This window comes from Kitasatospora sp. NPDC087315, assembly GCF_044744345.1.
In the GTDB taxonomy this organism is placed as follows: domain Bacteria; phylum Actinomycetota; class Actinomycetes; order Streptomycetales; family Streptomycetaceae; genus Kitasatospora.
This window is the reverse complement of sequence record NZ_JBIUYD010000015.1, coordinates 55,674-110,815: the sequence shown is the minus strand read 5'-3', so window position 1 is coordinate 110,815 and position 55,142 is coordinate 55,674. Positions and strand designations below refer to the sequence as shown.

Sequence of the window (55,142 nt, the reverse complement as noted above, 5' to 3'; positions counted from 1 at the left end):
GCCTGCCTCGCCCCCGTGGGCAGGGTGGGAAATCCCTACGAATGCCCCGTTCGGTCCCGCGTGCACGCCCCCGCGTGCGCCGCTCGGCACAGACCACGGCGGCAGTCCATCCGCCGAACGGGCGGTAGCGGACCTTCGGCACGGTTCACCACCGGAACGCCCGGAGATACCTAGTTGTATGTGGAGCCGCAGCCAGGAGGGACTTCCCGTGGACATCTGGTGGACTCTGCACCTCAAACGCGACCCGGCCAGCGTGCCGCTGGCGCGGCGGATACTGCTGGGCGCCATGGCGGCGGCGGGCGTCGATCCGCAGATCGCCCAGGACCTCGGGGTCGCGCTCAGCGAGGCCTGCGCCAACGCCGTCGAGCACGGGGCCGGCGGCCGACCGGGCGAGGGCTTCCAGGTGACCGCCTCGATCGGCGGCGACCGCCTGCGGATCGAGGTGACCGACTCCGGCCCCGGCCTGCCCGCCTCGGCCCTGCCGCCGTCCCTGCCGGCCTTGCCGCCCCTGCCGTCCGCAGTGCTGTCCGCGCCGCCGTCGCGCCGGCCGACCGCTCCGCCGTCCCGCCCGGCCGCGCACCGGCACAGCCGCCGGGGCCGCGCCGCCGTCCCGGCCCGCGTCCTCACCGGCCACCGCGTCCGCCACGCCGACCGCCCCTACGACACCCATGTCCTGCCGTCCTGCGGACCGGCCGACGCGGTGCCCGGCCTCCGCCCGGTCGACCTCGACACCCTCCCCGACCTCACCGCCGAGTCCGGCCGCGGCCTCTTCCTCATCCACGCCCTCACCGACCACGTCCAGCTCCGCAACCACCCCCTCCGCGGCGCGATCGTGAGCTTCGACAAGATTCTCCGGTGGCCGGACGACACCCTGCTCCGGTCGGTGTCGTAGCGCGGCTCCGTCCCGGCCGGTCCGCCGCGGGCGGCGCCGGGGTCAGACCTCGGTGCGGGGGCGGCGGCGGGCGAGGAACAGCAGGGCGGCGCCGAGGGCGAGGGCGGCGGCGCCGGTGAGGGCGATCGGGCGGGTGCCGGTGCCGGCGCCGGTGTCGGCGAGGTGGGCGGCCGGGGGCGTGGTGGCCGGGCCGGTGGACGCCGGGGTGGTGGCCCCGGTGGCGGGGGCGCGGTCGGCGACCGTGAGGGTGCCGGTGGCGGAGCCGGTCAGCTGGGGGCAGGTGTACTTGCGGGCCGGGGCGGAGCCGGACGGCAGGGGCTCGGTGAGCGCGGCGAAGGCGAAGCGGTACTGACCGAGCGGGGCCTTCGGGCCGGCGGCGATCCGCAGCTGGAGGGTGAGTTTCTCGCCCCGGGCGAGCTGGAACGTGCCGGTGTCCAGCGGCTTGCCGGTGAGCCGGACGGGCTTCCAGTCGGAGCCGGGTGCGCGCAGCCGGAGGTCGAAGGAGTCGGCCGGCACCGTGCCGGCGTCGCCCTGGGCGGTGAGCGTCAGGGTGGTGGCGAGCTGTCCGATCGTCGCCGTGCTGCTGTTCTCGAACACCGCGGTGATCTCCTGGGCCTCCCCGCCCGGGACGAGGACACCGGCCGGTCCGGTGACGGTGGCCGGCATCGGGGACTGCGTCACGCCTTCCGGGCAGCCCGGGATGGTGGAGGGTGAGCCGGGCGACTGCGTGGCCGTGGTCGTGGCAGTGGCAGTGGCAGTGGCAGTGGCGGACGGACCGGCGGTCGCGGTCGCCGACGGGCTCGCGGTGGCCGACGGACCGGCGGTGGCCGTGGCGGTGGCGGTGGGGTTCGGCGAGGCGTCGGCGGCCAGGGCGGCCGCCGTGCCGGTGGCCGTCGCGCCGACGGTGAGCACGAGCAGCGTGGACGCGGCCAGCAGGCGGGAGGTGCGCACGGTCATCGCTCCAACGGTGGGTTCGGTGGACGGTCTTCGGGTCGGAAGACCACCGAGAGGCGCGAACGGTTGTCCGCACCCCCGGTTGCCGGTGCCGCACGGCCGCCGGACGATGGGGGAATGATGCACCAGATGCGAGCCGAGTACGGCGCCGACGGCCCGGCCGCCGGGGTGCGGCTCTGGCACATGGTCCGGGCGTCCGAGAGCGTGGCGATGTGCGGCCGGGAGCTCGATCCGGACGCGCCCGTGCGGGAGCCGGCGGACTGGGGGAAGACCCCCGAGCTCTGCTGCCACACCTGCGGCGCGTACTTCCTGCGCGAGACGCCGTATCTGGCCACCGAGCACCCGTGACGCACCGGCCGGGTCTACCGTGACCGGTATGGACGTGATCGGCAGGCAGACGCCCCTGGTCCGGCCCCGGTCACTGGTCCGGGAGGCCGCCGGGCTGCGGGCCGGCGACCCGGACCTGGCGGTCCACGTCGACCGGCTCTGTGCCCGGATCGAGCGGGTGGACCCGCTGGTCCGGGCGTTCCTGCCGGAGTCCGGGCGGCTCCACCGGCTGCGCGCCGAGGCCCGCGCGCTCGCCGCCCGCCACCCCGACCCGGCGACCGCGCCGCCGCTGTACGGCGTGGCGGTCGGCGTCAAGGACATCGTCCATGTGAACGGCCTGCCCACGCACGCCGGTTCGGCGCTGCCGCCGGGCGTGCTGGCCGGGCCGCAGGCCGCGGTGGTGGACCGGCTGCGGGCGGCCGGGGCGCTGGTCGCGGGCAAGACGGTCACCGCCGAGTTCGCGGCCAGCGCCCCCGGTCCGACCCGCAACCCGCACGACCTGGGGCACACCCCGGGCGGGTCCAGCAGCGGTTCGGCGGCGGCGGTCGCGGCCGGGCTGGTGCCGCTGGCGATCGGCACCCAGACCGTCGGCTCGGTGATCCGGCCCGCCGCCTACTGCGGGGTGGTGGGTTTCCGGCCGACGTACGGGCGGATCCCGATGGACGGGGTGATCCCGAACGCGCCGAGCTTCGACACCCTCGGCCTCTTCACCGCCGACCTGGCGGGCGCCCTGCTGGCCGCGCCGCTGCTCTGCGACGGCTGGCGGGCCGACGGCCGGCCGGTCGACGACTGCCAGGCCGACGGCAACGGGCTTGCCGACGAAGGCCGGTGGACGGACGAGGGGGCCGCGCCGCCGGTGCTGGGGGTGCCCGTCGGACCGTACCTGGAGGCGGCCCGGCCGGAGGCGCTGAAGGCCTTCGCGGAGCAGCTGGAGCTGCTGGCCGCCACAGGTCTGACGGTGCGCCAGGTCGATCTGCTGCCGGACATCGCGGAGTTGACCCGGCAGTTGCAGACGGTCAACCGCTTCGAGCTGGCCCGTAGCCATGCCGACTGGTTCACCCGATTCGGCGGCCTCTACCGGCCGGAGACGGTGGCGGGCATCCGGCACGGCCAGAGCGTCGCGCGGGAGGACCACGAGGCGGCGCTGCGCGCCCGTGAGCACTTCCGCGACCGGATCGCCGAGGAGACCGGGCGGGCCGGGGTGGACCTCTGGCTGGCGCCCTCCGCCACCGGGCCGGCGCCGCCCGGGCTGGACAGCACCGGCGACGCCGTGATGTCGCTGCCCTGGAGCTACGCCGGGCTGCCCGCGCTCAGCCTGCCCGCCGGGCCGGCGGCCGGCGGTCTGCCGCTCGGCCTCCAGGTGGTCGGCGCGGCCGGCGCCGACGAGCGGCTGCTGGCCCAGGCGGCCGTGCTGGAACGGGCGTTGGGCCGGGTCCGGGGGGTCTCGGGTCAGGGCGTCCGGTAGGCGTCGCCCGGAGCGAGCACGGGCGTCGCCGGGTCGGTGGCGTCCGCCCGGAGCAGGCGCAGGGCGGCCAGGGCGGCCCGGTCGTACGGCGTCGCCTCGTCGAACAGCACGGCCTGTGAGTTGGCCGTCTCCAGGACGGCGACGAGACAGAACGCCAGCCCCTCCAGGTCGGCGTCGGCCCGCAGTTCGCCGGTCGCGCGGGCCTCCGCCAGGGTGCTGAGTACCAGGGCGTGCCACTCCCGCGCGCAGGCGGCGAGGGCGTCGCGCACCGGGCCGGGGCGGGCGTCGTATTCGGCGGTCACCTCGAAGAAGAAGCAGCCGCCGGGGAAGACCCTGGCCCGCGAGTACGCCAGCCAGCCCTCGCAGAGCCGGCGGGCCCGGTCGAGCCCGGGAGGGAGGTCCGCCACGGGCGTGATCACGGCGTCCGAGAAGATCCGCCGGGCGGCCCGGACGGTGGCCAGTTGCAGCTCCTCCTTGGAGCCGAAGCCGGCGAACACCCCGCTCTTGCTCAGTCCGAGGTCGGTGGCGAGCCGGCCGATCGACAGCGCGTCCAGACCCTCGACGGAGGCGATCTCGACCGCGCGGCGCAGCACCGTCCGGCGGGTCTCCTCGCCGCGCAGGACCCGTCCGTCCGTGGTCGAACCGGCCACCGTCCACCTCGGTCTCTCGTCGTGTTCCGTGCCGCCAGGGTAGCGGGGCGCCCGTGCCGCCCGGCCCGGAAGAGCGGAGGAAGGGCCGGTGGGCGGCCCTAAAAATGTACGAACGGTCGTGCTAATATCCTCGCGAGTTCGGCCCCCGCACCCAGGCACGCCCGTCAGACCCGACAGGGAGACCCCATGGACCCGGCCGTCGCACTGATCCGCACCACGCTCAACACCACCTCGCTGCTCGCTCCCCGGCTGGCCGGGCGCGGCGCGTTCGAGCTGTTCCGGCACCCGGTCCGGCGCGGCCGGCTGCGCGAACGCGAACGCGACGTCCACCGGCAGGCCGCCACCGAGCGGCTCACCGTCAACGGCAAGCGCGTGGTCGTCTACCGCTGGGGCGACGGCACCCGGCCCGTCCTGCTGATGCACGGCTGGCAGTCCCGGGCCTCCCGCTTCGCGGCCTACGTCCCGCGGCTGCGGGCGCTCGGCCTGAGCCCGGTCGGCTTCGACGCCCCCGGGCACGGCGAATCCGGCGGCCGCGCCACCACGGTGCTGGAGTACCGCGAGATCGCCGGGCGGCTCCAGGAGCGGTACGGCGACTTCGAGGCCGTCGTCGCGCACTCGCTCGGCGTCGCCGCCGCCTTTCTCTCGCTGCGCGAGGGCCTGCGGGCCGGGCGGCTGGTCGCGCTCTCCGGGGTCAGCGAGTTCTCCGGCCTGCCCACCGCCTTCTGCGCCGGCCTCGGGCTGAACGCCCGGATCGCACGGGATCTGCGGCGCCGGGTCGGCGGGGAGATGTTCGCGGGCGTCGACGACGTCTGGGAGTACTTCGACGCCGCCCGCCGGCCCGAGGAGATCGGGCTGCCGATCCTGGTGGTGCACGACGAGGGCGACGACGTGGTCGGCCTGGACCACGCCCACCGGCTGAAGGCCGCCTACGGCGACCGGCTCGAACTGCTGGTCACCCGGGGGCTGGGCCACCGCAGGATCGTCGCCGAACCCGCCGTCGTCGACAACGCCGTCGGCTTCCTGGCGGCGCGCCAGGAGGTGGCATCCGCATGAAGGTGCTCGAACTGCACGCCCGTTCCCTGGAGTTGGCCGCCGAGGTGGTCGACGCCGTCCGGCCGGACCGGTTGGCGCTGCCGACGCCCTGCGCGGGCTGGACACTGGGCCGGCTGCTGGCGCACGCGGTCGGCCAGCACCGGGGCTTCGCCGCGGCGGCGCGCGGTGCCGGCCCGGACCTCGCGCTCTGGGCGGACGCGGAGCTCGGGGGCGACCCGGCGGGCGCGTTCCGGCGCTCGGCGGACGAGCTGGTGGCCGCGTTCGCCGGGGCGGCCTCGGCCGGACGGGAGTTGTGGCTGCCCGAGATCCGGGCCGGCGGCACCTTCCCGCTGCGGCAGGCGGCCGGCTTCCAGTTGCTCGACACGCTGGTGCACGGCTGGGACGTCGCGGCCGCCCTGGGGGCGCCGTCGGGTCTGGTGGCGGCGGTGGAGGCCGACCGTCCGCTGGCCGCGGCCCTGGTGGCGGTGGCGGAGCTGGTCCCGGCCGAGCCGCAGGACCGGGGGCCGGGGCGGGCGTTCCGCGAGCGGCGCGAACCGGGCGGGTCCGCCGGGTCCGCCGGGCCGTTCGACCGAGCGCTCGCGCTGCTCGGACGGGACCCGGGCTGGACGCCCGCGGCCTGAGCGCCTGCGCGGGTGTTTTCAGCGGTCGTCGCGCCGCTCGTCGGGAAAGCGCGGCCCGCCGATCAGGAACAGCAGCGCGGCGGTCGGAAAGCCGGTCGAGGCGGCCAGCAACACGATGAACTGCCAGACCATCCCGTGCTCCTCGTCAGTCCCGGGCCGCCGGAACCCCCGAAGGAGATCCCAAACCTGACAGGCCCTGATCGGCCGAATTGTCCACTCGATATCCGACGGTATGGCCGAATCACCCCGGCTGCCACCGGACGCCGGGCGGCCAGTGCCCCGCCGTCGGCGCCACACCGGTGCAGCGGTCCGGGCACGGGCGGCGGACGGCGGCCACACTGTCGGGATGCAGGTACAGCTCGCAGGGGAAGCACAGCGGCCGGACCGGGAGAACGAGGACTTCGCGGCGGTCTCGCCGGAGGCGTTCGTCCTGCTCGACGGTTCGAGCACGCCGCCCGGCCTGGAATCCGGCTGCCGCCACGGCACCGCCTGGTACGTCCGCCGGCTGGGGGTGCATCTGCTGGCCCGGCTCACCGACCGCGCGGACCGCTCGATCGCCGAGTGCCTGGCCGACGCCATCGTGGAGACGGCCGCGCTGCACGGCGGCCGCTGCGACCTCGCCCACCCCAACACGCCCGCGGCCATGGTGGTCGCGGCCCGGCGGCACGGCGCCTCGCTGGAGTACCTGGTGCTCGGGGACTCCCTGCTGGTGCTGGAGCCCAAGGACGGCCCGCCGAAGGTGATCGGCGACAACCAGCGCTTCCCGGACGGCGAGGAGCTGCGCCGGCAGGTCTGGTCCGCCGTTCCCGGCTCGGTCGAGCGCGCCGCGCTGCACCTGGAGTACGCGCTGGCCGTCCGGGCCGTGCGGAACACCGGCGACGGTCCGTGGATCGCGGCGGCCGGCCCGAAGGCCGCCCAGCACGCCGAGACCGGCTTCGTCGGCCTGGACCGACTGCACGCGGTGGCCGCGCTGACCGACGGAGCCGCGCGCTACACCGAGCGCTTCGGCCTCGGCGGGTGGGCGGACGTGCTGCGGCTGCTCGCCGAGTCGGGCCCGGCCGAGCTGATCGCCCGGGTGCGGGCGGTCGAACGGTCCGACGCCGCCTGCGAGCGCTGGCCGCGCGGCAAGACGCACGACGACGCCTCGGCCCTGTACGCCGTGCTCTGAGGCCTCAGGGCTTGGGCGTACAGGGCCGGGGGAGGTGCCGGGTCAGTCGACCGGGTGGCCGAACGAGCCGGACTGGAAGTCCCGCATGGCCTGCTCCAGTTCGCGGTGGCTGTTCATCACGAACGGTCCGTACCAGGCGACCGGCTCCCGGATCGGCTGCCCGCCCAGGACGATCACGTCCAGGTTGGGGTGCCGGGAGTCCTGCTTGGCGTCGGCGGAGATGGTCAGGGTGTCGCCCTCGCCGAACACCGCGGCCTGCCCGGTGTGGACCGGCCGGCCCTCGGCGCCGACCGTGCCGTCGCCGTTCAGCACGTACACCAGCGCGTTGAAGTCGGGCCGCCACGGGAGGGTGACCTGCGCGCCCGGGGTGATGCTGGCGTGCAGCAGGGTGATCGGGGTGTGGGTGGCGCCCGGACCCTGGTGGCCGTCCAGCTCACCGGCGATCAGCCGGAGGATCGCGCCGCCGTCCGGGGTGGAGAGCAGCTTGACGTGCCCGCCGTGGATGTCCTGGTAGCGCGGTGCGGTCATCTTGTCGGACGCCGGGAGGTTGACCCAGAGCTGGATGCCGTGGAACAGGCCGCCGGTCAGCACCAGCGACTCCGGCGGGGTCTCGATGTGCAGGATGCCGGAGCCGGCCGTCATCCACTGGGTGTCGCCGCCGCCGAGGTGGCCGCCGCCGCCGTGCGAGTCCTTGTGGATGAACTCGCCGTCGATCAGATAGGTGACGGTCTCGAAGCCGCGGTGCGGGTGCCAGGGCGTGCCCTTGGGTTCCCCGGCCGCGTAGTCCACCTCGCCCATCTGGTCCATCATGATGAACGGGTCGAGGTACTTGGTGTCGATCTTGGCGAAGGCGCGGCGGACCGGGAAGCCCTCGCCTTCGTAGCCCTCGGGCGCGGTGACCACGGTGAGGACCGGCCGGGCGCTCGTGACGGCGGGGTCGGGGGTGGCGACGCGCGGGAGGGTCAGCGGGTTGTCGACGGTCACGGCGGGCATGTCGGCCTCCTTCGGGAGTTTGTGGCCTGCATGCACGAGATTAGTTCAATCCTCAACAAGAAGCAAGTTGAATTTTGAACCATGTGGTGACGGGGGAGTCCCTGGGCTCCCGTCGCGGCGGATCAGCCGTACATGCGGCGCATGGTGAAGTCGACCATCTGCTCCACCGCCTTGGCGTCGAAGACCATCCGGTGCTCGCCCTCCATGTCCAGCGCGAAGCCGTACCCGGTCGGCAGCAGGTCGAGGACCTCCGCGCCGGTGACGGTGAAGTGCTTGGAGTCCTTGCCGGCGTAGCGGCGCAGCTCCTTCAGGGAGCTGAACATCGGGATCACCGGGGTCGGCGTGTTGTGCAGCGCCAGGAAGCCGGGGCGGTCGCCGCGCGGGCAGTGCACCCTGGAGGTGATGAAGATGGCCTGGAAGTCCTCCACCGCCATCGACCCGGTGGTGAAGGCCCGGACCGCGTCCGCCAGTGAGGGCGGCGACGGCTCGGGGTAGAGGGACTGCTGCGGCGCCTGCTGCTGCTCGCCGTACGGGCCGGGGCCGGGCATGCCGTTCATGCCCGGCTGCGGACCCGCCTGCTGCTGGTAGGGGTCGCCCGGGTATGCGTTCTGGTCATATCCGTACACACGGACAGGCTATCGGGAGCGCACCCGCCCGTGCGGGCGTCGATCCTGACAATGAGTGGTCGTCCCGGCTTGTGGGACGTGACCACGTTCATAGCGGATTCGCCGTCAGGGGCTTGAAACAAGTTACCGCTGGGTAGCATCATGATGCTTACTGGTGGGTACGGGGCGCCCGAACGCGGCGGTCTCCCGGAAGCGACGAACCGGAGAAAACGGCCATGGGTCACTACAAGTCCAACCTGCGGGACGTGGAGTTCAACCTCTTCGAGGTGTTCGGCCGCGAGCAGGTGTACGGCACCGGACCGTTCGCGGACATGGACGTCGAGACCGCGAAGAACATCCTGAGCGAGATCGCGCGCCTCGCCGAGAACGACCTCGCCGCGTCCTTCGCCGACGCCGACCGCAACCCGCCGGTCTTCGACCCTGAGACCGGCACCGCTCCGGTCCCGGCCTCGTTCAAGAAGAGCTACGACACCTACATGGCCGCCGAGTGGTGGCGCCTGGGCATCCCGGAGGGCATCGGCGGCCAGGTCACCCCGTCCTCGCTGATCTGGGCCTACGCCGAGCAGGTGCTGGGCTCCAACCCGGCGATCTGGATGTACTCCTCCGGCCCCGCCTTCGCCGGCGTCGTCTACGACGAGGGCACCGAGGAGCAGCGTAAGGTCGCCCAGCGGATGACCGAGCGCCTCTGGGGCGCCACCATGGTGCTCACCGAGCCCGACGCCGGCTCGGACGTGGGCGCCGGCCGCACCAAGGCGATCAAGCAGGAGGACGGCTCCTGGCACATCGAGGGTGTGAAGCGCTTCATCACCTCGGGCGAGCACGACATGTCCGAGAACATCATCCACCTGGTGCTGGCCCGCCCCGAGGGCGGCAAGCCGGGCACCAAGGGCCTCGGCCTCTACATCGTGCCCAAGTTCGACTTCGACTGGGAGACCGGCGAGCTCGGCGAGCGCAACGGTGTCTACGCCACCAACGTCGAGCACAAGATGGGCCTCAAGGCCTCCAACACCTGCGAGATGACCTTCGGCGCCAAGCACCCCGCCAAGGGCTGGCTGCTCGGCGAGACGGTCGACGGCATCCGCCAGATGTTCAAGATCATCGAGTTCGCCCGGATGATGGTCGGCACGAAGGCCATCGCCACCCTCTCCACCGGCTACCTCAACGCGCTGGAGTACGCCAAGGAGCGCGTGCAGGGCGCCGACATCTCGCAGTTCGGGGACAAGGCCGCCCCGCGCGTCACCATCACCCACCACCCCGACGTGCGCCGCTCGCTGCTCACCCAGAAGGCGTACGCCGAGGGCATGCGCGCCCTGGTCCTGTTCACCGCCTCCACCCAGGACGACGTGCTGGCCGCCCGCCTGCGCGGCGAGACCGACGAGGCCGCCGAGCGCCTGAACGACCTGCTGCTGCCGATCGTCAAGGGCTACGGCTCCGAGCGGTCCTACGAGCAGCTCGCCCAGTCCCTGCAGACCTTCGGCGGCTCCGGCTACCTGCAGGAGTACCCGATCGAGCAGTACATCCGGGACGCCAAGATCGACACCCTCTACGAGGGCACCACCGCGATCCAGGGCCTGGACTTCTTCTTCCGCAAGATCGTCAGGGACGGCGGGCAGGCGCTCACCGCGCTGTCCGAGCAGATCCAGAAGTTCCTCGGCTCGGCCGAGGGTGGCGACGCCCTGGCCGCCGAGCGCGCCCTGCTCGCCAAGGCCGCCGGCGACCTGGAGGCCATCGTCGGCAAGCTGCTGGCCGACCTCACCTCGGTCGAGCAGGACGTCAGGAACATGTACAAGGTGGGCCTCAACACCACCCGCCTGCTGATGGTCTCCGGTGACGTCGTGATCGGCTGGCTGCTGCTGCGCCAGGCCGCGGTGGCCCTGGCCAAGCTGGAGTCCGGCGCCAACGGCAAGGACGTGTCGTTCTACCGGGGCAAGGTCGCGGCCGCCCGCTTCTTCGCCAGGAACGTCCTGCCGACCGTCACCCCGCAGCGGCTGATCGCCGAGGGCGTCGACAATGAGATCATGGAGCTCGCGGAGGAGGCGTTCTGATCCCGTCGGGATGAGTTCCTCCCCTGCCGCACAGGCCGCCTGACCCACCCTCAGCACGAAGGGGGCCCGCCATCACCGGCGGGCCCCCTTCGTGCTGTTCGGATCTTCTCCGCCGTGCCTCGCCGGGCTCAGCCGCTGCGCAGCGCCTTCAGGGGGTCGGTGCGGGCGGCGCGCACCGCCGGGTAGAGGCCGGCCAGCAGGCCGACCACGGTACCGACCAGCGGGGCCGGGAGGGTGGCGGCGGGCTGGAGGACGGCCGTCCAGTCGCGGGCGGCGGCGACGGCGACGACGGTGACCACGCCGAGGCCGGTGCCGATCAGACCGCCGAGGGTGCCCAGGGCCGTGGACTCGGTGAGGAACTGGGCGGCGATGTGCCCGGTCCGGGCGCCCAGCGAGCGGCGCAGACCGATCTCCTCGGTGCGCTCCAGGACGGCGACCAGCGTGGTGTTGGCGATGCCCACCGCGCCGACCAGCAGGCAGATCCCGGCCAGCGCCAGGAAGAGGCCAGTCAGGTCGGAGGTCACCTTGTCCTGGAGGCTGTGCGGGTCGGGTGGCGGGACGACGGTGAAGGAGTCCGGAGCGTCCGGCCGCAGCGCGAGCGGGATCTGCGCGGCCACCACGGAGGCGGCGCCGACCCGGGTGGCGACCAGGCCCTGGGCCGCGCGGTCCGGTTCGGTGCCGGGGTTGCCGTACCGCTCCAGCGCCGTACTGGCCGGGATCACCAGGCCGAGCAGGGCGTTGGGCTGCCGCTGGACGTCCGAGTAGATGCCGATCACCGTGTACGGCATCCCGTTGACGAAGACGGCCGGCTGGGAGTCGAGCCGGCTGACGCCGAGGCGTTTGGCGGCGGCCTGGCTCAGCAGCACCACCGGCTGGGCGGTCCTCTGGACGAAGTCGTCCATGGTGACCCCGGTGGCCAGGGTGGGTTCCATCGCCGCCACGGCGCCGGGGGTGGCGGCCAGCACGGTGAGGCCGGTTCCCTCGTTCTCGCCGTTCGGGCGGGTGGAGACGGTCAGGTTGCCGGGCACCGGCCACCAGACGCCGGCCGCCCGGACGCCGTCGATCGCGGCGAGCCGGCGGTCCGCGTCCGCCGGGAAGTCCGTCGGCGGGTTGGTGCCGGGGGCGAGGCCGTCGGTTCGGGGCCGGTCGGTCACCTGGACGGTGGTCGCCTTGGTCAGACTGAACTGCTCGCCGATCTGGCCGGAGGCCGTCGCGGTCAGGCCGAGGACGGCGACGAAGGCGCCGATGCCCAGCACCGTCCCGAGCATGGTCAGCACCGAGCGGCCGGGCCGCTGGAGGATGCCGGAGACCGCCTCCGAGCCGAGGTCCCTGAGGCCGAGCCGGGAGCCGGGCCCGGGCAGCACGCCGCGGGCCATCAGAGCGGCACCTCGGCTTCGGCGGCGGGGGTTTCGGCGGTCAGGGCGGCGGCGTCCGGGGCTTCGGCGGTCCCGGTTTCGCTGAGCACGCCGTCGCGGATGGCGACCTGGCGTCCGGCCCGGGCCGCGACCACCGGATCGTGGGTGATCACCACCAGGGTGAAGCCCTGCGCGTGCAGCTCGTCGAACTGGGTGAGCACCGCCGCGGCGTTGGCCGAGTCCAGATTGCCGGTGGGCTCGTCACAGAGCAGCAGGCTGGGCCGGTTGACCAGGGCGCGGGCGATCGCGACCCGCTGGCGCTCACCGCCGGACATGGTGGTGGGCAGCGCGTCCGTCCGGTGACCGAGGCCGACCTGGCGCAGCGCCGCCAGCGCGGTGGCCCGGCGGGTCCGGGCCGGGGTGCGGTTGTAGACCTGGGCCAGGACCACGTTCTCCTCGGCGGTGCGGTGGGGCAGCAGATGGAAGGACTGGAAGACGAAGCCGATCCGGCTGCCGCGCAGCGTCGAACGGTCCCGGTCACGGAGGCTTCCGGTGTCGATGCCGTCGAGTTCGTACCGGCCCCGGCTGGGGGTGTCGAGCAGGCCGAGCAGGTGCAGCAGGGTGGACTTGCCCGAGCCGGACGGCCCGGTGATCGACAGGTACTCCCCGCGGTGGACGGTGAGATCGGACGGGTGCAGCGCGGTGACCGGGGGCTCGCCCGGGTAGCTGCGGCCGACCCCGGTGAGGGCGATGACCGGTGGTCCGTCGTTCACTTGCCGACCACCACCTGGTCGCCGGGCCTCAGTTCGGTCCCGGCGGCCGGGGTCACGGCGACCATGCCGTCGGCCGTCACCCCGGTGGTCACCGGCACGGTCGTCCGGGTGCCGGCGGCGTCCACCTTGGTGACGGAGGTCTGGCCGGCCGCGTTGGTGGTGATCGCGGCCACCGGGACGGCCGTCACGGGGGCGCCGGCCTTGTCCTTCAGGACGGTGAGGCGGACGTTCTTGCCGTTCAGCGTGGCCGGCAGCGGGGCGGTCGGGCTGATCGTGATCGGGGTGTAACTCACTCCGCTGCCAGGAGCGTTGGGCTGGCCCCCGGCGGATCCCGGGTTCCCGCCGGCCGTGCCGCCGGCGCCCGCGCCGCCGCCCGCGGCGGCTCCGCCGAGCGTGATCACCTTGCCGGCCGGGGGAGTGGTGGTGGGGGCGCCGACCTCGGCCACCGTGCCGGTGAGCGTGGTGTTGGTGTCCTCGACCAGGATCTCCACGGCCATCCCCGCCTTGACCCCGGCGGCCTGACCTGGCGCCAGCTGCCCGGTGAGGCTCAGGCCTCCGCTGGTGAGCGAGAGCAGGGTGCCGTTGACCGGCGAGCCGACCGAGCCGTTGACCGCCGTGACGGCGGCCGGCAGCGTGGGCAGGAACACCACGTGTGCGGCGGGGACCATCGGGCCGTTCGCCGCGGCGGCCTTGGCGAGGGCGGCCTTGTCGGCGGTCAACTGCTTCTTCGCGTCGGCGATCTGCCGGTCGAGGTCGAGCCCGGCGGTCGGGGCCGGGGCGCCGGTCTGAGGTATGCCGGTCTGGGGCGCACTGGGCTGGGGTGTACCGGGCTGGGGTGCGCCGGTCTGGGGTGCACCGGTCTGAGCCGGTCCCGGCGGAGCGGCGGGCGGTGCGGCGCCCGCCTTCTTCTGGGCGGTGAGCGAGTCCACGGCCTTCTGGCTCGCGTCCACCGCCTTCTGGGCGGTGTCGACGGCCTGTTGGGTGGTGGCGCCGGTGACGGGCACGGGATAGCCGAGCTTGCGGTAGAAGTCGCTCACCGCCTGCGCGGTGCCGGGGCCGTAGCTGCCCTTCTCGTCGGGCCTGCTCGAATGCCCCAGTTCGGCCAGCGCGTCCTGAAGTTCGGTGACGTCCGGGCCGTTGCTGCCGGGCTTGATGTCGCGGTAGGCGGGCACCGGCCCCCTGAGCGCGAAGAGCGGCTGCCCGGAGACCTCGGCCAGCAGCTTCCCGCTGGCCACGCTGTCGCCCGTCTTCACCCCCAGCTTCGAGACGTACAGCTGGGTGACGTCGGCGGAGGCGGCGGCCGGGACGATGTTGTACTGCGTCGGCGGGTACACCACGCCGCGGGTCGGCACCGACTGGTTCACCACCTGGCTGGTCACCGGCGCGGTGATCAGGCTGTTCGCCGGCGGAGCGGTCCGCGCGGCCCGCTCGGCCGGGGACTTGACCAGTGTCGCGGCCCCGAGCCCGCCGACCGCGACCAGCGCCGATCCCGCCGCCACCGCCAGCAGCACCCGCTTGCGCCGTGCCGCCCGGGAACGGCCCGGCGACGGGGCGACGGTGTCGTCGGCGTGGGCGTCGCGCAGTCGGTCGGCCTTCTTGCCTGTCATCAACAAAGCTGTCTCCCCGAGGACTTCACTACGGGAGAGTGTCGTCCATGGGTTGTCGGTGGGAGGTAAGGGGGTGGTCCGGAAGTCAGCCCTGGCTGCCCGCAAGGACTTGTGCGGCCCTCCTGAGGAGATCGTCGGTCTGTTGCCTGAACGTCGCGAGCTTGGCCGCGTTGGCCTCGACGTACTGCTTGGCGTAGGCATTCTGGACCGCCACGACGACCCCCACCGTGTTGCCGGCGAGCTTGCACTCGACATCGGCGGTGGCGGTGGCGACCTGCTCGGTGCTCGCCTGTTGAGTTTCTGACGGCTGGTGCCACTTCTGGTCGAGGTTGGCTGCCACAGGATCCTTGTAGCTGTAGCCCTTGGCCCGCATACAGGCCGACCACTTGGCATACGCCTCGACGATGCGAGGGTCGGTCGTGGGTATCTTCGGGCCGCCGTCGGGAAGCGAGGTGTCGGAGATTATGGGCGCGTTGCCGACCGTGTCCCGTCCCTTCCCCGAGCATCCACCAGGGGGAACGGACTTTCCGTTGATCTTGTCTGTGGCCTGGCCGGCCGTAATGCCGGAGCCGGTGAAGGCGATCTGTTCCTCGACGGAAGGGGTGTGTGCCGGACCGGATCCGGCAGGAATCGACTGATCCGGCCTGAGGACGTTGTCGTACCCCTTCGACTGGTTGCCGACCACGTCGAAGTAGCCGTACAGCGGGCTGTGTGTCAGCCGACGCCGGGGCTCCTCGTCGACTCCCACCAGGGTCGTCGTCTGCCCGGCGAATCCGAACTCCCGCATGCAGACTGCCGCCACCGCGTCCTGGGCCTGTACCACCTGGCGGACCTGCGCGACAGTGGGAAGGTAGGCGTCGGTCGGCAGGGTGATCTGGCTCGGGTCGGTGATCACGGGTATCGGGCCGGCCGCCGGCGGAGCGTCCTTCGTGTTCTCGCCGGGCCCTCCGCAGGCGGAGACCGTGACCGCGCCGACGATCATGATGGCCGCAGGCAGGAAACGGGTCGTCAGATGGTGTGCCAAAGTCTCTTCCTCGCGATCTGTCCGGACACGCACCCGGGGCTGCCGGTGGTGAGCCCTTTGCTGAACTCACCACCGACATGATGCTCAGTTTTCTTTCACGCCCGGTGTTCTCAGTGGATCAGCGGCCGTTGATGTAGATCCAGGTCACCTTGACCCGGGGGTCGAAGGTCTGGTAGTAGCCGTTGCCAAGGTGGCTCTGGTAGGAACCGCCGTTGGTGCTCTGCCAGTTGAAGTAGGAGTTGTTGTTGCCGGAGTTGACCTGGTAGACGTCGAAGATCTCCACATTCGCTGCGCCGTCGCCCGCGAAGCAGACCTTGGGCGGGTAGTTCCAGAGCGTGAAGAAGTCGCTGCGAGAGTTGCAGGTGTTGGTGTCGACCCGGTCGATCGCGGCGGCCGGGCCAGCGGCCACGACGGTGCCGGCGAGGGCGGCGCTGCCGACGATGGCCAGGGCCGCTATGCGCTTGCGAAGTGCCATGATGGGGTCCAGCTCCTCTGGTCGTGCCACTGAATGGCTGATGACTGTGCGGTGGTGCGACGGAGCAGATGCGCGGTGGCCTCGCCCGGCATGGCGGGGCCGCCGCGTGCGGGTCGCCGGAGCGGTTCGCACGGCTTCGATCCTGGTTCGGGAGCGACCTGATGAACAGGAACTTGGGCCGGAACTTCTCTGCGGGTTACCCGTTCATGGGGGTCGTCTCGTCATGTGAGACGGGGCGGGCCCAAGTTGCCCTTGTTCGGAGCGGATTGACTTGTGATTCAAGTCATATCAGAGGCTGGTGTCCGATCGATTACCTAAGGTGAGATCGGACGTGGCTGCCTCCGGGGGGACGGGGATGAAAGAGCGGCAGGAGTACTTTGGCGGGCTGCTGCGTTCTACGCGTGAGGCGGCCGGTTTGACACAGGAAGAACTCGCCGAGCGCTCGGGGCTGAGCGCGCGGGCCATCGGGAACCTCGAACGCGGCCGGGCCCGCCCGCGCGCGGATTCGCTGCGGCGGATCGTTCAGGCGCTGGGCGTGGCGAGCCGCGAGGAGGCGGCGCTGGTTGCGGCGGCCTGTCCGAAAGCGGGCCCGGGCGAAGCGCTGGAGGGGCCGGCCGACCCGTCGTCGGCCGGCCGGCTGACGGACGCCGAGGCGCTGCTGCTGCTGGAGCTGTTGGGTGGGGTCGATCCCGGGAGCTGGGAGCCCGGGGTGCGGGCGGCGTTGTTGCGGGCGTGCTCGGGATCCCCGGCGGCGGTGCGGCTGGCGGGGGTGGTGCTGGCGACGGTGCCGAGCCTGCCGCTGGAGGAGTTGACGCGGCGGCTCGACGGTCTTCAGCCGGTCTGACGGGCATTCAGGAGCGGCCTGCCGGTCGGGAGGCCTTGCGCAGTGCCTCGCCCGGCTTCTGTGCCCGGGCGGTGGCGGGGCGCGGCGGTGCGGTCGGCGTCGCCGGAACCGCAGCCGGTGACCACTGCGGCGAGTGCGGCGCAGCCGGCGAGTGCGGCGAGCGCGCGGTGCGTCACGGACGGGTTCCTGGTCACGGTGTGCGGCCTCCTGGTCGTGTGCGGGCCGGCCTGCCGCCGGTGCGTACCGGTCCCATCATTGCTTCAACTCGGTGGTTCGGGAGGGAAGTTCAGAAGAGTTCCGGCCGACTCCCGGCGCGCCGGGGATGACCGTCCGCGATCAGTCGAAACCCCTGGGTGCCGGGGGTCCTGAGGCGGCCACTTCACGGTTGTGTCTGCGTTCTGCATCCGTTGGGACGTTCCGAGTGTCATGTCCGTGTACGGGCATATGCTCAAGGTGCGAAGCCGATCCCCCATCCGGCTTCGGCCCTCCCTCGACTCAGGAGCAGCATGTCGACCGCCGCCCGCCAGGCTTTCTTCGACCGGACGCACACCGATGATCTGATCGCCTTCCTCGGCACGTCACCGTCGCCCTATCACGCGGTCGCGAGCGCCGCCGAGCGGCTGGAGAAGGCGGGCTTCCGGCAGGTCGCCGAGACCGACGCCTGGGACGCGACGGCCGGGGGACGCTACGTCATCCGCGGCGGCGCGCTGATCGCCTGGTACGTGCCGCAGGGCGCGGGCCCCGAGACGCCCTTCCGGGTGGTCGGCACGCACACCGACTCGCCGAACCTGCGGGTCAAGCCGGTGCCGGACACCGGTTCGGCGGGCTGGCGGCAGGTCGCGGTGGAGATCTACGGCGGCGTGCCGCTGAACACCTGGCTCGACCGCGACCTCGGCCTCTCCGGCCGGCTCGCGCTGCGCGACGGCAGCTCCCGGCTGGTGCAGCTGGACGAGCCGCTGCTGCGCGTGCCACAGCTGGCGATCCACCTGGATCGCCAGGTCAACGAGGGCATGAAGCTCGACAAGCAGCGCCACCTCACCCCGATCTGGGGCCTCGGCCCGGTCGACGAGGGCTCGCTGATCGAGTACGTCGCGCAGCGGGCGGGCGTCGAGGCGTCCGAGGTGGCCGGCTGGGACCTCATGACGCACGACGTCCAGCCCGCCTCCTATCTGGGCCGGGACCGCGAACTGCTGGCCGGCCCGCGGCTGGACAACCTGCTCTCGGTGCACGCCGCGACCGCCGCGCTGGCCGCCGTCGCGGGCGCCGACCTGCCGTACATCCCGGTGCTGGCCGCCTTCGACCACGAGGAGACCGGCAGCGAGTCGGACACCGGCGCGCAGAGCCCGCTGCTCGGCAATGTGCTGGAGCGCAGCGTCTACGCGCGCGGCGGCAGCCCCGAGGACCGCGCCCGGGCGCTGGCGGGCACGGTCTGCCTCTCCTCCGACATGGGCCACGCCGTCCACCCGAACTACAGCGAGCGGCACGAGCCGGGGCACCACCCGATGCCCAACGGCGGGCCGATCCTGAAGGTCAACGTCAACAACCGCTACGCGACCGACGGCATCGGCCGGGCGGTGTTCGCGGCGGCCTGTGAGAAGGCCGGCGTGCCGTGGCAGACCTTCGTCTCCAACAACGCCATGCCCTGCGGTACGACCATCGGCCCGATCACGGCGGCGCGGCTCGGCATCAGCACGGTGGACTGCGGCATCGCGGCGCTCTCCATGCACTCGGCGCGTGAGCTGTGCGGCGCGGAGGACCCGTACCTGCTGGCCAGCGCGATCAAGGCCTTCCTGGAGGGCTGAGGCCCCCGGTACGGCGAAGGGGCCCGGCGTGCTGCCGGGCCCCTTCGCGTTCGCGCGGGTACGGGCCTACTCCATCCCGGCCAGGACGAGCGGCAGCCGGCGCGCGCCGTCGGCGGCGAGCTTCACCGGCACGCCCCAGTCCTGCTGGTGGACGTGGCAGGCCGGGTACTCGATCTCCGGGTCGTCGTCGCAGGAGGCGGCCATCGCCGACACGTGCAGCACGCCCTCGGCCACCGCGTCGGAGAACACCAGCTCGCGGGAGAGCGCCGAGTCGGCCCCCGCGCCGGAGACCAGCAGCTCGGGCGGGGTCGAGCTGACCAGCAGCCGGGTGGACGGGCCGTAGCGCTCGTCCAGCTTCTGGCCGCTCGGCGCCGAGAAGACCACGTCCAGCCGGAACGCGCCCGGCGCGACCTCGGTGGCCGCCCGCTGGGTGCGGTGCGCGACCGACTCGACCCGGACGGCCTCCTCGGGCAGCCGCAGCCTGGTCAGCCGGTGCCGGGCGGACTCGACGACGACGATGTCGCCGTCCACCAGTACCGCCCCGGACGGCTCGCGCAGGTCGGTGGCGAGCGTGGTGACCTCGCCGCGCGCCGGGTCGAAGCGGCGCAGCGCGTGGTTGTAGGTGTCGCTGACCGCCACCGACCCGTCGGGCAGCACGGTGACGCCCAGCGGGTGCTGGAGCAGCGCCTGATCGGCCGCGCCGTCCCGGTGGCCGAAGTCGAACAGGCCGGTGCCGACGGCGGTGTGGACGGTCTTTGTTTCACGTGAAACCGACCGCAGCGCGGAGGTCTCGGAGTCGGCGACCCAGAGCCGCTCGCCGTCCGCCGAGACGGCGAGGCCGGACGGCTGGGCGAACCAGGCCTCGGCGACCGGCCCGTCCACCAGGCCCTCGTTGGTGGTGCCGGCCGCGACGCCGACGGTGCCGGTGGCCGGGTCGTAGGCCCAGAGCTGGTGGACACCGGCCATGGCGATCCAGACCCGGCCGTCGAACCAGGCCACGTCCCACGGCGAGGAGAGGTCCACCTCGCGGGCCGGGCCCTCGGTGGCGGAACCCTGCCACCACTGCCGGCCGGTGCCGGCCAGGGTGGTGACGCCGCCGTCGGCCAGCCGCACGCCGCGCAGCGCGTGGTTGACGGTGTCGGCCACCACCACGTCGCAGCCCAGCGCGTCCCGGACGGGCCCCTCGGGGAGCAGCACCAGGCCCTGCGGCTCGCTGAACCGGGGGGCGGCGCCGTCGACCAGGCCGCGCTGCCCGTCACCGATCCGGCGGACGACGCGCTCGCCGTCCCCGGCCAGCTCGACCAGCGAGTGGTGGCCGGAGTCGGCGACCAGGAAGTGGCCGTTCGGCAGCCGGACGGCCTTGCCGGGGAACGCGAGGTCCCCGGCGGTCGGCTCGGGCGCCACGTACGGGCCGTCGCCGCGCCGCAGGGTGCCCTTGGCCGTGTGCTCGGCCTCCAGCTCCTCGACCAGCCGGGCGATCGCGTGCGCGTGCCCCTCACCGGCGTGCTGGGCCACCACGTACCCCTCGGGGTCGATCACCACCAGCGTCGGCCAGGCCCGCACCGCGTACTGCTTCCAGGTGGCGAGCGCCGGGTCGTCCAGCACCGGGTGGTGCACCTCGTACCGCGCGACGGCGTCCACGACCGCCTGGTGGTCGGCCTCGTGCACGAACTTGGGCGAGTGCACCCCGACGATCACCACGGTGTCGCGGTGCTTCTCCTCCAGCTCGCGCAGCTCGTCCAGGACGTGCAGGCAGTTGACGCAGCAGAACGTCCAGAAGTCCAGGATGGTGATCTTGCCCCGGAAGTCGGCAAGGGTCAGATCCCTGCCGCCGGTGTTGAGCCATCCGCCGTCGCCGACCAGTTCGGGGGCGCGTACCCGTGCACGAGAAGCCATGCCCCAATCAAACCTCACCCGGTCGGCGGGCATTCCAGCCGCCAGCGGAGTTCACCGTCCTGCCACACCTCGGTGGGGGTGAGGCCGAGGGCGCGGGCGATGGCGGCGGAGGCGTGGTGGTCGGGGTGGATGTGGGCGAGGACGGTGGTGGTGCCGGTCGCGGTGAGGTGGGCGAGCAGGGTGCGGGCGGCCTCGGTGGCGAGGCCGCGGCCCTGCCAGGGGGTGCCGAGCACCCAGGCGATCTCGGTGGCGTCCGGGCCGATGGTGGCCTGGACGTAGCCGGTCAGCCGGCCGTCGGCGCGTAGTCGCAGGGCCCAGTTGCCCCAGGCCTCGGCGGGGTCGGGGGAGCCGGCGGCGAGCCGGGCGTAGCGGGTGCGCAGCGCGTCGGCGGTGGCGGGTTCGCCGCCGGTGAAGACGTGCAGGGCGGGGTCGGCGAGGGCGGCGGCCATCTCCTCGGCGTGTTCGGGTCCGACCGGGACGAGGTCGAGGCGGTCGCCGTGGAGGGTCACGGTGGTGTCGGGGCGCATGGGGGCATTCAACACACGTGCGCGGCGGTGCTTTTCGGGGGGTGGGCGGATCGGGTCGAATGGTGCGGGCGTCCGCTGGGGGCGTCCGGACGGAGGAGGCGGGATGCGGTACCTGGTCAGGGAGAAGCTGTTCGCGGTCGGCGACGACTACTGGATCGAGGACGACCACGGGCACAAGGCGTACCTGGTGGACGGCAAGGTGCTGCGGCTGCACCACACCTTCGAGCTGAAGGACGCGCACGGCCGGGTGGTCGCGGTCCTGAAGGAGAAGGCGTTCACCGTCCGGGACGCGATGAGGATCGAGAACGCCGACGGTGAGGTGGTCGCCACCGTCCGGGAGAAGCTGTTCACCCCGTTCCGCGACAAGTACCTGGTGGAGCTGGCCGGCGGCGGCGAGCTGAGGATCCACGGGAACCTGATCGACAAGGACTACCGGATCGAGAACGGCCATGGTGACGACCTGGCCCGGATCTCCCGGAAGTGGTTCCGGGGCCGGGAAACCCGGAGCGTTCCCGCGCCCCTCCGCCGACACCGGCCTGCTGCTGGCGATCGCCGCCTGCCTCGACCACCTGGTGGCGGAGGACGACTGAGGCCGGTGCCGGCGGAGGGGCGCGGGAACGCTCCGGGTTTCCCGGCCCCGACCCGGTCCGATGGGTTATCTTTTGCCGGTCCTTGACCATCGGACACCGTCGGCGACCCGGGGGACCAGCCATGAACGACATCCTGCACGGCCTCGGTGCGGCGGCCGCTTTCGGCGGCGTCGGCGTGGTGCTGCTGCTCCTCGGCGTCGGCCTGGTGGACGTGCTCACGCCCGGCCGGCTCGGCCACCAGATCTGGGTCGAGCGCAACCGCAACGCCGCCGTGCTGCTCAGCTCCGCGCTGCTCGGGATCGGCGGCATCGTCTTCACCGCGATCATGTACACCTACGAGGACTTCGGCAAGGGCCTGCTCTCGACGGCCTGCTACGGCCTGCTCGGCCTGGTGTTGATGGCGGTCGCGTTCTGGGCGGTGGACCTCCTGACGCCGGGCAGGCTCGGCGCCATCCTGGTCGAGCCCGAGCCGCACCCGGCGGTCTGGGTCTCGGCCAGCTGCAACATCGCGGTGGCGGCGATCGTGTCGGCCGCGATCGCCTGAGCCTCCTCCGGGAGGCGCCGCACCGGGTGCGGGCCGCCGCCCAGGACGTGCTCGCGCCCCCAGGCGCCCAACGGGGCCAGCGCCGCGTTGAGCCGGGCCCCCGCCGCCGTCAGCGAGTACTCGACCCGCGGCGGCACCTCGTCATAGGACTCGCGGTGCACGATGCCGTCCGCCTCCAGCTCGCGCAGATGGGCGGCCAGCACCTTCTCGGTGATGCCCGGCACCAGACGGCGCAGCTCGCCGAAGCGGCAGCTCGGGCGCTCGTCCAGGGCCCAGAGGATCAGCACCTTCCACTTGCCGCCGATCACGTCCATCGCGGCGTCGATCCCGCAGACGTACGCGCCCGGCCTGGGTACGGTCGCCATGCCCCCACCTTTCCGACCTCTTCGCTCACCTCAGGGTAACCACCCACTTCGAAGTGCGTACTTGATCACCAGCGGGCCCGCGCCGAGGCTGAATGCCATGGCACACAACACCGTTGACACCACGGGCACGCTTGCGAAGACCCCCGTCACCCTGCTCGGCCTCGGCGCGATGGGCGGCGCGCTCGCCCGTACCTGGCTCGCCGCGGGCCACCCGCTCACCGTCTGGAACCGCACCGCCGCCCGGGCCGAACCGTTCGCCGCCGGGGGCGCGACCGTCGCCGCCGGCCCCGCCGAGGCGGTCGCCGCCAACCGGCTGGTGGTCGTCTGCCTGCTGGACGACGCCTCGGTCGACGCGTCGCTGGACGGTGTCGACCTGACCGGCAAGGACCTGGTCAACCTCGTCACCGGCACGCCCGGCCAGGCCCGTGCCCGCGCCGAGTGGGCCCGCGAGCGCGGCGCCCGGTACCTGGACGGCGGGGTGATGGCCGTCCCGCCGATGATCGGCGTCCCGGAGGCCGGCCCGTACGTCCTCTACAGCGGCTCGCGCGAACTGTTCGAGGAGCACCGGGCCGTCCTCGCCGTCCCGGCCGGGACCACCTACGTCGGCGAGGACGCCGGGTTCGCGGCGCTGCACGACGTGGCACTGCTCAGCGCCATGTACGGGATGTTCGCCGGGGTCGCGCACGCCTTCGCGCTGATCCGCGGGGAGTCCGTCGCGCCGGGCGGCTTCGCCCCGCTGCTGTCCGCCTGGATCAACGCGATGGCCGGGTCCGTGGCGAGGACCGCCGAGCAACTGGAGAGCGGCGACTACACCAGGGGCGTGGTCTCCAGCCTCGCCATGCAGGTCGCGGGCACGCCGACCTTCCTGCGCACCGCCGAGGAGCAGGGGGTCAGCACCGAACTGATCGCCCCGTACTTCGATCTGATGAAGCGGCGGCTCGCGGAGGGCGGCGGGGAGGAGGACCTGACCGGGGTGGTCGACCTGCTCCGGCGGTAGCCGCGAATTCCCGGCCGGGTGACGGAAGCCTTCGGCGCCGTCCTACCCCGCCGTCCTACCCCGCCGCCCGGTCGGGGAGGGGGCGGCGGCGGAGGGCGGGGTCGGTGAGGGCCGGGGGGCCAGGCGCCGTCGGGGTGGTAGAGGTTGGTGCCGGGCGGGACGATCCCGTTGATGCGGTCGAGGGCGGCGTCGTCCAGGGCGAGGTCCGCGCCCTTCAGGGCGTCCTGGAGCCGCTCCATGGTGCGCGGGCCGATGATCACCGAGGTGACGGCCGGGTGCGCCGGGGGGAAGGCGAGGGCCAGTTCGGACTCGCCGACCGAGTACATGTCGGCGGTGTCGACGAAGTTGACGCCCCGGTCGAGGGCGGATGATCCGGGCGGTGGTCCCTCCGGCGGGGGGAGGGGGTTCGTCCGGGCGGCGGGCCCCGTGCTCACCGCACGCGCTTTCGCGGAAACGGCAACAAAGCTTGCCGCAACGGTGGCGCCGGTCGCAGCCTGGCGACGGAGGTGATCGCCGTGAGCGACAAGAATGTGATGGCAGGCCCCGGGGCCAGCGGGTCCGACGTGTACGACGTGTACGACGTGGTCGTGGTCGGCGCGGGCGCCGCCGGGCTGAACGCCGCACTGGTCCTGGCCCGGGCCCGCCGCCGGGTGGCCGTGGTGGACGCCGGACAGCCGCGCAACGCCCCCGCCGAGGAGATGCGGGGCTTCCTCTCCCGCGACGGCATGCCCCCGGCCGCCCTGCTGGCGGTGGGCCGGGAGGAGGTGGCCGGGTACGGCGTCGACCTGATCGACGCCCGGGTGGACCACATCGACCCCGGCTTCCTGGTCCACCTGGCCGGCGGCCCGGTGCTCCACGCGCGCCGGGTGGTCGTCGCCACCGGTCTGCGGGACGGGCTGCCCGAGATCCCGGGCCTCGCCGAACGCTGGGGCCGGGACGTGCTGCACTGCCCCTACTGCCACGCCTACGAGGTCCGCGACCGACCGCTCGGCGTGCTCGGCACCCACCCGGGCGCGGTGAACCACGCCCTGCTGCTGCGCCAGTGGTCGGACGACGTCGTGTTCTTCCCGCACACCATGGACCTGGCGGACGGCGAGCGGGAACAGCTCGCCGCCCGCGGTGTCCGGGTCGTCGAGGGCGCGGTCAAGTGGCTGGTGGTGGACGGCGACCGGCTGCGCGGGGTGGAGCTGGCGGGCGGCCGGGTCGTGCCCCGCGAGGCGGTGTTCGTCTTCCCGCGGATGGTCCCGCGGGACGCCCTGCTGTTCGGCCTGGGCTGTGCCCGCGACGGGAACGGCTGGGTCACCACCGACCGCTTCGGCGGCACCAGCGTGCCCGGGGTCTGGGCGGTGGGCAATGTCGCCGATCCGCGCGCGCAGGTCGTCACCGCGGCCGGGCAGGGCTCGGCGGCGGCGTTCGCGATCAATCACGACCTGGTGGAGGAGGACGTCCGGCAGGCCGTCGAGGCCCACCGTGCGGCAGCCACCGCAGTCACCGTCTGAAGTCCCCGAGAGAACCGCCCCTCCCGATCGGAGCGCACGATGCACGGCCACAACCACAAGCAGGACCACAGCCACAGCCACGAGCACAACCACGGCCACGACTACGACTGGGGTGCTCTTGGCGACCACCTGGAGCGCGAGGCCGAGCTGAGCGCCCCCGCCATCACCCGGGCCGCGCACTGGCTGCGCGAGCTGCTGAGCACGGACGGCGGGCCGGCCGGCGTCGGGCGGGTCCTGGACGTCGGCAGCGGCCCGGGCGTGGTCACCGGTCTGCTCGCCGACACCTTCCCGGACGCCGAGGTGGTCGCCGTCGACCAGGCGCCCGCCCTGCTGGCCCGGGCCCAGGCCCGGTCCGCCGGCCGGATCACCACCCACCGGGCCGACCTGCCGGGCGACTTCGGCACGCTCGGTACCGCCGATCTGATCTGGTCCGCCAACGCCGTCCACCATCTCGGCGACCAGCAGGCGGCGTTGACCGCCCTGGCCGCCTCGCTGCGGCCCGGCGGCCTGCTGGCCATCGCCGAACGCGGCCTGCCGCCGCGCTTCCTGCCCCGCGACATCGGCCTGGGCCGCCCCGGCCTGCAGGCCCGCCTGGACGCCGCCTGGGAGGGTGGCTTCGCCGACATGCGCGCAGACCTGCCGGATGCGACCGAGGAGGTGGAGGACTGGCCGGCCATGCTCACCCGGGCCGGTCTCACCCTCAGCGGCACGCGGACCTTCCTCACCGACTGGCCGGCCCCGCTCGCCCCGTTGGCCCGCGAGCACCTGCAGGCCCATGTGACCCGCCTGCGCGACCGGTTCGGTGAGTACCTGGACGCCGGGGACCGGGCCGCGCTGGAGGCCCTGGTGGACACCGACGCACCGACCGGTCTCCTGCACCGCCCGGACGTCTTCTTCCTCACCGCCACCACCGTGTTCACCGCCCGGGCGTCTTCCTAAGGCCGGTCGAGAGGCCGGTCGAGGAACCCCGCCAGCGTGCGGACGAACGCGTCGGCGTCGTCCAGCCACGGGTAGTGCCCGCCGGCGGGCAGGACGGCGGTCTCGCCGTTCGGGAAGAGCGCGGCGGCCTCCTTGGCGGCGTCCGGGCGCGGGACGGCGTCGAACTCGCCGGCCAGGACGAGGACGGGCGACGCCACCCCGGCGGCGGCCGCCCGGATCTCGTCCGGTCGGCAGCCGCCGCTGTAGTAGATCCGCGCGGCCTCGGGGTGGAGCTGGCCGGGGGCGACGGCGGCGTGGGCCTGCGCGGTGGCGTCCCAACGGCCGTAGTACAGGGGCGACAGGGTGGCCTCGTCGGCCTCGGTGGCCGTCCCGGCGAACGCGGCTTCGAGGGCGGCCCAGGCCGCCGGGAACCACGGTTCGCCCTCGACGCCGCGGGCGGCCGTGGCCGACCGGTAGTCCTCCTCGGTGGTGTCGAACCCGAACGCCCGCAGGCTCGGCGTCACCAGCGCCAGCTTCCCGGTGCGGTCCGGGTGGCGGAGCGCGTACAGGGTGGCCAGGATCGCTCCCGCCGAGTGGCCGAGCACGTCCGCGCGCTCCAGGCCGAGGTGCGCGCGGAGCGCCTCCACGTCCGCCACCTGCCGGTCGCACCGGTACGAGGACGTGTCAGCCGGGGTCTCCGACCGCCCCGTGCCGCGCAGATCGAGCATGTGCAGCGCGCGGTGCGCCGAGAGCCCGCCGAGGTCCCCCAGGTACGCGGAGTCGCGCATCGCCCCGCCCGGGAGCACGAGCAGCGGCTCGCCCTTGCCGATGACGTGGTAGGCCAGCCGGGTGCCGTCCGGCGCGGTGAAGGTTTCCATGGCGAGATCGTGCAGCGTCCGGGCCGCTCCCGCAACGGAGTTCAGCGGCGGGGCGGAACCGGTTTCCGGGGCCGGAAGGGCAGTCGGCGGCGGGGGAGACGCACTTCCGCGCGCCCTGTCACGCCCGGCGGTGCCGCCCGGTCCCCTTCCGCAGCAGCGGCACGGGCGTGTCCGCCTGCGGGAAGGCCTCCGCCCGGTCGACCCTGGCGATCAGCGGGTACGCCTCCCCGTAGTTCTCCGCCACGGCGACCGGCTGCCACGCGAAGCCGTCCCACTCGACCACCAGCCGCGGCTCGTCCGCGAACACGTGCGCCCCGCGCGGCGGTCCGTCGGCCAGCGTGATGGCGTCCCTTGTCCCGGGCGTCCGCCGTCGCTTCGACCGTGCGGCGTACCACTCGGCCAGCGGCTCGTCCTCGGCGTCCATCGTGACCTCCTCGCGTTCGTCGGGCGGGGCCCGTCTCGCCGATGCCAGTGTCGCGGATGCCGGCCGGGCGGGACGATTCCACGAACGGGTGAAGACCGCGGCCCACCGGCCGGCCGGTGGGCCGGTCGAGGCGGCGGGCGCGCCAGGGCGAATGACCCGTCAGACACCGCCGGAGGGCGTCGGGGTGAGGCCGCCGCACCCGGCGCGGCGGCGGTACTGTCCACCCCATGGCAGCTACCGACCACGCCGTCGTCGTGGTGACCACCAGCACCGAGACCGAGGACCAGGCCCGCGCCCTCGCCGCCGCCGTCGTGCGCGAGCGCCTGGCCGCCTGCGCCCAGATCCACCCGATCCAGTCGCTCTTCCGGTGGGAGGGCACCGTCCGGGAGAGCCCCGAGTGGCGGGTCGACCTCAAGACCCGCGCCGACCTCGCCGACCGCCTCACCGCGTTCGTCGCCGAGCACCACGACTACGACGTCCCCGAGATCATCGTCGTGCCGGTGGTCGGCGGCGGCCCGGCCTACCTGGGCTGGGTCGCCGCCGAGACGGTCCCCGGGGAGGCCTCCGTCTGACCTTCTCCCGGGCCGGTGCGCTACTCGCCGCCGAACCGGGTGGTCCAGGCGGCCAGGTCCTCGTCCGTGATCTTGGCGAAGAGCACCGGCGGGACGGTGAAGGCGGTGCCGGCCGGCAGGAAGTCCAGCGCCCGGGCCTGCTCGGCGCTCGCCCAGGCCGCGGTACGGGCCGGGGCGTCCTCGGCGAGCGCGAACGACTGCCGCATGGCCGCCGCCGCGGTCGGGATGAACGGCTCGGAGACCACCGCGTAGAGGTGGATCAGGTTCATCGCCGTGCGCAGGGTCAGCGCGGCGGCCTCCGGGTCGGTCTTCGCCTGGAGCCAGGGCGCCTTCTCGTCCAGGTAGGCGTTGCCCGCGCTCCACAGCGCGCGCAGACTCCGCGCGGCCTTGCGGAAGTTCAGCGCCTCCAGATCGCCCTCGTAGTCGGCCAGCAGCCCGGCGATCTGCGCGCCCAGCCGCTGCTCGGCCTCGCCCGGCTCGTGGCTGCCCGGTCCGTGGCCGCCCGGTCCGTGGCCGCCCGGGACCGCGTCGCCGAACCGCTTGCGGCTGAACGACAGCACGCGGTTGACGAAGTTGCCGAGGGTGTCGGCCAGGTCCTTGTTCACCACCGAGGCGAAGAGGTCCCAGGTGAAGCTGGAGTCGTCCGACTCCGGTGCGTGCGCCATCAGGAAGTAGCGCCAGTAGTCGGCCGGCAGCAGCTCCAGGGCGACGTCGGTGAAGATGCCCCGCTGCTGGCTGGTCGAGAACTTGCCCCCGTAGTAGGTGAGCCAGTTGAAGGCCTTGACATAGTCGACCTTCTTCCACGGCTGCCGGGAGCCCAGGAGGGTCGCCGGGAACATCACCGTGTGGAACGGGACGTTGTCCTTCGCCATGAACTCCGTGTACCGGACGGTTCCGTCGGTCTCGTACCACCAGGACCGCCAGTCCCGGACCTCGCCGGCCGGGGCCGCGTCCGCCCACTCCCTGGTGGCGCCGATGTACTCGACCGGGGCGTCGAACCAGACGTAGAAGACCTTGCCCTCGGCCGCCAGCTCCGGCCAGGTGTCGGCGGGCACCGGGACGCCCCACTCCAGGTCACGGGTGATCGAGCGGTCCTGGAGGCCCTCGGTCAGCCACTTGCGGGCGATCGAGGAGGCGAGCACGGGCCAGCCGTCGCCGTTGGCCGCGATCCACGCCTCGACCTCGTCGGTCAGCTTCGACTGGAGCAGGAAGAGGTGCCTGGTCTCGCGGACCTCCAGGTCCGAGCTGCCGCTGATCGCGGAGCGCGGCTCCAGCAGGTCCGTGGGGTCGAGGACACGGGTGCAGTTCTCGCACTGGTCGCCGCGGGCCTTGTCGTAGCCGCAGTGCGGGCAGGTACCGACGATGTACCGGTCCGGCAGGAACCGCCCGTCGGCGATCGAGTACACCTGCCGGATCGCCCGCTCCTCGATGAAGCCGTTGGCGTGCAGCTCGCGGGCGATCTCCTGGGTGATCTCCCGGTTCTGCGGGGAGGAGCTGCGGCCGAAGAAGTCGAAGGACAGCCGGAAGCCGTCGTACACCGCCTTCTGCCGGTCGTGCGCCCGCGCGCAGAACTCCGCGACCGGCAGGCCCGCGTCCTGGGCGGCCAGCTCGGCCGGCGTCCCGTGCTCGTCGGTCGCGCAGATGTACAGCACCTCGTGGCCCCGCTGACGCAGATAGCGTGCGTAGACGTCCGCCGGGAGCATCGACCCGACCATGTTGCCCAGGTGCTTGATCCCGTTGATGTACGGAAGGGCGCTGGTGATCAGGTGCCGAGCCATCCTCGGATGCTCCGATTTCTCCCGTACGCACCCCACCCGGAGTGCCATGACGGGCGCAGGCTCTGGGGGCCGCGACGGGAACCCGACGCGTGGCCGGCTCCCGGGCCGCCGCACAGAGCGACGTTCCACTGTGGGCGGCCCGATCGTACCGAAACCGGCCCGTTCCCCTCCTCCCCATTTTCCGGGCCGGACCACCCGCGAAGCGCTTCGGCGGCTCAGCCCGTGTCCTCCCCGCAGGCAGGCAGGCGGGTCGGCAGTGGCTCCGAGTTCTGCTGAACCGCGCGGGCCTGACCTTTTCCGGCGCGGGAGTTCGCCGGCCGGCCCTGGGTTCCCACGCCTCAGCCACAGTGGCCGCTGTCGCCGATCCGGCGCACGAGCTTGTCCGAGGGGACGGTCCGACGCGGCCCGTCCGGCTCGAACAGCGGGTGCACCACGGCCATCCCGCCTTCCTCGCTGACCAGTTCGACCAGCGATCCGGGCTCACTGGAGCCCGGATCGCTCGCGCAGTTCCCTCAGTGCTTCAGGTGCCGACCGGTGGCCCTTGCGGTGAGCAAGAGGCCACCGGGGGAGGCTTGTCCAGGCGCAGAAGTGGTCGAACTCGCCGACCTGGACGCCGAGGACGAAGGCGGCCCACGGGGGGCCGGTGGCCGGGGCCTGGGCATCGTCGACGTGCTCGCCGAGGAGTGGGGCGTCGAGCCCATCGGGCAGTACAGCAAGGCGATTTGGGCCGTCGCCGCAGTCGGCGTCCGGTGAACGGGCGGGTCGTCACCGGCTGGCCGACCTGGCTGGTCGGCGCTCAGCCGCGGGCGAGCCGTTCGACCAGCCGTGACTTCGCCGCCGGCCACTCCTCGGCCAGCAGCGAGTAGTAGGCGCTGTCGCGCCAACTCCCGTCCGGCCGCCGCCGTTCACGGCGGTGGACGCTCTCGAAGGCGGCCCCCAGCCGCAGGATCGCGCTGCGGGAGCGCTCGTTGAGGCTGTCCGTCTGCCAGCAGACCCGGCCCATGCCCAGTTCCTCGTACGCATGGGTGAGCAGCAGCAGCTTGGACTCCGTGTTCACCGCCGTCCGCCACACGGCCCGGGCGTACCAGGTCCAGCCGATCTCCACGTACTCGTCCACCGTGCTGAAGCGGTGGTAGCACGTCCACCCCACCGCCCGCCCGCTGCCGCCGAGGCCGATCACCGCGAACGCCACCCGCTCACCGCGTTCCACCTCGGCGAGGCGCGCGTCGAGGACCGCCCCCAGCTCGGCCTCGGTCCGCGGGGTGGTATCCGGCAGCCAGCGCCACACCTCTTCGTCCCCGCCCCCGGCGGCGAAGAGCTCGGCGAGGTGGTGGCGCCCGAGCGGCTCCAGGCGGACATGTCGCCCGAGGAGCGTCACCGGGGCCGGCCGCCGGGCGCTCACCGGGTGGCCAGCCGGTCGCTCAGGCGCTGCTTCGCGGCCGGCCACTCGTCCGCGAGCATCGAGAAGTACGCGGTGTCCCGCCAGACCCCGGTCGCGCGGCGCTTGTCGCGCCGGTGGGTGCCCTCGTACGTGGCCCCCAGCCGCAGGATCGCGTTGCGGGAGCGTTCGTTGAGCGCGTCCGTCTTCCAGAACACCCGGCCCATGCCCAGTTCCTCGAAGGCGTGGGTGAGCAGCAGCAGCTTGGACTCCGTGTTCACCGCCGTCCGCCAGACCGACCGGGCGTGCCAGGTGCCGCCGATCTCGACCAGCTCGTCGACGGCGCTGAAGGCGTAGTACCCGGTGATGCCGACGGCGCGGCCGGACGGGAGGTCGATGACGGCGAACTTCACCGCCCGCCCGGCGGCCACCTCGGCGAGCCGGATGTCGAGGATCGCGCCCAGCTCCTCCTCCGTCGTCGGGGCGCTGAACGGGATCCACCGCCAGACCTCCGGGTCCGCGCCCACGCCGGCGAACAGCTCGGGCAGGTGGTGGCGCCCCAGGGGCTCCAGACGGACATGGCGGCCGGTCAGGGTGACGGGCGCGGGCAGCTTCGCGGTCATGGCCGCAAGGTAGCGCCACTCTGCACTAGATGCAATGGAATATTGGACTAGTGCAAAATTGCGCAACAGGCGAGAGGGGATGCGGAAGGGCCCTGCGGGACGCATCCCGCAGGGCCCTTCACACGACCGAAGGCAGGCCTAGATGAACGAGTTGATCTCGATCGTCTCGGTCCGGCCCGGGCCGACGCCGATGGCCGAGATCGGAGCGCCGGACATCTCCTCCAGCGCCTTCACGTACGCCTGGGCGTTCTTCGGCAGGTCGGCGAAGGTCTTCGCCTTGCTGATGTCCTCGGTCCAGCCCGGCAGCGTCTCGTAGATCGGCTTGGCGTGGTGGAAGTCCGACTGGTTGTACGGGAGCTCCTCGACGCGGCGGCCGTCGATCTCGTACGCGACGCAGACCGGGATCTGCTCCCAGCCGGTCAGCACGTCGAGCTTGGTGAGGAAGAAGTCGGTCAGGCCGTTGACCCGGGTCGCGTAGCGCGCGATGACCGCGTCGAACCAGCCGCAGCGGCGGTCACGGCCGGTGGTCACACCGCGCTCGCCGCCGATCCGGCGCAGCGCCTCGCCGTCGGCGTCCAGCAGCTCGGTCGGGAACGGGCCCGAGCCGACGCGGGTGGTGTACGCCTTCAGGATGCCGATGACCCGGTCGATCTTGGTCGGGCCGATGCCGGCGCCGGTGCAGGCGCCGCCCGCGGTCGGGTTCGACGAGGTGACGAAGGGGTACGTGCCGTGGTCGACGTCCAGCAGGGTGCCCTGGCCGCCCTCCAGCAGGACGACCTTGTTCGCCTTCAGCGCCTCGTCCAGGACCAGGGTGGTGTCGGCGAGGAACGGCTTGATCTTGTCCGCGTAGCCGAGGTACTCCTCCAGCACCAGCTCGGCCGGGATGGCGCGGCGGTTGTAGAGCTTGACCAGCAGCTGGTTCTTGTCGTGCAGCGCGGCTTCGATCTTCTGCTGCAGGATCGACTCGTCGAAGAGGTCCTGGACCCGGATGCCGACGCGGTTGATCTTGTCCGCGTAGGACGGGCCGATGCCGCGGCCGGTGGTGCCGATCCGGCGCTTGCCGAGGAAGCGCTCGGTGACCTTGTCCAGGGTGCGGTGGTACGGCGTGATCAGGTGGGCGTTGCCCGAGATCAGCAGCTTGGAGGTGTCGATGCCGCGCTCGTCGAGACCCTTGAGTTCGGAGAGCAGCACGCCCGGGTCGATGACGACGCCGTTACCGATCACCGGCGTCACATTCGGGCTGAGGATGCCGGAAGGCAGGAGGTGCAGGGCATACTTCTGATCGCCGATGACCACCGTGTGACCGGCGTTGTTGCCGCCCTGGTAGCGAACGACGTAGTCGACGGAGCCACCGAGGAGGTCGGTCGCCTTCCCCTTGCCCTCGTCTCCCCACTGAGCGCCAACGAGCACGAGTGCCGGCACAGGCGTACACCCCTTCCGGTTGGGGCATCCTGCGTAGGCCGCAGTCTGCCCCGAGATAGACGAAGCCCCTGGCGCAATAGCGCAAGGGGCTCTTGCACCGAGAGATTACCTGAGGAAGGACCGGTCGTGTCGTCCCTGTCCACGCCTGCAACCGGCGGCCCCGAGCCGCTCCTGCTGCTCCTCGACCCGGCGGCCCGGCAGTCCGACGGCGAGTCGGTGCGGATCGCGAAGGACGTCCTCTGCGGAGGTGCGGACGTCAAGGTGGCCTATCCGGAGAGCCCGTCCGAGCTCGACCGGGTGCTTTCGCACCGGGGTCGCCGCCGACCGGTGGTGATCGGATCCGACCTTGCGCTGCAACGGGTGCTCCAGGCCCTCTACCGCCAGCGTGAGCTGGGGACGGACCCGGTGGGCATGGTCCCGGTCGGGCGGGCGAACGAGCTGACGGCGGCCCGCGCGCTCGGCGTGCCGGGTGCGCCGGTCCCGGCCGCGCGGGCGGTGCTCTCGGGCGCGCCGCGCAAGCTTGACCTGCTGGTGGACGACGGTGGCGGGGTCGCGCTCGGCGGGGTCCGGATCTCCGGGAGCGGGGTGCGTCGAATGGTCGGCCGTACGGGTGGTTGGCGTTCGCTATGGGCGAAACTGGCTGCGGCCGAGCAGGCGAGTCCACTCACCTCCGAGAACGGCAAGAACGACCACAGCTCCCGGATCCGGGTCGAGGCGGACGGACGGCTGCTCGCGGACGTCCACCGGCCGGTCCGGCTGGTCCAGGTGACCCTGCCGGGCGGCGAGGCGGCCGGCGCGGGCGTGATGGAGGTCGTGGTCCGTGCGCCGGGCGCACTGGTGCGCACCCGGGCGGCGACCGTCTCGGTGGCCGGACGGGGCTTCGGCTACGAGGCGGACGGCCACCCGGTCGGCCCGGTCCGGACCCGCACTTGGACGGTCCACCCGGGCGCCTGGGGCCTGCTGCTGCCGGCCGTGTGAGCGGGGCGGGCACCCGTGAGCGTGCGGGCGCCGGGGGCCGTGAGCCCGGCGCCCCCCGCGAGCGGTGCGCACCGGGTGCCCCGGCGTCCCGGGTGAGCAGGCTCACGTTCGCCGCCGCCCGCCACCGGGCGGTCCGTGCACGGAATGCCCCAACGGGCGCGAACCGCAAGGCCAAGCGGCCCCTCGGCGAATTCCCGGACCCTCAATTACGCGTTGGGTAAGGGGTTTCGTCTACGCGCGTTACTGAACGTTCGGCCAACAATCCGCGCCTCCCTGGTTCCGGAAGCCCGCGCCAACTGCCCTAGACTCGAAGGCGTGCCACGTGGTGACGGAAGACTCAACCACGATCTTCTTCCCGGTGAGAAAGGCCCCCAGGACGCTTGCGGCGTCTTCGGTGTCTGGGCTCCCGGCGAGGAGGTCGCCAAGCTCACGTTCTTCGGCCTTTACGCCCTGCAGCACCGCGGTCAGGAATCCGCGGGCATCGCAGTGAGCAACGGCTCCCAGATTCTCGTCTTCAAGGACATGGGGCTCGTTTCCCAGGTCTTCGACGAGGCCTCCCTGGGGTCGTTGCACGGGCATATCGCCGTCGGACACGCCCGCTACTCGACCACCGGTTCCTCGGTCTGGGAGAACGCCCAGCCGACCTTCCGGGCGACCGTTCACGGTTCGCTGGCCCTCGGGCACAACGGAAACCTGGTGAACACCGCCGAACTGGCGGCCATGGTCGCCGAACTGCCCGGTGAGGAGCACGTCTCCCGCTCGGGCCGGGCCGCCGCGACCAACGACACCGACCTGGTGACCGCGCTGCTCGCCGGCCACCCGGACCTCTCCATAGAGGAGACGGCCAAGCTCGTCCTGCCCAAGGTCAAGGGCGCGTTCTCGCTCGTCTTCATGGACGAGCACACGCTCTACGCCGCCCGCGACCCGCAGGGCATCCGCCCGCTGGTCCTCGGCCGGCTGGAGCGCGGCTGGGTGGTCGCCTCCGAGACGGCGGCGCTCGACATCTGCGGCGCCTCCTTCATCCGCGAGGTCGAGCCCGGCGAGCTGATCGCCATCGACGAGAACGGCATGCGGACCTCCCGCTTCGCCGAGGCCAAGCCCAAGGGCTGCGTCTTCGAGTACGTCTACCTGGCCCGCCCCGACACCTCCATCGCCGGCCGCAACGTGCACCTCTCCCGCGTGGAGATGGGCCGCAAGCTGGCCGCCGAGGCGCCCGTCGAGGCCGACCTGGTGATAGCGACCCCGGAGTCCGGTACTCCGGCCGCCATCGGCTACGCCGAGGCCAGCGGCATCCCGTACGGCTCCGGCCTGGTGAAGAACGCCTATGTGGGCCGTACCTTCATCCAGCCCAGCCAGACCATCCGCCAGCTCGGCATCCGCCTCAAGCTCAACCCGCTGAAGGAAGTCATCGCGGGCAAGCGCCTGGTCGTGGTCGACGACTCGATCGTGCGCGGCAACACCCAGCGCGCGCTGGTCCGGATGCTGCGCGAGGCCGGCGCGGCCGAGGTGCACATCCGGATCTCCTCGCCGCCGGTGAAGTGGCCGTGCTTCTTCGGCATCGACTTCGCCACCCGCGCGGAGCTGATCGCCAACGGGATGACCGTCGAGGAGATCGGCCGCACGCTCGGCGCCGACTCGCTCGCCTACATCTCGATCGACGGCATGATCGAAGCCACCAAGCAGCCGAAGGACCGGCTCTGCCGGGCCTGCTTCGACGGCGAGTACCCGATGGAGCTGCCCGACCCGGCGCTGCTCGGGAAACTCCTGCTGGAGGCCGAGATCAAGGGCGGCCAGCAGCCGCCGGCGGTCCGCGGCAAGCCGACCGGCAGCGATCTGGACGGTGTCCAGTCCCTGCTCGGCGGAGCGGGCGCGGCCGACGCCCTGCGCCGCCCCTAGCAAGCCCTGGTGGGGTCCCGGAACCGGGGCCCCACCGCTGTTCCATCCCCCCACTGACCCGAAAGGGCCGCACCGCAGTGACCACGAACCAGAACGGCGCCACCTACGCCGCCGCCGGCGTCGACATCGAGGCGGGCGACCGCGCCGTCGAGCTCATGAAGCAGTGGGTGAAGAAGGCGAGCCGCCCCGAGGTGGTCGGCGGCCTCGGCGGCTTCGCCGGGCTCTTCGACGCGTCCGCCTTCAAGCGCTACGAGCGGCCGCTGCTGGCCTCGGCCACCGACGGTGTGGGGACCAAGGTCGCCATCGCCGCCGCCATGGACAAGCACGACACCATCGGCCACGACCTGGTCGGCATGGTCGTCGACGACCTGGTGGTGTGCGGTGCCGAGCCGCTGTTCATGACCGACTACATCTGCGTCGGCAAGGTCGTGCCCGAGCGGGTCGCCGCCATCGTCAAGGGCATCGCCGAGGGCTGTGCGCTGGCCGGCTGCGCCCTGGTCGGCGGGGAGACCGCCGAGCACCCGGGTCTGCTCGGCCCGGACGAGTACGACGTCGCGGGCGCGGGCACCGGCGTGGTCGAGGCGGACGCGCTGCTGGGCGCGGACCGGGTCCGGGCCGGCGACGTGGTGATCGCGATGGCCGCCTCCGGCCTGCACTCCAACGGCTACTCGCTGGTCCGCCACGTGCTGCTGAACGAGGCCGGCTGGAAGCTGGACCGCAAGGTCGAGGAGTTCGGCCGCACCCTCGGTGAGGAGCTGCTGGAGCCGACCCGGATCTACTCGCTGGACTGCCTGGCGCTCACCCGCGCCACCGAGATCCACGCCTTCTCGCACGTCACCGGCGGCGGCCTGGCGGCCAACCTGGCCCGGGTCATCCCGGACGGCCTGCACGCCCGCCTGGACCGCGGCACCTGGACCCCGCTGCCGGTGTTCCAGACCGTCGCCCAGGTCGGCAAGGTGGCCACCCTGGAGATCGAGAAGACGCTCAACATGGGCGTCGGCATGGTCGCGGTCGTCCCGCCGCACTCGGTGGACGTCGTGCTGTCGGTCCTGGAGGACCGCGGCGTCGAGTCCTGGCTGCTCGGTGACATCGTCGAGCGCGCGGACGGGCACGAGGGCGGCGCGGCGCTCTACAACGCGTACGAGGGCTTCACGGCGGGCTGAGCAGGCCGCCGGATACCCGAAGAGCCCCTCCGGTACCGGAGGGGCTCTTCCCGTCGGGGGCGGACCGCCGGTCCGGCGCCGGACCGGCGAGCCCGGGAAGCCCGGTGCGACGGTCCGGCGGAACGGTCACGGAACAACCCGCGGAACGGCCGCGGGGACGCCGAAAACCGGCCCGGCGCTCTGAGCGCCAGGGCCGGTCAGGCCAGACTGTGACTACGCGCGGCGGCGGGCCTGGGATGGCCCGGTACCCGACTCGGTGTCCTCGTCCTCGTCGTCGTCGGCGTAGCGAGCCGCGTATTCCGCGTAGGGGTCGTCGTCCTCTTCTTCTTCGATCGGCTCTGGCTCGATCGAAGCGGTAGAGGGCGATACGCCCAGCTCGTTGGACAGACGATTGGCGTCAAACCCGCCGCTGTTGTACTTCAGCTCGCGGGCGACCTTCGTCTGCTTGGCCTTGGCCCGGCCGCGCCCCATGGGTCGACCCCCTCAACGATGGGGCTCACGGCCCCGAGTCTGACACGTGTTCATGATCAGGAGCGGCCTGCCCGAATGGGGAGAACCGTCCCTTGGAGCATTAACGGTACCTGTTTCTGCCGCTGGACGGTACGTCGTCAGTGTGACGTGGCGCGCACCTGCCGCACCCGCGACCAGGTCGTCCCAGGTCAGGGGAGGTATTGCGGCGTTTTGCGCGCTGTCCGTAGGTATCTCAGGTCCGTCGTTCCCGGATCGATTATCCCCCCAAGGGGGGCGTTGGATCACCCGATCGGGCGCAGAAGTGAGAATCCGGTTCCACATTGTGATGCGCGGGGGACGGAAGGGACCGTCCCCCGCGCACCGGGGTCACGTGAGCGGGCGTCAGCCCCGGCGGGAAGCCGGCAGCAGGACCGAGCGCAGCGCGCTGATCTCCCGCATCCGCTTCTCCGCCAGGCGGTCGGCGGCGACGGCCGGCGGGACGCCGTCGGCGGTGGCCCGGGTGAAGATCTCCAGAGTGGTGTCGAAGATCTTGGTGGCCTTGTTCTTGGCCCGCTCGAAGTTGAAGCCGTCGATCTCGTCGGCGACCTGGATCACGCCGCCGGAGTTCACCAGGTAGTCCGGGGCGTAGAGGATGCCGCGGTCGGCGAGGTCCTTCTCGACGCCGGGGTGGGCCAGCTGGTTGTTGGCCGCGCCGCAGACGACCGCGGTGCCGAGCTCGCCGAGGGCGGCCACGGTGTCGTCGGTGAGCGCGCCGCCGAGGGCACAGGGGGCGTAGACGTCCAGGCTGGCCCGGAGCAGGGCGGCGGTGTCCGCGACGACCTCCACCTCCGGGTGGGCGGCGCGGACGCGGTTGACGGCGGCCTCGGCGACATCGGTGATGACGACGGTGGCGCCGTCCGCGACCAGGTGGCCGACCAGGTAGTGGCCGACCTTGCCGACGCCCGCGACGCCGACCCGCTTGCCGCGCAGCGTCGGCTGGCCCCAGCGGGCCTGGGCGGTGGCGCGCATGCCCTGGAAGACGCCGAAGGCGGTCAGGATGGAGGAGTCGCCGGCGCCGCCGTGCTCGGGGGAACGGCCCGTCACGAACTCGGTCTCGCGCGCGATGACGTCCATGTCCTGGACGTAGGTGCCCACGTCGCACGCGGTGATGTAGCGGCCGCGCAGCGACTGCACGAAGCGGCCGTAGGCGCGGAGCATCGCCTCGTTCTTGTCCTTGCCGGGATCGCCGATGATGACGGCCTTGCCGCCGCCGAGGTCGAGCCCGGCGAGCGCGTTCTTGTAGGACATGCCGCGCGAGAGGTTCAGCGCGTCCTCCAGTGCCGCCTCCTCGGAGGCGTACGGGAAGAAGCGGGTGCCGCCGAGGGCCGGGCCCAGCGCGGTGGAGTGGATCGCGATGATCGCCTTGAGGCCGGAGCTGCGGTCGTGGCAGAGAACGACCTGCTCGTGGCCGTCGCCGGGGACGCCGTCCTGTTCGGTACGGAAGATCCTGCCGAGCACGCCGGGTGCGGGGTACGTGGCGGATGCGGTCTGTACGTCGGTCACTGTGGTGACTCCAGTATCCGAGGCCCGCTGCTGTGGTGCGGGCGCCTAGGGCGAAGCGTAGTCGTGGGGGCGCCGCCGATCCGCCCTCTTGTCCGAGCTTGCCCAGGTTGTCCGAGGAGTGAGACGGGGGCATGGGGAGAGGGGCGGCGAACGGTTCCCGGCCCGCGCCCTCCCGGGCGGAGGGTGGCGCGTGCGACGATGCAGAACGTGACCGTCGTACGCACCTCCGTACTTCCGCCCTACGCCGCCCACCTGCGGGTCTACGAGCCGCTGGCCGCCTACCCGGAGCCCGACCGCACACGCTGGCAGGTCTATGCGGCGGAGCACGGCCCGGACGCGGCGGCGGCGGAGCGGCCGGTGGCGGCAGCGGTGCTGGAGGAGCAGCGGGAGGCCCTGGCGGAGCTGGTCGGCCGCACGCCCCGGGCGCTGCCGGAGCGGGAGAGCGAGCGGGCCTTCGTCCGGGCCCTGGACGGGGTGCTGTACGTCTGCCCGTGGGCGACCAGGCTGCGCAGCTGGCAGGCGCTGGAGGAGCTGCGGTCGGGGGCGCCGGTGGCGCTGGTGGACACCGCGCTGCCGCCGGCGACCCGGGAGGCCGCGGAGGCGGACCGGGAGCGCTGGCGGGCCGAGCACCCGGACGCCCGGCCGTGGATCCTGACCAGCCGGTGGGAGGTGCCGGTGCGGTGGTTCCTGCCGTTCGGGGAGGAGGACCGCTGCTTCGTTCCGGCCGTGGAGGGGGAGGAAGAGGAGGGGGCGGCGACACTGTTCTATCTGACGCCGATGGCGCAGGCGCGCCGGCGGGTGGCCCGGGCGTACCGGGCGCTGCGCGAGGCGGTGCCGGAGGGGGAGCTGGTGCGGGGGGCGGAACAGGTGGGCCGGTGGCTGGAGGAGTTCCATCCGCGTTCGCTGGTGGAGCTGGACTACGGGGGGCTGGTGCATCTGCTGGGGCCCGAGCGGCTGCTGGCGGACCGTTCGGCGGGGGAGCTGGAGGGCGGGCTGCGCGCGCTGCGGGCGGGGGACATGACGGAGGCGCTGCGGGCGTACGAGGAGCTGACGGCGCGCTGGCGGCGGGTGCTGGCGCTGCGGTACGCGAACTGAGCGGTCCGGGCCGGTCCGGGCCGGCCCGGTTGAGGAGACGTCATCGCTGGCCGGGCCCAGTGTCGGTGGTACTTGTAAGACTGTAAGAGTCCTACGGCCTGAGCGTTATGACCAAGGTCCTGGTTCGGGTCAATAGCTATCGAACGTGACACTACTCACCGTTGACGCGAACTCACCCCTATGTGCAAAAATGGGACAACCAGCCCAACTTCACGTGAGCGTGCCCACTTTTGGGTGGTTCTGGAGTCGATGCGTGCTTTGCGGGGAAACGGAGGGTCTGGTCCCCTCGTAACCGGATGTCGCGATAGCGTGACCGTCCGTTATGGGGTGGTCCATCGCCATCCGTCGGCCTTGAACCCGTGAGGGGTCAATTTTGGCGGTTTGGTCGATAGGGCTGGACGGATGGTGTAGTTGTAGACACCAGGACAAGCCGTTCGTCCTATAACCGACTCGGCCCGTCTATGCCATTTCGGGCATCGCGGGCCAAGGTGCAGAATTTGAAGGATAGAACCGCCCTGGTTCGGTTCTCCCGAGGAGGCCGCTCATGACCGCTCGTACCCCTGATGCTGAGCCGCTGCTGACGCCGGCAGAGGTTGCCACCATGTTCCGCGTAGACCCGAAGACGGTCACCCGCTGGGCCAAGGCGGGCAAGCTGACATCCATTCGCACGCTTGGCGGGCACCGCCGTTATCGCGAGGCGGAGGTGCGTGCTCTGCTGGCCGGCATTCCGGCTCAGCGCACCGAAGCCTGATAGGCCAAAGGCTCTTTAAAGGGGCTGCTAACCGGACTCCGCCGGGTCCGGTAAGCGGCCCCTTTGCCATGCCCGGAGGGCGGTCCGGACGCCCGGCCGGATGTGTTCGGCGGGTTCCGCTCCGACCGGTCGGAATGTTGAACTCCGGATAACGATTTGATGGTTATGAGGTGGGGGGGATTTACTGGTAATGGATGTGCAATTTTATATATTAAATTAATGCCCGTGCGGAGGGGGTGTCGGCTGCCCGGTTTCAGGGAAAGATAAGTGACGACCATCACACGCACGGTCACTTGTGGTCTAGACCTAGTGCGAGGTAATGCGCTGCGCGGTGAAACGCGAGAGGCCCGGAACCAATACGGTTCCGGGCCTCTCGGCTACGGCGATCCCGACGGGACTTGAACCCGCGACCTCCACCTTGACAGGGTGGCGAGCTAACCAACTGCTCCACGGGACCAGAGTGTTCTGATCTCGTTCACTCGCTTGCTGCGCTGCGAACAAGACAGATCGTAGCCCATGGTGGGCCCCCAGGTCGAACTGGCTCCTGAGGGCCCCCGCCCAGCTCAGAGAGCGGCCCGGGCCGCCTCCATCGCCTTCATGATCCGCTTCTCCGAGACGGGCGTCGGCGTGCCGAGCGCCTGGGCGAAGAAACTGACCCGCAGCTCCTCGATCATCCACCGGATCGACCGCAGCTCCGGGGACGGCTGCTGCCCGGCCGGGACGGCCGCCAGCAGCTCCCCGTAGGCCTGCTGCACCTGCTGGACCTTCAGCAGCTGCTGGGCGTCCCGCTGCGGGTGGTTGGGCAGTGCCTCCAGCCGGCGGTCCACCGCCAGCAGATAGCGCTTGAGGTCCGGCAGCCGCTGCCAGCCGGTGGCCGTGACGAAGCCGGGGTACACCAGCGAGGCCAGATGCAGCCGGATGTCGTTCACGGCGTTCAGCAGCACCGGGCTGCTCACCGACTTCAGCCGGGTCGACGCCTTGTGGAAGGCGATCAGGGCGGTGGCCGTCTTCAGCGTGGTGTCCGCCGAGAGGTCGTACAGATCGGCCCGCACCTTGTCGTGCAGCTTGCCGAAGGCCGCCTCGTCCCAGGCCGGGCCTCCGGCCAGGGTCATCAGCCGGTCGGTGGCGCAGGCGACGACGTCCTCGAACAGCGCCGGGATCGAGCCGTGCGGGTTGTAGGAGAGCGCCAGCTTCGCCTGGTTGCCCAGCCGGCCCTGGATCGACTTGGCGGGGGAGTTGGTGGTCAGCGTCAGCAGCCGCCGGGTGCCCTCCCACATCGCCTGGGCCTGCGCCTGCGGGGTGTCGAACAGCTTGATGCCGACGGCCTCGCGCTCGTCCACCAGCGCCGGGTAGGCGCGCAGCGAGTGGCCGCGCGAGCGCTGCTCGAAGGTGCGCTGGAGCACCGGCAGCGAGGCCGGCCAGGCGGTCAGCCCGCTCTGCTCGATGCCCTGGCCGGAGGCGGCCGAGGAGAGCGTCTCCTTCAGCTTGGGCTTCAGCAGCAGCCGCAGTTCCTCGAGGTCCTTGGACTCGGCGAGCTTCTTGCGGCCGTCCACCACCCGGAAGGTCACCCTGAGGTGGTCGGGCACCCGCTCGTCGTCCCAGGCCTCGGGCGGTACGGTGACCGCCGTCAGCCGCTTGAGGACGTGCTCCAGGGTCGGCAGCAGCGGCTCCTGCCGGTCCTTCACCTGGCGCAGCGCGGCCTTCGCGAAGTCCGGGGCCGGGACGAAGTTGCGCCGGATCGCCTTGGGCAGCGCCCGGATGTAGGCGGTGACCAGCTCCTCGCGCAGGCCAGGGATCTGCCAGTCGAAGCCCTCGGCGGTGACCTGGTTGAGCACCGGGAGCGGGATGTGGACGGTCACGCCGTCCGCGTCGCTGCCCGGCTCGAACTGGTAGGTCAGCTTGAAGCGGAGCTTGCCCTGCTGCCAGTAGTCCGGGTAGTCCGCCTCGGTGACGCCGTCCGCCGAGTCGTTGATCAGCATCGACTTCTCGAAGTTGAGCAGGTCCGGCTGCTCGTGCCGGGCCTTCTTCCACCAGGAGTCGAAGTGCCGGGTGGAGACGATGTCGTCCGGCAGCCGGCTGTCGTAGAAGTCGAACAGGGTCTGGTCGTCGACCATGATGTCCCGGCGGCGGGCCCGGTTCTCGAGCTCCTCGACCTCGCTCAGCAGCTTGCGGTTCTCGGCGAAGAACTTGTGGTGGGTCTCCCAGTCGCCCTCGACCAGCGCGTTGCGGATGAACAGCTCGCGGCAGAGCTCGGGGTCGATCCGGCCGTAGTTGATCTTCCGCTGGGCGACGACCGGCATCCCGTAGAGGGTCACCTTCTCGTACGCCAGCACCGCGCCGGCCTTCTTCTCCCAGTGCGGTTCGCTGTAGCTGCGCTTGATCAGGTGGCCGGCCAGCGGCTCCACCCACTCGGGCTCGATCTTCGCGTTGATCCGGGCCCAGAGCCGGGAGGTCTCGACCAGCTCGGCGGACATCACCCAGCGCGGGGGCTTCTTGAACAGGCCGGAGCCGGGGAAGACGGCGAACCGGGCGCCGCGCGCGCCGCCGTACTCGCGCTTCTCCACGTCGTACAGGCCGATGTGCGAGAGCAGACCGGCCAGCAGGGACTGGTGGATCCGGTCGGCGTCCGGCTCGGCGTCCGGGTGCGGCTCCTCGATCATCACGCCCAGCTGCCTGGCGACGGTGCGCAGCTGGGAGTAGATGTCCTGCCACTCCCGTATCCGAAGGTAGTTCAGGAACTCCGCCTTGCACATCCGGCGGAAGGCGGAGGAGGAGAGCTCCTTCTGCTGCTCCCTCACATAGCGCCACATGGCGAGATAGGCGAGGAAGTCGGAGGTCTCCGAGGCGAAGCGGCGGTGGCGGTCGTCGGCGGCCTGGCGCTTCTCGGTGGGGCGTTCGCGCGGGTCCTGGATGGAGAGCGCGGCGGCGATCACCATGACGTCGCGGACGCAGCCGTTCTTGTCGGCCTCCAGCACCATCCGGGCCATCCGCGGGTCCACCGGGAGCTGGGCCAGCTGGCGGCCCAGCGGGGTGAGGCGCTTGCGGACGTCCTGCTCGGCCGGGTCGAGGGCGCCGAGCTCGTGCAGGAGGTTGACGCCGTCCTTGATGTTGCGGGAGTCCGGCGGGTCCAGGAACGGGAAGGCGGCGATGTCGCCGAGGCCGGCGGCGGTCATCTGGAGGATGACCGAGGCCAGGTTGGTGCGCAGGATCTCGGCGTCGGTGAACTCGGGGCGGGCGAGGAAGTCCTCCTCCGAGTACAGCCGGATGCAGATGCCGTCCGAGGTACGGCCGCAGCGGCCCTTGCGCTGGTTGGCGCTGGCCTGGCTGACCGCCTCGATCGGCAGCCGTTGCACCTTGGTGCGGTGGCTGTAGCGGGAGATGCGGGCGGTGCCCGGGTCGATCACGTACTTGATGCCCGGGACGGTGAGGGAGGTCTCGGCGACGTTGGTGGCGAGCACGATCCGGCGGCTGCTGGAACGCTGGAACACCTTGTGCTGCTCGGCCGAGCTCAGCCGGGCGTAGAGCGGGAGGACCTCGGTGAACTTCAGTTTCAGTTTGTTGAGCGCGTCGGCGGTGTCGCGGATCTCGCGCTCGCCGGAGAGGAAGACCAGGATGTCGCCCGGGCCCTCGGCCTGGAGTTCCTCGGCGGCGTCGCAGATCGCCTGGATCTGGTCGCGGTCGCGGTCCACGTCGGAGGCCTCGTCGGCGTCGTCCGTCTCGTCGACGATCGGGCGGTAGCGGACCTCGACCGGGTAGGTGCGGCCGGACACCTCGACGATCGGGGCATCGCCGAAGTGGCGGGCGAAGCGCTCGGGGTCGATGGTCGCCGAGGTGATGACGACCTTGAGGTCCGGGCGGCGGGGGAGCAACTGCTTGACGTACCCGAGGATGAAGTCGATGTTGAGGCTGCGCTCGTGCGCCTCGTCGATGATCAGGGTGTCGTACTGGCGCAGCTCGCGGTCGGTCTGGATCTCCGCGAGCAGGATGCCGTCGGTCATCAGCTTGACCAGGGTGTCCTGGCCCACCTGGTCGGTGAACCGGACCTTCCAGCCGACCGCCTCGCCGAGCGGGGTGCGCAACTCCTCGGCGACGCGCTCGGCCACGGTACGGGCGGCGATCCGGCGGGGCTGGGTGTGGCCGACCAGGCCCTTGACGCCGCGGCCCAGCTCCAGGCAGATCTTCGGGATCTGGGTGGTCTTGCCGGAGCCGGTCTCGCCCGCCACGATCACCACCTGGTGGTCGCGGATGGCCGCCAGGATCTCGTCCTTCTTCTGGCTGACCGGCAGCTCCGCCGGGTAGGTGATCTCCGGTACGGCGGCGCGGCGCTGCTCCACCAGCAGCTCGGCCCGGTCGATGTCGGCGGCGATCTCGGAGGTGATCTTCTGCTGGGCGTCGGGCTTGCGGACCCGCCGGGCGCCCTCCAGCCGGCGCCCGATCCGTACCTGGTCGCGCAGGGTCAGCTCGGGCAGACGGGCGGCCAGCTCGCCGATGCCGAGGCCCACGATGGGCGCGTTGGCGGACTGGACTGCGGGAGAACTCACTGCGGGCATCCCTCTAGGTTCGCAAGGAGGTGCGGCGGCGCGCACCTCAGTTTTCGAGCTCCTCCAGTGTCACAGCCGGTGGCGGAGAAGTGCGAACCCCGGGCGGGCGGGGCGCGCGAGCCACCCGGAGGCGTGCGGTACGGCGGCGCGCCGGGCCGTGCAACGGAACCGACGGATTCAGGGCCGGTCGAGGCGGGACACCTGGTAGTGGCCGATGAACCAGCCGCCCTCCGCCGCGCGCCGCACCAGCACGCCGAGGCGGACGCCCAGCGTGGGCCGGTCGGTGAACGAGAAGTCGACGCCCAGGTAGCCGAGCACGAGATCGTCGGCGAGCCGTCTGGTCTCCAGAATCCGGTATTCGGCCGTCATCCCGAGGGGCTGGGAGTCGTAGTAGTCGGCGACGCCCTGCCTCCCGACGCTGTAGGGGTGCAGCCCCTGGAAGATCGCGTCCTCGGTGAAGCAGGCGGCGACCCGTTGCGGTTCGTGCGCGTCGACGGCGGCCTTCCAGCGGTCGAGGACGCCGCGCAGGACCGTTTCGGGGCCGGCCGTGCCGCTGGTGGCCGTCGGAGTGTGCTCCTGGGCCGGTCCGGGTGCCGGGCGGCCCGGGTCGCTCGGGTGCGGGGACAGCGCCGTCACCGTGTCGTGCCGCCACACCCGCAGCGGCATCGACGCCAGCACCTGCTCCAACCGCTCGGCGTCGTCCGCGCTGAACAGCCCCCAGGTGCGCCACTCACCCGGGGCGAGCGGCGGCCGCCAGAGGCGCAGCAGGCTTCCCCGCGCGGCCAGTTCCCGCGCCCGCACCGACTCCCGGGCCCGGATCTCCGCCACCTCCTCCTCGGAGGTGCCCTCCGGAACAGCGGTCACCATGTCGACCAGGAACTCCATGCGTGGCTCTCCTCATCACGGCAGCCCCCTCCGACACCGCAGACCCTAACGCCGGAACCGGACCGCCCGGCGGTCACACCCGGGCACGGCGCGGCTCGGTGCGGTGACGGCCTCCACCGCCACCGTGCCGGGCGCGTCGGGGTGCGCCGGGCGGGCGGCGGGCCGGCGGGGGAGAATGGAGCCTCCGGATCCGGGCAGGTGGTGACGATGCCAGCGTGGCGTCTGCGCGACTATCACGACGACGACCTGGACCAGGCGATCCAGATCTGGGACCAGACCCGCCAGGCCGACGACGGGGATCCGGCGTTCTCCGTCTCCGAGGCGATGGCCGCGGGCCAGTCCGGCCGGACGGCGGTGGTCGCGGTGGTCGGCGACGAACTGGCCGGCATGGTGGCGGCGCAGGCGAACGGTGAGCGGGCGTGGATCCTGCTCGTGGCACTGGCGTCCCGGTGGCGCAACCGGGGGATCGGCAGCGCCCTGCTCGCCGAGCTGGGAAAGCGGCTGCGGGCACTGGGCGTGCGCCGGATCGGCGCCCTGCTGCCGGCCTCCGCCACCGGCGCGAAGGCCCTGGAGAACTCCGGCTACCTGCCGCGCGACGGCCTCACCTACTACGAACGGCTGGAGCCGCCCGAAACCGCCAACGCCGACGTGATCGCGAGCCTGGGCGGACTGATGCTGCCCCCGGGCCGCTGGGAGGCGATGGCGGGCATGGAGCGGGAGAAGCAGGTCGTCGAACGCCGGATCGTGCTGCCGCTGACGGAACCCGCGCTGGCCGACCGCTACGGCGTCGCGCCACCGAAGGCGGCCATTCTCTTCGGCCCGCCCGGCACCGGGAAGACCAGCTTCGCCAAGGCCGTCGCCTCCCGGCTGAACTGGCCGTTCGTGGAGCTGTTCCCGTCCCGGCTGGCGGCCGACACCGATGACGGCCTGGCCGCCGCGCTGCGGGACGCCTTCGCCGAACTCGCCGGGCTGGACGCGGTGCTGGTGTTCATCGACGAGGTCGAGGAGATCGCCGGGACACGCTCGGGCCACGCCGTCGACGCCAGCCACGGGGTGACCAACGAACTGCTCAAGCTCATCCCCGGTTTCCGCGAGCACGACGCCCGGCTGCTGATCTGCGCCACCAACTCCGTACGCTCCCTCGACCAGGCCTTCCTGCGCCCGGGCCGCTTCGACTACGTCATCCCGATCGGGCCGCCGAATCCGGCGGCCCGGAAGGCGATCTGGGTCCGGTACCTCGGGGCGTCCGCCGAGGCGGTGGACGTGGACGAACTGGTGCGGGCCAGCGAGCTGTTCACCCCGGCCGACATCGAGTTCGCCGCCCGCAAGGGCGCGCAGACGGCGTTCGAACGCGAGGTCGTCCACCGCCGTGGCGAGCCGGCCACCACCGAGGACTATCTCACCGCGGTCGCCGACACCCGGCCGACCCTCACCGCCCAGGCGATCCAGGAGTTCACCGAGGACATCGAGACCCGCAGCCGCCTCTGACCCCGCCGGGCCGACCGGCGGGGCCCCACCGCCTCGTGGCCGGAGCCGGGTGGTGTCCTCCCGGTTCGGTCCTGGCGATGCCGCCGATTCACTGCGCTCGGTGGGGTGAAGACCGCACAGAGCCTCGCGGCCTCGCTTGCCGACCGCGATCCAGCCGACGAGGCCTCGGACCTGTTCGACAGTGGGTGGCCGCTCGCGTTCCATCGGCGCTTCCTGCCTGCCTTGGGCCTGACGGATTCCGTCATCGAGGACCGGCGCGCCGCCCTTCCCGAGGCGGAGAAGAACGACCTTCTGCTGCGCCTTGCACGTACTTGCTGCGGGGGAGGGGAGCGTGGCCATCCGCTGTCCCGGTGGCGCCGAACAGCACAAAAAAGATGCCCCGAAGCGAATCGCTTCGGGGCATCTTGCCTTTTCAGGCCTTTGTGGCCAGGGCCGGGGTCGAACCGGCGACCTTCCGCTTTTCAGGCGGACGCTCGTACCAACTGAGCTACCTGGCCGTACTGCACCGTCTCTTGCGAGACGAGCGATCCCGACGGGACTTGAACCCGCGACCTCCACCTTGACAGGGTGGCGAGCTAACCAACTGCTCCACGGGACCTTGTGTGGTGTGACACCACTAGGTCTTGCGGTACTGCACTGTACTACGGTACTGCGTGCCCCCAACGGGATTCGAACCCGTGCTACCGCCTTGAAAGGGCGGCGTCCTGGGCCACTAGACGATGAGGGCTTGCGGCCTGTCCCGCTGTTTCCAGCGCTCGGGGACGTCGAGAAGCATATGGGATGTCGGGCGGATCGCCAAAACGGGTTTCGGCCAGGTGGGGCGAGGGTCCCGGGGCGGGGCGGTCAGGACCAGCCGAGCTCGTCGAGCTCGTGGTCGTCGAAGCCGAAGTGGTGGGCGACCTCGTGGATCACCGTGGTGCGGACCTCGTCGACCACCTGCTCACGGGTCTCGCACTGCCGCAGGGTCGGGCCCCGGTAGACGAGGATCCGATCGGGCAGGACGCCCGCGTACCACTCGCCGCGCTCGGTGAGCGGGGTGCCCTCGTAGAGGCCGAGGAGTTCCGGGTCGGCGGGGTCGGGCTCGTCCTCGACGAACACCGCCACGTTGTCCATCATCGCCGCGAGCTGCGGGGGAATCTGATCGAGGGCGTCACTGACCAGCATCTCGAACTCTTCCCGGGTCATCTCCACCGGATCATTGTCGGGTCTGCGGTGACGGTGTGCCAGGTGGCCGGGGCCGGTGTTTGATGGGCCCATGACGACCTCGGACGACACGGCGAGGGCGCGGCCCGGGGCGGTGGCACCACGCCGGCCCCCGGTGCTGCGCGGGCAGGGGCCGGTGGTGGCGGTGGTCGCGGCGGGCGGGGCGCTCGGCGCGTCGGCCCGGTACGGGGCCGCGCTGCTCTGGCCGAACGGGCTGGCGCAGTTCCCGTGGACCACGCTGGTGGTGAACGTGCTCGGCTGCGCGGTGATCGGCGTCTTCCTGGTGGCGATCACCGAGGGACGGCCCGCGCATCCGCTGCTGCGGCCGTTCTTCGGGACCGGGGTGCTGGGCGGGTTCACCACGTTCTCCACGTACGCGGTGGACATCCGGCGGCTGGTCGGGGAGGGGCGTCCGGGGGTCGGGCTGGCGTACCTGGGGCTGACGCTGCTGGCGGCGCTGGCCGCGGTGTGGGCGGCGGCCGCCGTGACGCGCCGTCTGATCCGGCGGGGCGCGGGGGAGCCGCGAGGGGGGCCGGGGTGAACTGGCTGCTGGTGGTGGCCGGAGCGGTGGTCGGCGCGCCGCTGCGGTACCTGACCGACCGGGCGGTGCAGGCCCGGCACGACTCGGCGTTCCCGTGGGGCACCTTCGCCGTGAACGTGGCCGGCAGCCTGGTGCTCGGGCTGGTGGCGGGCGCGGTGGCGGCGGGCGCGGCGTCCTCGCACGTCCAGCTGCTGCTCGGCACCGGGTTCTGCGGGGCGCTGACCACGTACTCGACCTTCTCGTACGAGACGCTGCGGCTGGTCGAGGGCGGGGCCGGCGGTTACGCGCTCGCCAATGTGGCGGGCAGCGTGGTGGCGGGCCTGGCGGCGGTGTACGCGGGGACGGGGCTGGCCTCGGCGCTCTGGGGGTAGGGCCCGGCCGGGGAGGGGGCCGGGGCGTCGGCGTTGCGCCGGGTGGATGGTGTCCGCCGCTTCCTGCCGCGCTGCCCGTGTCCCGGTGGCCCGCGCGCGCGTTGGGCACCGAAAGTGGCCGTGCGCAGCGGGCGGCCGGGTGGGGCGTAGAGAGGGAGCTCGGTGGTTTCGGTGCGGGAGGTGGCGGTCCGGCGGACGGATCCGCGGGCGACGGCCGTCCGGACAGGTGTGGTGCGGGTCGCGGCGGCGCTGGCGGCGGCCGGGCTGGGACTGACCGGGTGCATGTCGGTGGGGTCGGGTGCGGACGAGAAGCGCGGCGCGGTGCCGGTCGGGGCGGTCGGGGCGTCCGGCAAGCCCACCGGCGGGGCGTCGGCCACGCCGGGTGCCGTCGGTCACCAGGGCGGTGCCTCGGGGCGTGCGGAGCGTCCCGGGGGCTTGCAGGGCGCGAACGCGCCGGGCGTGAGCCTGGCCCCGATGTCCGGCGATGGGGCGCCCGGCGTGAACGGCGCTCCCATCGATGCGGCGCCCGTACCGGATGCCGCCCCGGGTGGGGCCGCGCCCGGCGCGAACGGCGCGGCCGGGGGCGTGAGTGCCAGCCCTCCACCTCATCCGGGGGCCGGTTCGGCAGCCGGCGGGTCGACCGGCGGTGCGGGCGGCTCAGACGGCACGGGCGGCGGCACCGGCGAGGGGCGGTCCGGCGGCGGTACGGCGAGCACCCCGGCGGCGAGCCCGACCGGGGGGCCCGCCACGCCGCCCGGCGCCGGGCACACCTCGCCCGCCTCGACCGTCCCACCGGGGCCAGGGCCGTCGCCCAGCAGCTCCGGATCCTCGGCCCCGAGCCCTGGCGCGGGTGGGCACTAATGGTCTGGCCAGGGCATTTGCCTCTGATCCCCAGGTTCGTCTATGGTGGTAGATCGTTCGTTTGATTCATTTGACTGGCGCCCTATCCCCATCTGGCGCCCTTGGCGCGTTCCGGCGATCCGTGGCTGACCGCATAGAGGCGGTTGTGAAACAGAACCCGGACTTTGGCGCGTGCCACTTCCGGAAGGTTTTGCATGTCTCTCGTTGACGACGCCCGCTTCGCCATGCCTGCGAGCGAGTCCGCCGCCGATGTCACCACCGAATCCACCACCGACGCGGTCGAGGTCGAGCTGATCGACGACGCCGCCGAGGCCACCGACGCCGCCGAGGTCGAGACCGACGAGGTCGCGGCCGAGGAGGACGCCGAGCCCACCCTCACCTTCGGCGACCTGGGCCTGCACGACGACGTCGTGCGTGCCCTCGCCAAGCGCGGTGTCACCACCCCGTTCCCGATCCAGGCCGCGACCATCCCGGACGCCCTGGCCGGCAAGGACGTCCTGGGCCGCGGCCGCACCGGCTCCGGCAAGACCCTCAGCTTCGGCCTGCCGCTGCTGACCCGCCTCGCCGACGGCGAGCGCACCAAGCCCAAGCACCCGCGCGGCCTGATCCTCGTCCCGACCCGCGAGCTGGCGATGCAGGTCGCCGACGCCCTGGAGCCGTTCGGCTCGGTGCTCGGCCTCAAGCTGAAGGTCGTCTGCGGCGGCACCTCGATGTCGAACCAGATCTACGCGCTGGAGCGCGGCGTCGACATCCTCGTCGCCACCCCCGGCCGTCTGCGGGACCTGATCAACCGTGGCAGCGCCAAGCTCGCGGACGTCCGGACCGTCGTGCTCGACGAGGCCGACCAGATGGCCGACATGGGCTTCCTGCCCGAGGTCACCGAGATCCTCGACCAGGTGCCGGCCGGCGGCCAGCGCCTGCTGTTCTCCGCCACCCTGGAGAACGAGATCGACACCCTGGTCAAGCGCTACCTGAAGAACCCGGTCACCCACGAGGTCGACCCGTCGGCCGGCGCGGTCACCACCATGACCCACCACATCCTCGTGGTGAAGCCCAAGGACAAGGCGCCGATCACCAACGCGATCGCCGCCCGCAAGGGCCGCACGATCATCTTCGTCCGCACCCAGATGGGCGCCGACCGCGTCGCCGAGCAGCTCATCGAGGCCGGCGTGAAGGCCGACGCGCTGCACGGCGGCATGACCCAGGGCGCCCGTACCCGCGTCCTCGGCGACTTCAAGGACGGCTACGTCAACGTCGTCGTCGCCACCGACGTCGCCGCCCGCGGCATCCACGTCGACGGCATCGACCTGGTCCTCAACGTGGACCCGGCCGGCGACCACAAGGACTACCTGCACCGCTCCGGCCGCACCGCGCGGGCCGGCCGCTCCGGCGCCGTCGTCACCCTGGTGCTGCCGCACCAGCGCCGTGGCGTCTTCCGCCTGATGGAGGACGCGGGCGTCGACGCCTCGCGTCACATCCTCGACCACGCCTTCGACGCCGAGGTCGCCAAGATCACCGGCGCCCGTTCGCTGATCGAGGTCCAGGCCGAGAGCGCGGCCGGCATCGCCGGTGCCGCCGAGCGCGAGCTCGCCGACATGACCCGCCAGCTGGAGCGCGCGCAGCGCCGCGCCACCGAGCTGCGCGAGGAGGCCGACCGCCTGTCCGCGCGTGCCGCGCGCGAGCGGGCCGAGCTGGGCATCGAGGACGAGGCGCCGGCCGCCGAGACCACCGAGGCCACGGACGAGGCGGCCGCCGCCGCGCCGGTGGCGACGGAGGAGCGCACCCCCGCGTACCGCGAGGCCCGCAACGAGCGTCCGTCGTTCAACCGCGACCGTGACCGCGATGACCGTGGTGGTCGTTCGGGTGGTTTCGACCGCGAGCGTTCGGGCGGCTTCAACCGTGACCGTGACGACCGTGGTGGTCGTTCGGGTGGCTTCAACCGTGACCGCGATGACCGTGGTGGTCGTTCGGGTGGTTTCGACCGCGAGCGTTCCGGTGGCTTCAACCGTGACCGTGACGACCGTGGTGGTCGTTCGGGTGGCTTCAACCGTGACCGCGATGACCGTGGTGGTCGTTCGGGTGGTTTCGACCGCGAGCGTTCCGGTGGCTTCAACCGTGACCGTGACGACCGCGGTGGCCGTTCGGGCGGCTTCGGCGACCGTCCGGCGCGCTCCTTCGGTGACCGTCCGGCCTTCGGCCGGGACCGTGACGAGCGCGGTGGCAGCAGCAGCCGTCCGTTCGCCCGCCGTGACGACCACCGCTCCGGCGGCCGTCCGCAGGCCTCCGGTGGCTTCAACCGTGACCGTGACGACCGCGGTGGCCGTTCGGGCGGCTTCGACCGCGAGCGTTCGGGCGGCTTCAACCGCGACGACCGCAAGCCGCGCTGGAAGAACTGACATCGCGTATCCGATGTCGCGTAGCGCGTAGCTGACGCACTGCGGGCCCGCTCCACCTCGGTGGGGCGGGCCCGTTGGCGTTCCGGCCCCGGCGGGCCGTTGTTCTGCCGGTGAGAATAACCTGTGGCGCCGGGTGCGGGGTGTCCCGTACGGTCGCGGGCATGAGCAGCAGACTGCACGACGTGGCGGTGGTGAACGAGGTGATCGCCGAGCGGGGGAGCTACCGGGCGGCCGGGGGCGAGCTCGTGGAGGTGGCCGACCGGCTGGCGGTGGCCAGGGCGGGGACGGTGTCGTACGCCCCGGCGGAGCTGGACGCGCTGGTGCGGGCCGGTGCCCCCGGGCCCGGTCCGGCGGCCGGTGAGGGGGCGGTCGAGGTGACGGCCGAGGGCAGCATGGAGGCCGCCCGGCGGCTGGTCGGAGCCGGGGCCGGCCCGGTGGGGGTGCTCAACTTCGCCTCCGCGCGGAACCCGGGCGGCGGCTATCTGCGCGGCGCCCGCGCCCAGGAGGAGGACCTCTGCCGCAGCGCCCTGCTGTACTCCTGCCTGCTGGAGGCGCCGGACTACTACGAGGCGCACCGGGCCTCCACCGACCTGCGGTACAGCCACCGGGTGATCGTCTCACCCGGCGTGCCGGTGATCCGGGACGGGCGGGGCGAGCTGCTGGCGCGGCCGTACCCGGTCACGTTCCTGACCTCGCCCGCGCCCAACGCCGGTCAGCTGGAACGGCGTTCGGCGGGGGTGGACGTCCGGGGCGTGCTCGCCGAGCGGGCGGAGCGGGTGCTCGCGGTGGCCGCCCGGCACGGGATACGCGCGCTGGTGCTGGGGGCGTGGGGCTGCGGGGTGTTCCGCAACGACCCGGCACAGGTGGCGGAGGCCTTCGAGGGCGCGCTGGCGCGGTACGGCGCGGCCTTCGAGCGGGTGGTGTTCGCGGTCTGGGACCGCACGCCCGTCTCGGCGAACCGGGCCGCTTTCGAGGCCCGGTTCGGCGCGGCCGGGTCCTGAGGGCAGCCGGTTCCCCCACGGCCTGTGCCGTCCCCGTACGGTCAGCGCTTGCGCGTGATCAGGGCGGTCGCGACGGTGGAGGCGGCGGCGACGACCCCGGTGACGGCGAAGACGGACGGCCAGGCGCCGATCTTCTTCGCCAGCGGGTGCGAGCCGCCGAACGCCGCCACATACAGCCCGGTCAGCGCGGCCGCGGTGGCCGGGCCCGAGCGGTGGTGCCACTGCGCGGCGGCTCCGGCACCGGCCACCGCCAGCACCGCGCCGCCCAGTTCACGCCGGCCGCTCCAGCGGGCGACGCCGTAACCGCCCACCAGACCGCTCGCCGCGGTGAGCGCGGCCGGCGCCGCGGCCGAGAGCACGTTCGGGACCTTCGCCATCCTCGACTCCACTCCTCAGATCCACCGGGCCGTCCGCACACCTGCCGACCGGCCCACTCCTCCCGACCATAACCCGACATCTCCCGACCGTCGGACGGGCCCCGGCCCCCGGGCGACAAGGCCTAGCGGAACGCCCGCTCGAACGACCGGGCCTCGGCCGCCCCCGCCAGCCGGGCCCCGGCCTCGGCCGGTGTCAGCACCCGTTCCAGCCGCAGATCACCGGGGACCTGCTGGATGAACCGCCCGGCCGACCAGCTGCGCTCGTACGGCTGCGGGTCCAGCACCAGGGTGCGGACGCCGTCGACCACCGGGATGTCGTCGGGCGTGCCCTCGTTCCAGATCCAGGACCCGTCCGGCGCGACCAGGTTGAACGAGCCGAACGCGGTGAGCCGGCGCCCGTCCGGCACCTCGGTGCGGCAGAGCGCGACGACCTCCGGGTCCGGGCGGGTGCCCGGCAGGTGGCCGCCGCCGATCAGCACGTCCGCGAGCAGCGTGTGC

Annotated in this window: 50 protein-coding genes, 4 tRNA genes and 3 pseudogenes (1 of these 57 only partly in view); 26 read left to right on the top strand and 31 right to left on the bottom strand. The window is 72.5% G+C overall.

From position 1 onward, the window contains the following. Nucleotides 1–208: 208 nt before the first annotated feature. Nucleotides 209–892 carry an ATP-binding protein gene (locus ACIO5D_RS22325; RefSeq protein ID WP_400654265.1) on the top strand — a complete coding sequence of 228 codons (684 nt, stop codon included), beginning with the start codon at nt 209–211 and terminating at the stop codon, nt 890–892. 42 nt (nt 893–934) lie between these two features. On the opposite strand, the gene ACIO5D_RS22320 is transcribed toward ACIO5D_RS22325, so the two are convergent. Continuing rightward, on the bottom strand, nt 935–1,849 hold the full coding sequence (locus ACIO5D_RS22320) for an LPXTG cell wall anchor domain-containing protein (RefSeq protein ID WP_400797214.1): 915 nt from the start codon (nt 1,847–1,849) through the stop codon (nt 935–937). A 114-nt stretch (nt 1,850–1,963) separates the two neighbouring features. On the opposite strand from ACIO5D_RS22320, the gene ACIO5D_RS22315 reads away from it, so the two are divergent. Both ACIO5D_RS22315 and ACIO5D_RS22310 read left to right on the top strand, forming a co-directional pair. Continuing rightward, on the top strand, nt 1,964–2,194 hold the full coding sequence (locus tag ACIO5D_RS22315) for a hypothetical protein (protein WP_363605282.1): 231 nt from the start codon (nt 1,964–1,966) through the stop codon (nt 2,192–2,194). Between the two features lie 28 nt (nt 2,195–2,222). Then, nucleotides 2,223–3,638, top strand: a complete 1,416-nt coding sequence (locus tag ACIO5D_RS22310) for an amidase (protein WP_400797212.1) — start codon at nt 2,223–2,225, stop codon at nt 3,636–3,638. On the opposite strand, the gene ACIO5D_RS22305 is transcribed toward ACIO5D_RS22310, so the two are convergent. Further along, nucleotides 3,623–4,288: a TetR/AcrR family transcriptional regulator gene (locus ACIO5D_RS22305; protein WP_400797209.1), complete on the bottom strand. Its 666-nt coding sequence runs from the start codon at nt 4,286–4,288 to the stop codon at nt 3,623–3,625. The genes ACIO5D_RS22310 and ACIO5D_RS22305 overlap by 16 nt on opposite strands. Nucleotides 4,289–4,474: 186 nt before the next feature. Between ACIO5D_RS22305 and ACIO5D_RS22300 the strand changes: the two genes are divergently transcribed. The 3 genes from ACIO5D_RS22300 to ACIO5D_RS22290 all read left to right on the top strand — a co-directional run bounded on the left by ACIO5D_RS22300 (nt 4,475) and on the right by ACIO5D_RS22290 (nt 7,129). Further along, a complete protein-coding gene (locus tag ACIO5D_RS22300) occupies nt 4,475–5,341 on the top strand; it encodes an alpha/beta hydrolase (protein ID WP_363605285.1) in 867 nt (288 codons plus the stop codon). Next, entirely contained in the window at nt 5,338–5,961 is a 624-nt protein-coding gene (locus ACIO5D_RS22295) for a TIGR03086 family metal-binding protein (RefSeq protein WP_400797206.1), read from the top strand. Before ACIO5D_RS22300 ends, ACIO5D_RS22295 begins: the two co-directional genes overlap by 4 nt. Before the next feature lie 346 nt (nt 5,962–6,307). Continuing rightward, on the top strand, nt 6,308–7,129 hold the full coding sequence (locus ACIO5D_RS22290; protein ID WP_363605288.1) for an integrase: 822 nt from the start codon (nt 6,308–6,310) through the stop codon (nt 7,127–7,129). 42 nt (nt 7,130–7,171) lie between these two features. On the opposite strand, the gene ACIO5D_RS22285 is transcribed toward ACIO5D_RS22290, so the two are convergent. Next, a complete protein-coding gene (locus ACIO5D_RS22285; RefSeq protein ID WP_400797203.1) occupies nt 7,172–8,122 on the bottom strand; it encodes a pirin family protein in 951 nt (316 codons plus the stop codon). A gap of 122 nt (nt 8,123–8,244) precedes the next feature. Then, complete coding sequence (locus tag ACIO5D_RS22280; protein ID WP_400657297.1) at nt 8,245–8,748, bottom strand: SseB family protein; 504 nt, start codon at nt 8,746–8,748, stop codon at nt 8,245–8,247. Nucleotides 8,749–8,963: 215 nt separating this feature from the next. Between ACIO5D_RS22280 and ACIO5D_RS22275 the strand changes: the two genes are divergently transcribed. Beyond that, nucleotides 8,964–10,793, top strand: coding sequence for an acyl-CoA dehydrogenase (locus ACIO5D_RS22275; protein WP_400797200.1), 1,830 nt, complete (start codon nt 8,964–8,966; stop codon nt 10,791–10,793). Between the two features lie 128 nt (nt 10,794–10,921). Here the strand turns inward: ACIO5D_RS22275 and ACIO5D_RS22270 are convergent, their stop codons facing one another. The 5 genes from ACIO5D_RS22270 to ACIO5D_RS22250 all read right to left on the bottom strand — a co-directional run bounded on the left by ACIO5D_RS22270 (nt 10,922) and on the right by ACIO5D_RS22250 (nt 16,027). Further along, the gene (locus ACIO5D_RS22270) at nt 10,922–12,169 is read right to left on the bottom strand and encodes an ABC transporter permease (protein ID WP_363605336.1); all 1,248 of its coding nucleotides are present in this window, start codon (nt 12,167–12,169) and stop codon (nt 10,922–10,924) included. Beyond that, nucleotides 12,169–12,921: an ABC transporter ATP-binding protein gene (locus tag ACIO5D_RS22265; RefSeq protein WP_400797197.1), complete on the bottom strand. Its 753-nt coding sequence runs from the start codon at nt 12,919–12,921 to the stop codon at nt 12,169–12,171. Before ACIO5D_RS22265 ends, ACIO5D_RS22270 begins: the two co-directional genes overlap by 1 nt. Further along, entirely contained in the window at nt 12,918–14,528 is a 1,611-nt protein-coding gene (locus tag ACIO5D_RS22260) for a peptidoglycan-binding protein (RefSeq protein WP_400797195.1), read from the bottom strand. The genes ACIO5D_RS22265 and ACIO5D_RS22260 overlap by 4 nt, the downstream gene beginning before the upstream one ends. A gap of 85 nt (nt 14,529–14,613) precedes the next feature. Further along, nucleotides 14,614–15,552, bottom strand: a complete 939-nt coding sequence (locus ACIO5D_RS22255) for a hypothetical protein (protein WP_400657284.1) — start codon at nt 15,550–15,552, stop codon at nt 14,614–14,616. 118 nt (nt 15,553–15,670) lie between these two features. Further along, nucleotides 15,671–16,027, bottom strand: coding sequence for a beta/gamma crystallin domain-containing protein (locus tag ACIO5D_RS22250; RefSeq protein WP_400797192.1), 357 nt, complete (start codon nt 16,025–16,027; stop codon nt 15,671–15,673). Between the two features lie 355 nt (nt 16,028–16,382). On the opposite strand from ACIO5D_RS22250, the gene ACIO5D_RS22245 reads away from it, so the two are divergent. Then, on the top strand, nt 16,383–16,871 hold the full coding sequence (locus ACIO5D_RS22245; RefSeq protein ID WP_400657280.1) for a helix-turn-helix domain-containing protein: 489 nt from the start codon (nt 16,383–16,385) through the stop codon (nt 16,869–16,871). A gap of 506 nt (nt 16,872–17,377) precedes the next feature. Continuing rightward, nucleotides 17,378–18,673, top strand: coding sequence for a M18 family aminopeptidase (locus tag ACIO5D_RS22240; RefSeq protein WP_363605344.1), 1,296 nt, complete (start codon nt 17,378–17,380; stop codon nt 18,671–18,673). Nucleotides 18,674–18,739: 66 nt separating this feature from the next. Here ACIO5D_RS22240 and ACIO5D_RS22235 read toward each other — a convergent pair whose 3' ends face one another. Both ACIO5D_RS22235 and ACIO5D_RS22230 read right to left on the bottom strand, forming a co-directional pair. Then, nucleotides 18,740–20,569 carry an NHL domain-containing thioredoxin family protein gene (locus tag ACIO5D_RS22235; RefSeq protein ID WP_400797190.1) on the bottom strand — a complete coding sequence of 610 codons (1,830 nt, stop codon included), beginning with the start codon at nt 20,567–20,569 and terminating at the stop codon, nt 18,740–18,742. 14 nt (nt 20,570–20,583) lie between these two features. Next, nucleotides 20,584–21,096, bottom strand: a complete 513-nt coding sequence (locus ACIO5D_RS22230) for a GNAT family N-acetyltransferase (protein ID WP_363605347.1) — start codon at nt 21,094–21,096, stop codon at nt 20,584–20,586. Between the two features lie 103 nt (nt 21,097–21,199). Here ACIO5D_RS22230 and ACIO5D_RS22225 point away from each other — a divergent pair, with 103 nt between their 5' ends. Continuing rightward, entirely contained in the window at nt 21,200–21,772 is a 573-nt protein-coding gene (locus tag ACIO5D_RS22225) for an LURP-one-related/scramblase family protein (protein ID WP_400797187.1), read from the top strand. Between the two features lie 35 nt (nt 21,773–21,807). Further along, complete coding sequence (locus ACIO5D_RS22220) at nt 21,808–22,230, top strand: DUF350 domain-containing protein (protein ID WP_363605349.1); 423 nt, start codon at nt 21,808–21,810, stop codon at nt 22,228–22,230. Nucleotides 22,231–22,337: 107 nt separating this feature from the next. Here the strand turns inward: ACIO5D_RS22220 and ACIO5D_RS22215 are convergent. Next, nucleotides 22,338–22,544 (bottom strand): annotated as a pseudogene (locus ACIO5D_RS22215) (winged helix-turn-helix transcriptional regulator); the annotation flags it as partial. A 148-nt stretch (nt 22,545–22,692) separates the two neighbouring features. Between ACIO5D_RS22215 and ACIO5D_RS22210 the strand changes: the two are divergent. Next, a complete protein-coding gene (locus tag ACIO5D_RS22210; RefSeq protein ID WP_400797185.1) occupies nt 22,693–23,592 on the top strand; it encodes an NAD(P)-dependent oxidoreductase in 900 nt (299 codons plus the stop codon). 55 nt (nt 23,593–23,647) lie between these two features. On the opposite strand, the pseudogene ACIO5D_RS22205 reads toward ACIO5D_RS22210, so the two are convergent. Continuing rightward, nucleotides 23,648–23,900: pseudogene (locus tag ACIO5D_RS22205) on the bottom strand (aldo/keto reductase); the annotation flags it as partial. Nucleotides 23,901–24,125: 225 nt separating this feature from the next. On the opposite strand from ACIO5D_RS22205, the gene ACIO5D_RS22200 reads away from it, so the two are divergent. Then, nucleotides 24,126–25,091 (top strand): NAD(P)/FAD-dependent oxidoreductase, encoded by a 966-nt coding sequence (locus ACIO5D_RS22200; RefSeq protein WP_400797325.1) that lies wholly within the window; start codon nt 24,126–24,128, stop codon nt 25,089–25,091. Between the two features lie 39 nt (nt 25,092–25,130). Then, nucleotides 25,131–26,030 carry a methyltransferase domain-containing protein gene (locus ACIO5D_RS22195; protein WP_363605354.1) on the top strand — a complete coding sequence of 300 codons (900 nt, stop codon included), beginning with the start codon at nt 25,131–25,133 and terminating at the stop codon, nt 26,028–26,030. On the opposite strand, the gene ACIO5D_RS22190 is transcribed toward ACIO5D_RS22195, so the two are convergent. After that, the gene (locus ACIO5D_RS22190; RefSeq protein WP_400657268.1) at nt 26,027–26,887 is read right to left on the bottom strand and encodes an alpha/beta fold hydrolase; all 861 of its coding nucleotides are present in this window, start codon (nt 26,885–26,887) and stop codon (nt 26,027–26,029) included. The two genes, ACIO5D_RS22195 and ACIO5D_RS22190, sit on opposite strands and share 4 nt — an antisense overlap. Before the next feature lie 118 nt (nt 26,888–27,005). After that, a complete protein-coding gene (locus ACIO5D_RS22185; protein WP_363605357.1) occupies nt 27,006–27,311 on the bottom strand; it encodes a DUF6087 family protein in 306 nt (101 codons plus the stop codon). 227 nt (nt 27,312–27,538) lie between these two features. Here ACIO5D_RS22185 and cutA point away from each other — a divergent pair, with 227 nt between their 5' ends. Beyond that, nucleotides 27,539–27,883: a divalent-cation tolerance protein CutA gene (gene cutA, locus ACIO5D_RS22180; RefSeq protein WP_400797182.1), complete on the top strand. Its 345-nt coding sequence runs from the start codon at nt 27,539–27,541 to the stop codon at nt 27,881–27,883. Between the two features lie 20 nt (nt 27,884–27,903). On the opposite strand, the gene metG is transcribed toward cutA, so the two are convergent. Then, entirely contained in the window at nt 27,904–29,661 is a 1,758-nt protein-coding gene (gene metG, locus ACIO5D_RS22175; protein WP_400797180.1) for a methionine--tRNA ligase, read from the bottom strand. A 588-nt stretch (nt 29,662–30,249) separates the two neighbouring features. Here metG and ACIO5D_RS22170 point away from each other — a divergent pair. After that, entirely contained in the window at nt 30,250–30,414 is a 165-nt protein-coding gene (locus tag ACIO5D_RS22170) for a hypothetical protein (protein WP_363605361.1), read from the top strand. Nucleotides 30,415–30,457: 43 nt separating this feature from the next. Here ACIO5D_RS22170 and ACIO5D_RS22165 read toward each other — a convergent pair whose 3' ends face one another. The 3 genes from ACIO5D_RS22165 to ACIO5D_RS22155 form a co-directional block, all read right to left on the bottom strand. Then, a complete protein-coding gene (locus ACIO5D_RS22165) occupies nt 30,458–31,063 on the bottom strand; it encodes a GNAT family N-acetyltransferase (protein WP_400797176.1) in 606 nt (201 codons plus the stop codon). Further along, entirely contained in the window at nt 31,060–31,662 is a 603-nt protein-coding gene (locus ACIO5D_RS22160) for a GNAT family N-acetyltransferase (RefSeq protein ID WP_400657259.1), read from the bottom strand. The genes ACIO5D_RS22165 and ACIO5D_RS22160 overlap by 4 nt, the downstream gene beginning before the upstream one ends. Nucleotides 31,663–31,800: 138 nt before the next feature. Next, on the bottom strand, nt 31,801–33,084 hold the full coding sequence (locus ACIO5D_RS22155; protein WP_363605435.1) for an adenylosuccinate synthase: 1,284 nt from the start codon (nt 33,082–33,084) through the stop codon (nt 31,801–31,803). Between the two features lie 126 nt (nt 33,085–33,210). On the opposite strand from ACIO5D_RS22155, the gene ACIO5D_RS22150 reads away from it, so the two are divergent. The 3 genes from ACIO5D_RS22150 (at nt 33,211) to purM (ending at nt 37,121) form a co-directional block, all read left to right on the top strand. After that, nucleotides 33,211–34,062 carry a diacylglycerol kinase family protein gene (locus ACIO5D_RS22150; protein ID WP_400757908.1) on the top strand — a complete coding sequence of 284 codons (852 nt, stop codon included), beginning with the start codon at nt 33,211–33,213 and terminating at the stop codon, nt 34,060–34,062. 315 nt (nt 34,063–34,377) lie between these two features. Then, complete coding sequence (purF, locus tag ACIO5D_RS22145) at nt 34,378–35,958, top strand: amidophosphoribosyltransferase (protein ID WP_363605438.1); 1,581 nt, start codon at nt 34,378–34,380, stop codon at nt 35,956–35,958. Nucleotides 35,959–36,035: 77 nt separating this feature from the next. Continuing rightward, nucleotides 36,036–37,121 (top strand): phosphoribosylformylglycinamidine cyclo-ligase, encoded by a 1,086-nt coding sequence (gene purM / locus ACIO5D_RS22140; RefSeq protein WP_400797174.1) that lies wholly within the window; start codon nt 36,036–36,038, stop codon nt 37,119–37,121. Between the two features lie 213 nt (nt 37,122–37,334). On the opposite strand, the gene ACIO5D_RS22135 is transcribed toward purM, so the two are convergent. Both ACIO5D_RS22135 and ACIO5D_RS22130 read right to left on the bottom strand, forming a co-directional pair. Continuing rightward, complete coding sequence (locus ACIO5D_RS22135) at nt 37,335–37,592, bottom strand: DUF3073 domain-containing protein (RefSeq protein ID WP_400797171.1); 258 nt, start codon at nt 37,590–37,592, stop codon at nt 37,335–37,337. A gap of 381 nt (nt 37,593–37,973) precedes the next feature. Further along, nucleotides 37,974–39,134, bottom strand: coding sequence for a Glu/Leu/Phe/Val dehydrogenase dimerization domain-containing protein (locus ACIO5D_RS22130; protein ID WP_400657256.1), 1,161 nt, complete (start codon nt 39,132–39,134; stop codon nt 37,974–37,976). A 198-nt stretch (nt 39,135–39,332) separates the two neighbouring features. Between ACIO5D_RS22130 and ACIO5D_RS22125 the strand changes: the two genes are divergently transcribed. After that, entirely contained in the window at nt 39,333–40,229 is an 897-nt protein-coding gene (locus ACIO5D_RS22125; RefSeq protein WP_363605444.1) for a hypothetical protein, read from the top strand. Nucleotides 40,230–40,773: 544 nt separating this feature from the next. After that, a complete protein-coding gene (gene bldC, locus ACIO5D_RS22120) occupies nt 40,774–40,980 on the top strand; it encodes a developmental transcriptional regulator BldC (RefSeq protein WP_014137253.1) in 207 nt (68 codons plus the stop codon). A gap of 383 nt (nt 40,981–41,363) precedes the next feature. On the opposite strand, the gene ACIO5D_RS22115 is transcribed toward bldC, so the two are convergent. The 4 genes and pseudogenes from ACIO5D_RS22115 to ACIO5D_RS22100 all read right to left on the bottom strand — a co-directional run. Further along, nucleotides 41,364–41,437 (bottom strand) — tRNA-Asp (locus ACIO5D_RS22115). Between the two features lie 106 nt (nt 41,438–41,543). Then, on the bottom strand, nt 41,544–45,530 hold the full coding sequence (gene hrpA / locus ACIO5D_RS22110) for an ATP-dependent RNA helicase HrpA (RefSeq protein WP_400797168.1): 3,987 nt from the start codon (nt 45,528–45,530) through the stop codon (nt 41,544–41,546). A gap of 168 nt (nt 45,531–45,698) precedes the next feature. Then, complete coding sequence (locus ACIO5D_RS22105) at nt 45,699–46,049, bottom strand: SgcJ/EcaC family oxidoreductase (RefSeq protein WP_400797322.1); 351 nt, start codon at nt 46,047–46,049, stop codon at nt 45,699–45,701. 90 nt (nt 46,050–46,139) lie between these two features. Continuing rightward, nucleotides 46,140–46,406 (bottom strand): annotated as a pseudogene (locus tag ACIO5D_RS22100) (muconolactone Delta-isomerase family protein); the annotation flags it as partial. A gap of 207 nt (nt 46,407–46,613) precedes the next feature. On the opposite strand from ACIO5D_RS22100, the gene ACIO5D_RS22095 reads away from it, so the two are divergent. Continuing rightward, complete coding sequence (locus ACIO5D_RS22095) at nt 46,614–47,894, top strand: ATP-binding protein (protein ID WP_400757904.1); 1,281 nt, start codon at nt 46,614–46,616, stop codon at nt 47,892–47,894. A 423-nt stretch (nt 47,895–48,317) separates the two neighbouring features. Here the strand turns inward: ACIO5D_RS22095 and ACIO5D_RS22090 are convergent. The 4 genes from ACIO5D_RS22090 to ACIO5D_RS22075 form a co-directional block, all read right to left on the bottom strand. After that, nucleotides 48,318–48,391: transfer RNA gene (locus ACIO5D_RS22090), tRNA-Phe, on the bottom strand. Nucleotides 48,392–48,418: 27 nt separating this feature from the next. Next, nucleotides 48,419–48,492: transfer RNA gene (locus ACIO5D_RS22085), tRNA-Asp, on the bottom strand. Between the two features lie 56 nt (nt 48,493–48,548). Then, nucleotides 48,549–48,621, bottom strand: a tRNA-Glu gene (locus tag ACIO5D_RS22080). A 116-nt stretch (nt 48,622–48,737) separates the two neighbouring features. Further along, a complete protein-coding gene (locus ACIO5D_RS22075) occupies nt 48,738–49,079 on the bottom strand; it encodes a metallopeptidase family protein (protein WP_363611053.1) in 342 nt (113 codons plus the stop codon). Between the two features lie 70 nt (nt 49,080–49,149). Between ACIO5D_RS22075 and ACIO5D_RS22070 the strand changes: the two genes are divergently transcribed. The 4 genes from ACIO5D_RS22070 (at nt 49,150) to ACIO5D_RS22055 (ending at nt 54,267) form a co-directional block, all read left to right on the top strand. Next, nucleotides 49,150–49,638, top strand: a complete 489-nt coding sequence (locus ACIO5D_RS22070; protein ID WP_400797166.1) for a fluoride efflux transporter FluC — start codon at nt 49,150–49,152, stop codon at nt 49,636–49,638. Beyond that, nucleotides 49,635–50,009 (top strand): fluoride efflux transporter CrcB, encoded by a 375-nt coding sequence (crcB, locus tag ACIO5D_RS22065; RefSeq protein ID WP_363611049.1) that lies wholly within the window; start codon nt 49,635–49,637, stop codon nt 50,007–50,009. Before ACIO5D_RS22070 ends, crcB begins: the two co-directional genes overlap by 4 nt. 1,055 nt (nt 50,010–51,064) lie before the next feature. After that, complete coding sequence (locus ACIO5D_RS22060) at nt 51,065–53,266, top strand: DEAD/DEAH box helicase (RefSeq protein WP_400797163.1); 2,202 nt, start codon at nt 51,065–51,067, stop codon at nt 53,264–53,266. A 161-nt stretch (nt 53,267–53,427) separates the two neighbouring features. Next, nucleotides 53,428–54,267 (top strand): TIGR02452 family protein, encoded by an 840-nt coding sequence (locus tag ACIO5D_RS22055; protein WP_400797161.1) that lies wholly within the window; start codon nt 53,428–53,430, stop codon nt 54,265–54,267. Between the two features lie 41 nt (nt 54,268–54,308). On the opposite strand, the gene ACIO5D_RS22050 is transcribed toward ACIO5D_RS22055, so the two are convergent. Beyond that, nucleotides 54,309–54,644: a hypothetical protein gene (locus ACIO5D_RS22050; RefSeq protein WP_400657240.1), complete on the bottom strand. Its 336-nt coding sequence runs from the start codon at nt 54,642–54,644 to the stop codon at nt 54,309–54,311. 122 nt (nt 54,645–54,766) lie between these two features. Beyond that, on the bottom strand, nt 54,767–55,142 hold the 3' end of the coding sequence (locus ACIO5D_RS22045; protein WP_400797158.1) for a hypothetical protein. Its footprint extends 743 nt past the window's final position; only the last 376 of its 1,119 coding nucleotides appear in the window; the start codon falls outside the window, past its right edge — the gene reads right to left on this strand; it ends in the stop codon at nt 54,767–54,769.

Coding starts and splice junctions, on each gene's coding strand:
- ACIO5D_RS22320 (WP_400797214.1), bottom strand. CDS start 1,849: ATGACCGTGCGCACCTCCCGCCTGCTGGCCGCGTCCACGCTGCTCGTG.
- ACIO5D_RS22315 (WP_363605282.1), top strand. CDS start 1,964: ATGATGCACCAGATGCGAGCCGAGTACGGCGCCGACGGCCCGGCCGCC.
- ACIO5D_RS22310 (WP_400797212.1), top strand. CDS start 2,223: ATGGACGTGATCGGCAGGCAGACGCCCCTGGTCCGGCCCCGGTCACTG.
- ACIO5D_RS22300 (WP_363605285.1), top strand. CDS start 4,475: ATGGACCCGGCCGTCGCACTGATCCGCACCACGCTCAACACCACCTCG.
- ACIO5D_RS22295 (WP_400797206.1), top strand. CDS start 5,338: ATGAAGGTGCTCGAACTGCACGCCCGTTCCCTGGAGTTGGCCGCCGAG.
- ACIO5D_RS22290 (WP_363605288.1), top strand. CDS start 6,308: ATGCAGGTACAGCTCGCAGGGGAAGCACAGCGGCCGGACCGGGAGAAC.
- ACIO5D_RS22285 (WP_400797203.1), bottom strand. CDS start 8,122: ATGCCCGCCGTGACCGTCGACAACCCGCTGACCCTCCCGCGCGTCGCC.
- ACIO5D_RS22275 (WP_400797200.1), top strand. CDS start 8,964: ATGGGTCACTACAAGTCCAACCTGCGGGACGTGGAGTTCAACCTCTTC.
- ACIO5D_RS22270 (WP_363605336.1), bottom strand. CDS start 12,169: ATGGCCCGCGGCGTGCTGCCCGGGCCCGGCTCCCGGCTCGGCCTCAGG.
- ACIO5D_RS22260 (WP_400797195.1), bottom strand. CDS start 14,528: ATGACAGGCAAGAAGGCCGACCGACTGCGCGACGCCCACGCCGACGAC.
- ACIO5D_RS22250 (WP_400797192.1), bottom strand. CDS start 16,027: ATGGCACTTCGCAAGCGCATAGCGGCCCTGGCCATCGTCGGCAGCGCC.
- ACIO5D_RS22245 (WP_400657280.1), top strand. CDS start 16,383: ATGAAAGAGCGGCAGGAGTACTTTGGCGGGCTGCTGCGTTCTACGCGT.
- ACIO5D_RS22240 (WP_363605344.1), top strand. CDS start 17,378: ATGTCGACCGCCGCCCGCCAGGCTTTCTTCGACCGGACGCACACCGAT.
- ACIO5D_RS22235 (WP_400797190.1), bottom strand. CDS start 20,569: ATGGCTTCTCGTGCACGGGTACGCGCCCCCGAACTGGTCGGCGACGGC.
- ACIO5D_RS22230 (WP_363605347.1), bottom strand. CDS start 21,096: ATGCGCCCCGACACCACCGTGACCCTCCACGGCGACCGCCTCGACCTC.
- ACIO5D_RS22225 (WP_400797187.1), top strand. CDS start 21,200: ATGCGGTACCTGGTCAGGGAGAAGCTGTTCGCGGTCGGCGACGACTAC.
- ACIO5D_RS22220 (WP_363605349.1), top strand. CDS start 21,808: ATGAACGACATCCTGCACGGCCTCGGTGCGGCGGCCGCTTTCGGCGGC.
- ACIO5D_RS22210 (WP_400797185.1), top strand. CDS start 22,693: ATGGCACACAACACCGTTGACACCACGGGCACGCTTGCGAAGACCCCC.
- ACIO5D_RS22200 (WP_400797325.1), top strand. CDS start 24,126: ATGGCAGGCCCCGGGGCCAGCGGGTCCGACGTGTACGACGTGTACGAC.
- ACIO5D_RS22195 (WP_363605354.1), top strand. CDS start 25,131: ATGCACGGCCACAACCACAAGCAGGACCACAGCCACAGCCACGAGCAC.
- ACIO5D_RS22190 (WP_400657268.1), bottom strand. CDS start 26,887: ATGGAAACCTTCACCGCGCCGGACGGCACCCGGCTGGCCTACCACGTC.
- ACIO5D_RS22185 (WP_363605357.1), bottom strand. CDS start 27,311: ATGGACGCCGAGGACGAGCCGCTGGCCGAGTGGTACGCCGCACGGTCG.
- cutA (WP_400797182.1), top strand. CDS start 27,539: ATGGCAGCTACCGACCACGCCGTCGTCGTGGTGACCACCAGCACCGAG.
- metG (WP_400797180.1), bottom strand. CDS start 29,661: ATGGCTCGGCACCTGATCACCAGCGCCCTTCCGTACATCAACGGGATC.
- ACIO5D_RS22160 (WP_400657259.1), bottom strand. CDS start 31,662: ATGACCGCGAAGCTGCCCGCGCCCGTCACCCTGACCGGCCGCCATGTC.
- ACIO5D_RS22135 (WP_400797171.1), bottom strand. CDS start 37,592: ATGGGGCGCGGCCGGGCCAAGGCCAAGCAGACGAAGGTCGCCCGCGAG.
- ACIO5D_RS22125 (WP_363605444.1), top strand. CDS start 39,333: ATGCAGAACGTGACCGTCGTACGCACCTCCGTACTTCCGCCCTACGCC.
- bldC (WP_014137253.1), top strand. CDS start 40,774: ATGACCGCTCGTACCCCTGATGCTGAGCCGCTGCTGACGCCGGCAGAG.
- hrpA (WP_400797168.1), bottom strand. CDS start 45,530: ATGCCCGCAGTGAGTTCTCCCGCAGTCCAGTCCGCCAACGCGCCCATC.
- ACIO5D_RS22095 (WP_400757904.1), top strand. CDS start 46,614: ATGCCAGCGTGGCGTCTGCGCGACTATCACGACGACGACCTGGACCAG.
- ACIO5D_RS22075 (WP_363611053.1), bottom strand. CDS start 49,079: ATGACCCGGGAAGAGTTCGAGATGCTGGTCAGTGACGCCCTCGATCAG.
- ACIO5D_RS22070 (WP_400797166.1), top strand. CDS start 49,150: ATGACGACCTCGGACGACACGGCGAGGGCGCGGCCCGGGGCGGTGGCA.
- ACIO5D_RS22060 (WP_400797163.1), top strand. CDS start 51,065: ATGTCTCTCGTTGACGACGCCCGCTTCGCCATGCCTGCGAGCGAGTCC.
- ACIO5D_RS22055 (WP_400797161.1), top strand. CDS start 53,428: ATGAGCAGCAGACTGCACGACGTGGCGGTGGTGAACGAGGTGATCGCC.
- ACIO5D_RS22050 (WP_400657240.1), bottom strand. CDS start 54,644: ATGGCGAAGGTCCCGAACGTGCTCTCGGCCGCGGCGCCGGCCGCGCTC.